The sequence below is a fragment of the Marinimicrobium agarilyticum DSM 16975 genome, from assembly GCF_000423345.1.
In the GTDB taxonomy this organism is placed as follows: domain Bacteria; phylum Pseudomonadota; class Gammaproteobacteria; order Pseudomonadales; family Cellvibrionaceae; genus Marinimicrobium; species Marinimicrobium agarilyticum.
The window spans coordinates 1-57,671 of record NZ_AUHU01000015.1 but is presented as its reverse complement, the minus strand read 5'-3'; the positions used below and the strand labels follow the sequence as shown (position 1 = coordinate 57,671).

General features: G+C 59.7%; 52 protein-coding genes (1 of these 52 running past the window's edge). 34 read left to right on the top strand and 18 right to left on the bottom strand.

Annotated features, from left to right (window positions below; genetic code table 11):
• The 5 genes from metX to G547_RS0114420 all read right to left on the bottom strand — a co-directional run.
• Nucleotides 1-761, bottom strand: the 5' portion of a protein-coding gene (metX, locus tag G547_RS0114440) for a homoserine O-succinyltransferase MetX (RefSeq protein ID WP_027330466.1). The gene continues 409 nt to the left of window position 1, outside the view; 761 of the gene's 1,170 nt are visible here — the first part of the coding sequence; the start codon lies at nt 759-761; the stop codon falls past the left edge of the window.
• A gap of 88 nt (nt 762-849) precedes the next feature.
• Nucleotides 850-2,844 carry a dynamin family protein gene (locus tag G547_RS21635; RefSeq protein WP_051235518.1) on the bottom strand — a complete coding sequence of 665 codons (1,995 nt, stop codon included), beginning with the start codon at nt 2,842-2,844 and terminating at the stop codon, nt 850-852.
• 149 nt (nt 2,845-2,993) lie between these two features.
• Complete coding sequence (locus G547_RS0114430; RefSeq protein WP_027330465.1) at nt 2,994-3,587, bottom strand: YggT family protein; 594 nt, start codon at nt 3,585-3,587, stop codon at nt 2,994-2,996.
• Between the two features lie 27 nt (nt 3,588-3,614).
• Nucleotides 3,615-4,442, bottom strand: coding sequence for a pyrroline-5-carboxylate reductase (proC, locus tag G547_RS0114425; protein WP_027330464.1), 828 nt, complete (start codon nt 4,440-4,442; stop codon nt 3,615-3,617).
• Between the two features lie 49 nt (nt 4,443-4,491).
• The gene (locus G547_RS0114420) at nt 4,492-5,190 is read right to left on the bottom strand and encodes a YggS family pyridoxal phosphate-dependent enzyme (RefSeq protein WP_027330463.1); all 699 of its coding nucleotides are present in this window, start codon (nt 5,188-5,190) and stop codon (nt 4,492-4,494) included.
• Nucleotides 5,191-5,302: 112 nt separating this feature from the next.
• Here G547_RS0114420 and G547_RS0114415 point away from each other — a divergent pair, with 112 nt between their 5' ends.
• Together G547_RS0114415 and G547_RS0114410 are read left to right on the top strand one after the other, a co-directional pair.
• Nucleotides 5,303-6,337 (top strand): type IV pilus twitching motility protein PilT, encoded by a 1,035-nt coding sequence (locus tag G547_RS0114415; protein WP_027330462.1) that lies wholly within the window; start codon nt 5,303-5,305, stop codon nt 6,335-6,337.
• Nucleotides 6,338-6,367: 30 nt separating this feature from the next.
• Entirely contained in the window at nt 6,368-7,513 is a 1,146-nt protein-coding gene (locus tag G547_RS0114410) for a PilT/PilU family type 4a pilus ATPase (RefSeq protein WP_027330461.1), read from the top strand.
• 82 nt (nt 7,514-7,595) lie between these two features.
• On the opposite strand, the gene ruvX is transcribed toward G547_RS0114410, so the two are convergent.
• The 4 genes from ruvX to gshB all read right to left on the bottom strand — a co-directional run bounded on the left by ruvX (nt 7,596) and on the right by gshB (nt 10,595).
• Nucleotides 7,596-8,003, bottom strand: coding sequence for a Holliday junction resolvase RuvX (gene ruvX / locus G547_RS0114405; RefSeq protein WP_211224571.1), 408 nt, complete (start codon nt 8,001-8,003; stop codon nt 7,596-7,598).
• A gap of 9 nt (nt 8,004-8,012) precedes the next feature.
• On the bottom strand, nt 8,013-8,594 hold the full coding sequence (locus tag G547_RS0114400) for a YqgE/AlgH family protein (RefSeq protein WP_036188852.1): 582 nt from the start codon (nt 8,592-8,594) through the stop codon (nt 8,013-8,015).
• Nucleotides 8,595-8,695: 101 nt separating this feature from the next.
• On the bottom strand, nt 8,696-9,631 hold the full coding sequence (locus tag G547_RS0114395; protein WP_084646049.1) for an energy transducer TonB: 936 nt from the start codon (nt 9,629-9,631) through the stop codon (nt 8,696-8,698).
• A gap of 16 nt (nt 9,632-9,647) precedes the next feature.
• On the bottom strand, nt 9,648-10,595 hold the full coding sequence (gene gshB / locus G547_RS0114390) for a glutathione synthase (RefSeq protein WP_027330457.1): 948 nt from the start codon (nt 10,593-10,595) through the stop codon (nt 9,648-9,650).
• A 409-nt stretch (nt 10,596-11,004) separates the two neighbouring features.
• On the opposite strand from gshB, the gene pilG reads away from it, so the two are divergent.
• The 10 genes from pilG to G547_RS0114340 all read left to right on the top strand — a co-directional run bounded on the left by pilG (nt 11,005) and on the right by G547_RS0114340 (nt 24,789).
• Nucleotides 11,005-11,400, top strand: coding sequence for a twitching motility response regulator PilG (pilG, locus tag G547_RS0114385; protein WP_027330456.1), 396 nt, complete (start codon nt 11,005-11,007; stop codon nt 11,398-11,400).
• A gap of 124 nt (nt 11,401-11,524) precedes the next feature.
• A complete protein-coding gene (gene pilH, locus G547_RS0114380) occupies nt 11,525-11,887 on the top strand; it encodes a twitching motility response regulator PilH (RefSeq protein WP_027330455.1) in 363 nt (120 codons plus the stop codon).
• Nucleotides 11,888-11,925: 38 nt separating this feature from the next.
• Nucleotides 11,926-12,468 (top strand): chemotaxis protein CheW, encoded by a 543-nt coding sequence (locus G547_RS0114375; protein WP_027330454.1) that lies wholly within the window; start codon nt 11,926-11,928, stop codon nt 12,466-12,468.
• A gap of 90 nt (nt 12,469-12,558) precedes the next feature.
• Nucleotides 12,559-14,811, top strand: coding sequence for a methyl-accepting chemotaxis protein (locus G547_RS21630; protein ID WP_051235516.1), 2,253 nt, complete (start codon nt 12,559-12,561; stop codon nt 14,809-14,811).
• Nucleotides 14,812-14,867: 56 nt separating this feature from the next.
• The gene (locus G547_RS0114365) at nt 14,868-15,731 is read left to right on the top strand and encodes a CheR family methyltransferase (RefSeq protein ID WP_027330453.1); all 864 of its coding nucleotides are present in this window, start codon (nt 14,868-14,870) and stop codon (nt 15,729-15,731) included.
• Nucleotides 15,732-15,743: 12 nt separating this feature from the next.
• Nucleotides 15,744-21,983, top strand: a complete 6,240-nt coding sequence (locus tag G547_RS0114360) for an Hpt domain-containing protein (RefSeq protein WP_027330452.1) — start codon at nt 15,744-15,746, stop codon at nt 21,981-21,983.
• 2 nt (nt 21,984-21,985) lie between these two features.
• Nucleotides 21,986-22,951, top strand: a complete 966-nt coding sequence (locus G547_RS21625) for a chemotaxis protein CheB (RefSeq protein WP_245573490.1) — start codon at nt 21,986-21,988, stop codon at nt 22,949-22,951.
• The gene (locus tag G547_RS0114350) at nt 22,929-23,417 is read left to right on the top strand and encodes a chemotaxis protein CheW (RefSeq protein WP_051235515.1); all 489 of its coding nucleotides are present in this window, start codon (nt 22,929-22,931) and stop codon (nt 23,415-23,417) included. The genes G547_RS21625 and G547_RS0114350 overlap by 23 nt, the downstream gene beginning before the upstream one ends.
• Before the next feature lie 37 nt (nt 23,418-23,454).
• On the top strand, nt 23,455-24,069 hold the full coding sequence (locus G547_RS0114345) for a hypothetical protein (protein WP_027330450.1): 615 nt from the start codon (nt 23,455-23,457) through the stop codon (nt 24,067-24,069).
• 72 nt (nt 24,070-24,141) lie between these two features.
• Entirely contained in the window at nt 24,142-24,789 is a 648-nt protein-coding gene (locus G547_RS0114340; RefSeq protein ID WP_211224570.1) for a hypothetical protein, read from the top strand.
• On the opposite strand, the gene G547_RS0114335 is transcribed toward G547_RS0114340, so the two are convergent.
• The gene (locus G547_RS0114335) at nt 24,786-25,514 is read right to left on the bottom strand and encodes a 16S rRNA (uracil(1498)-N(3))-methyltransferase (RefSeq protein WP_027330448.1); all 729 of its coding nucleotides are present in this window, start codon (nt 25,512-25,514) and stop codon (nt 24,786-24,788) included. The two genes, G547_RS0114340 and G547_RS0114335, sit on opposite strands and share 4 nt — an antisense overlap.
• Nucleotides 25,515-25,641: 127 nt before the next feature.
• Between G547_RS0114335 and hisB the strand changes: the two genes are divergently transcribed.
• The 4 genes from hisB to hisF all read left to right on the top strand — a co-directional run bounded on the left by hisB (nt 25,642) and on the right by hisF (nt 28,892).
• Nucleotides 25,642-26,235, top strand: a complete 594-nt coding sequence (gene hisB, locus G547_RS0114330; RefSeq protein ID WP_027330447.1) for an imidazoleglycerol-phosphate dehydratase HisB — start codon at nt 25,642-25,644, stop codon at nt 26,233-26,235.
• Between the two features lie 4 nt (nt 26,236-26,239).
• A complete protein-coding gene (gene hisH, locus G547_RS0114325) occupies nt 26,240-26,890 on the top strand; it encodes an imidazole glycerol phosphate synthase subunit HisH (protein ID WP_027330446.1) in 651 nt (216 codons plus the stop codon).
• 128 nt (nt 26,891-27,018) lie between these two features.
• A complete protein-coding gene (gene hisA, locus G547_RS0114320) occupies nt 27,019-27,753 on the top strand; it encodes a 1-(5-phosphoribosyl)-5-[(5-phosphoribosylamino)methylideneamino]imidazole-4-carboxamide isomerase (RefSeq protein ID WP_027330445.1) in 735 nt (244 codons plus the stop codon).
• A gap of 368 nt (nt 27,754-28,121) precedes the next feature.
• Nucleotides 28,122-28,892 carry an imidazole glycerol phosphate synthase subunit HisF gene (gene hisF, locus G547_RS0114315; RefSeq protein WP_027330444.1) on the top strand — a complete coding sequence of 257 codons (771 nt, stop codon included), beginning with the start codon at nt 28,122-28,124 and terminating at the stop codon, nt 28,890-28,892.
• Nucleotides 28,893-28,962: 70 nt separating this feature from the next.
• On the opposite strand, the gene G547_RS0114310 is transcribed toward hisF, so the two are convergent.
• The 5 genes from G547_RS0114310 to gpmI all read right to left on the bottom strand — a co-directional run bounded on the left by G547_RS0114310 (nt 28,963) and on the right by gpmI (nt 34,559).
• On the bottom strand, nt 28,963-29,184 hold the full coding sequence (locus G547_RS0114310; RefSeq protein WP_027330443.1) for a DUF6316 family protein: 222 nt from the start codon (nt 29,182-29,184) through the stop codon (nt 28,963-28,965).
• A 166-nt stretch (nt 29,185-29,350) separates the two neighbouring features.
• Nucleotides 29,351-30,250, bottom strand: coding sequence for a divergent polysaccharide deacetylase family protein (locus tag G547_RS21620; protein WP_051235514.1), 900 nt, complete (start codon nt 30,248-30,250; stop codon nt 29,351-29,353).
• 4 nt (nt 30,251-30,254) lie between these two features.
• Nucleotides 30,255-31,679 carry a S41 family peptidase gene (locus G547_RS21615; RefSeq protein WP_084646047.1) on the bottom strand — a complete coding sequence of 475 codons (1,425 nt, stop codon included), beginning with the start codon at nt 31,677-31,679 and terminating at the stop codon, nt 30,255-30,257.
• 104 nt (nt 31,680-31,783) lie between these two features.
• A complete protein-coding gene (locus tag G547_RS0114295) occupies nt 31,784-32,944 on the bottom strand; it encodes a murein hydrolase activator EnvC family protein (protein WP_027330442.1) in 1,161 nt (386 codons plus the stop codon).
• 64 nt (nt 32,945-33,008) lie between these two features.
• On the bottom strand, nt 33,009-34,559 hold the full coding sequence (gene gpmI / locus G547_RS0114290) for a 2,3-bisphosphoglycerate-independent phosphoglycerate mutase (RefSeq protein ID WP_027330441.1): 1,551 nt from the start codon (nt 34,557-34,559) through the stop codon (nt 33,009-33,011).
• Nucleotides 34,560-34,828: 269 nt separating this feature from the next.
• Between gpmI and G547_RS0114285 the strand changes: the two genes are divergently transcribed.
• The 3 genes from G547_RS0114285 (at nt 34,829) to secB (ending at nt 36,087) form a co-directional block, all read left to right on the top strand.
• The gene (locus G547_RS0114285) at nt 34,829-35,242 is read left to right on the top strand and encodes a rhodanese-like domain-containing protein (RefSeq protein ID WP_027330440.1); all 414 of its coding nucleotides are present in this window, start codon (nt 34,829-34,831) and stop codon (nt 35,240-35,242) included.
• 17 nt (nt 35,243-35,259) lie between these two features.
• A complete protein-coding gene (grxC, locus tag G547_RS0114280) occupies nt 35,260-35,511 on the top strand; it encodes a glutaredoxin 3 (RefSeq protein WP_027330439.1) in 252 nt (83 codons plus the stop codon).
• Between the two features lie 66 nt (nt 35,512-35,577).
• A complete protein-coding gene (gene secB, locus G547_RS0114275) occupies nt 35,578-36,087 on the top strand; it encodes a protein-export chaperone SecB (RefSeq protein WP_027330438.1) in 510 nt (169 codons plus the stop codon).
• Here the strand turns inward: secB and G547_RS0114270 are convergent.
• Complete coding sequence (locus G547_RS0114270; protein ID WP_027330437.1) at nt 36,084-37,244, bottom strand: flagella assembly protein FlgT middle domain-containing protein; 1,161 nt, start codon at nt 37,242-37,244, stop codon at nt 36,084-36,086. The two genes, secB and G547_RS0114270, sit on opposite strands and share 4 nt — an antisense overlap.
• Nucleotides 37,245-37,392: 148 nt before the next feature.
• Between G547_RS0114270 and G547_RS21610 the strand changes: the two genes are divergently transcribed.
• The 5 genes from G547_RS21610 (at nt 37,393) to G547_RS0114245 (ending at nt 41,357) form a co-directional block, all read left to right on the top strand.
• A complete protein-coding gene (locus G547_RS21610) occupies nt 37,393-37,809 on the top strand; it encodes a hypothetical protein (protein WP_157209893.1) in 417 nt (138 codons plus the stop codon).
• A 76-nt stretch (nt 37,810-37,885) separates the two neighbouring features.
• A complete protein-coding gene (locus tag G547_RS0114260; RefSeq protein ID WP_036188849.1) occupies nt 37,886-39,085 on the top strand; it encodes a class I SAM-dependent rRNA methyltransferase in 1,200 nt (399 codons plus the stop codon).
• A 257-nt stretch (nt 39,086-39,342) separates the two neighbouring features.
• A complete protein-coding gene (locus tag G547_RS0114255) occupies nt 39,343-39,663 on the top strand; it encodes an HvfA family oxazolone/thioamide-modified RiPP metallophore (RefSeq protein ID WP_027330435.1) in 321 nt (106 codons plus the stop codon).
• A gap of 76 nt (nt 39,664-39,739) precedes the next feature.
• Nucleotides 39,740-40,600, top strand: a complete 861-nt coding sequence (locus tag G547_RS0114250; protein WP_027330434.1) for an HvfB family MNIO-type RiPP peptide maturase — start codon at nt 39,740-39,742, stop codon at nt 40,598-40,600.
• Entirely contained in the window at nt 40,584-41,357 is a 774-nt protein-coding gene (locus G547_RS0114245; RefSeq protein ID WP_027330433.1) for an HvfC family RiPP maturation protein, read from the top strand. Before G547_RS0114250 ends, G547_RS0114245 begins: the two co-directional genes overlap by 17 nt.
• A 40-nt stretch (nt 41,358-41,397) precedes the next feature.
• Here the strand turns inward: G547_RS0114245 and G547_RS21605 are convergent, their stop codons facing one another.
• Entirely contained in the window at nt 41,398-43,944 is a 2,547-nt protein-coding gene (locus tag G547_RS21605) for an ExeM/NucH family extracellular endonuclease (protein ID WP_084646045.1), read from the bottom strand.
• 309 nt (nt 43,945-44,253) lie between these two features.
• On the opposite strand from G547_RS21605, the gene G547_RS0114235 reads away from it, so the two are divergent.
• The 10 genes from G547_RS0114235 (at nt 44,254) to G547_RS0114190 (ending at nt 57,355) form a co-directional block, all read left to right on the top strand.
• Nucleotides 44,254-45,954 carry an acetolactate synthase large subunit gene (locus tag G547_RS0114235; protein WP_027330432.1) on the top strand — a complete coding sequence of 567 codons (1,701 nt, stop codon included), beginning with the start codon at nt 44,254-44,256 and terminating at the stop codon, nt 45,952-45,954.
• Between the two features lie 37 nt (nt 45,955-45,991).
• The gene (locus G547_RS0114230; protein ID WP_027330431.1) at nt 45,992-48,151 is read left to right on the top strand and encodes an FAD-dependent oxidoreductase; all 2,160 of its coding nucleotides are present in this window, start codon (nt 45,992-45,994) and stop codon (nt 48,149-48,151) included.
• A 284-nt stretch (nt 48,152-48,435) separates the two neighbouring features.
• Nucleotides 48,436-49,140 carry a DUF547 domain-containing protein gene (locus G547_RS21600; RefSeq protein ID WP_211224568.1) on the top strand — a complete coding sequence of 235 codons (705 nt, stop codon included), beginning with the start codon at nt 48,436-48,438 and terminating at the stop codon, nt 49,138-49,140.
• On the top strand, nt 49,140-51,494 hold the full coding sequence (locus tag G547_RS0114220; RefSeq protein ID WP_051235509.1) for a TonB-dependent receptor: 2,355 nt from the start codon (nt 49,140-49,142) through the stop codon (nt 51,492-51,494). Before G547_RS21600 ends, G547_RS0114220 begins: the two co-directional genes overlap by 1 nt.
• On the top strand, nt 51,463-52,611 hold the full coding sequence (locus tag G547_RS0114215) for an ABC transporter substrate-binding protein (RefSeq protein WP_084646043.1): 1,149 nt from the start codon (nt 51,463-51,465) through the stop codon (nt 52,609-52,611). Before G547_RS0114220 ends, G547_RS0114215 begins: the two co-directional genes overlap by 32 nt.
• Nucleotides 52,590-54,245 carry an ABC transporter permease gene (locus G547_RS21595; protein ID WP_051235507.1) on the top strand — a complete coding sequence of 552 codons (1,656 nt, stop codon included), beginning with the start codon at nt 52,590-52,592 and terminating at the stop codon, nt 54,243-54,245. Before G547_RS0114215 ends, G547_RS21595 begins: the two co-directional genes overlap by 22 nt.
• Nucleotides 54,246-54,259: 14 nt before the next feature.
• Complete coding sequence (locus G547_RS0114205) at nt 54,260-54,871, top strand: CDP-alcohol phosphatidyltransferase family protein (protein WP_027330428.1); 612 nt, start codon at nt 54,260-54,262, stop codon at nt 54,869-54,871.
• Between the two features lie 382 nt (nt 54,872-55,253).
• Nucleotides 55,254-55,589, top strand: coding sequence for a hypothetical protein (locus G547_RS0114200; protein ID WP_157209892.1), 336 nt, complete (start codon nt 55,254-55,256; stop codon nt 55,587-55,589).
• Between the two features lie 267 nt (nt 55,590-55,856).
• Complete coding sequence (locus G547_RS23470; protein WP_157209891.1) at nt 55,857-56,465, top strand: hypothetical protein; 609 nt, start codon at nt 55,857-55,859, stop codon at nt 56,463-56,465.
• A gap of 125 nt (nt 56,466-56,590) precedes the next feature.
• The gene (locus G547_RS0114190) at nt 56,591-57,355 is read left to right on the top strand and encodes a hypothetical protein (RefSeq protein WP_027330425.1); all 765 of its coding nucleotides are present in this window, start codon (nt 56,591-56,593) and stop codon (nt 57,353-57,355) included.
• 108 nt (nt 57,356-57,463) lie between these two features.
• On the opposite strand, the gene G547_RS0114185 is transcribed toward G547_RS0114190, so the two are convergent.
• Nucleotides 57,464-57,671: transposase (locus G547_RS0114185; RefSeq protein ID WP_027328932.1), on the bottom strand; the 208-nt coding region annotated here is incomplete at its 5' end.

Genomic DNA, 57,671 nt, shown 5'->3' with positions numbered 1-57,671 from the left:
AGAAAGCTGCCGCTGCGCAGTTCCCGGCCGAATTTCTTGCCCATGGCGTAATCCGACAGATAGGTGATGTGGCCGATCATACGGGCCACGGCCAGGCCGCTTTTGGGGACTGTATCCAGCTCCAGGTAGCGGCCGTCGTGGAAGTTCGGATCGGACATGATGGCCTGGCGGGCGGTTTCGTTAAAGGCAATGTTCTGCGCGCTCAGTTTCATGGCGGAGGCGATGACCACCGCGTGGCGCAACCGGTCCGGATACTCCAGAGCCCAACGCATCACCTGCATGCCGCCCAGGCTGCCCCCGACCACGGCGGCCCAGCACCGGATGCCGAGTGCATCCGCCAGTAGGGCCTGGCTTTCCACCCAGTCGCGTACCCGCAACATGGGAAAGTCCGGGCCCCAGGGCTTGCCGGTGGCCGGGTTGGTGCTGCCCGGGCCGGTAGAGCCGCTGCAGCCACCGAGGTTGTTGGGGCATACCACGAAGAACTGGTTGGTATCGATGGCCTTTCCCGGTCCGATGTAGTTGTCCCACCAGCCCGGTTTTCGGTCCTCCATGCTGTGGTAGCCCGCCGCGTGGTGATTGCCGGACAGCGCGTGGCAGATCAGAACGGCGTTGGACCCGTCGGCATTGAGCGTGCCGTAGGTTTCGTACACCAGCTCGTGGCGATCGAGCGTGGTGCCGCAGGCCAGGGGGAGCGGCTCAGTGAATTCCTGTGTCTGGGGGGTCACCAGACCCACTGAGTCGTCGGGCAGGGTCTCGGGCATTGGCAATCTCAGTCTCGGGCTCTTTATCAAACCCGCAAGTCTAAGGTCGCGCCCCGGTGGCTGCAAGTTTCTTGCCGCGGTCTTACGTTTATATTGTCTGCGTCGCCCGCTGAGCCTGCCGAGCGCGCTCCAGGTAGACCACGGACCCGTCCTCCTCGGAAGAGGGCGTGGGGCGGTGAAGCTCCTTACACAATGGGTCCAGCGCATTGAGGGCGGCGGTCATCTGGTCGATGTTGTCTTTCAGAGTCTGGACCTGCTCGGTTTGGCCGCGCTGTTCCTGGCGCAAGCGGCTCAGGCGCAGCATGTGGTGTTCGAGCAGTTGGCGTTGATACTGGTTGTGTTGAAACAGAGGGACCAGCGCCTGCTTGAGCCAGTGATCAATGGTCTGGTACAGGCCTTGCCACAGGTCTCGAGCTTCCTGAACCAGGGTCCCGATAAAGCGTTGAATGAGGGGGCCTTTCAGGCTCAGCACGCTGTCCAGCGCGGCGCGGAACTGATCGGCCCGCTGGTTGAGCTGGCGCAGCTTACGCCGCTCCTCCGCCAGGCTGAGACGGTAGCTGCTTTGCCGTTGGGCCTGGTCTTCGGTGTTTTCCGGCCGTTGATAAATTGAATCCAGCACGCGGTTGGTACGATCCACTTCCTGCTCAAGGTGGCCCATCTGGTGATCCAGCCACTCAAACAGGGAGGCCATCCCCCGGGACAGGCCCACCGTGGTCCAGCTCTGGTCCAGGCGCTGGCGGGTCTGATCAATCTCCTGTGAGAGCCTTTGCGGGCTGATGATTTCCATCAGGGTGGGCCGTTGTTTGTCGATCATCATCTGGCTGGTGCGCAGCGACAGCGCCTGTTTGTGAAACTGGCGGTGCTTCTGTCGGATGATATCCCGGCGCCGGGTGAGCAGTTCGTCGTTGTCCTCGGTGCGGCTGCCCCGTATCAGTAGCAGTTCCTGTTCGGCATCGGCGAGACGTCCCTTCAGGCTGTTATAGACGTTCTCGATCATGGACTGACTGTCGGTTACCAGCCGCTGGCCCGCGAGCTGTTGCCGGCTGCGCTCTACGGTTTCCGCGAGGGCGCGCTCCAGCCGCTCAAAGCCACTCTGGGCGATGCGCGCCGGATCCCTTTTGGCACGCCCGATCAGCGCCTGCTTGGCCGAAAGAGGCAGGACCTGCTCCGGGCTCAGTTCGAGTTGACGTGCGGTCAACAAGCGCAAAGATTCAATGTTGGCGGTCACTTGCTCGGGCGACTGCAGGTCATCCCAGAGGCTGTCTACCTTGTTGAGCAGGGTAAGTACGGCACTGCCTCTTTCCCGGCTGAGGTTCTGTATGTGTTCGCGCCAGAGCGCCATATCGCTCGCGGTGACACCGGCGTCGGCGGAGAGCAGGAAAACGATGGCCTGGGCGCGGGGCAGTACCCTCAAGGTCAGCTCCGGCTCGTTACCCAATGCATTCAGCCCCGGGGTATCGACAATTCTCAGTCCGCGGCGCAACAGCGGGTGGTCCAGGCTGATCATGGCGTGACGCCATCGGGGGATGGCGATCTCCCCGCGTTCGTTGCGCTCGGAGTTTTCGGTAATCTCAAAACCCAGGTGGCGGGCCTCATCCACCGAGACCCAGCGGCTCGCCGACACCTCGTTCAGGGTATTTCTCATCGCCTCCGGGTCGTCCGGGTCGAGCGGCAGTTTCACCCAGTTCTGGGGAATGCGTTTGAAACGTTCCAGGCCGGCTTTGCTGCGGCGGGTTTCAATGGGCAGGAGCTGCAGGCAGTTGGGGCGTTCGGTGTCGCAGTAGATTTCCGTCGGGCACATGGTGGTGCGCCCGGGGTTGGAGGGCAGCGTGCGCTGGCCTCGTTCGTCCATCAGCAGGGCGTTGATCAGCTCGGTTTTACCGCGGGAAAACTCTCCCACACAGACCAGCGTAAAGCTGTTGTCTCCCAGCAGTTGGCGGGCCTGAGTCAGGCATTGGCGGACCTCGTCGCTGACCAGGCCGTGGTTTTTGATCCAGTGTTCAAATCGACGCAACCGCTGGCCCAGGTCCTGCCGCCAGAGGTGGTAGTGGCTCATATGCCGATACAGTGCTCGGGTGTCCATAAAGTAGCTCTGTGTCCTGACGCGTTGAGAAATTGTTATATATTTAGTGGCAGGCTATTTGACACTGGTTCTTTCGTTATTGCCAGCCCCGGACAGCGCCAGCGGGCGCTGGCGCGGATAAGCGGTTGCTGGAAACCTTAAAAAATGAATTACATGACAAACAGGTTGGGAGAAATGATCATTCCAACCGAACGGGCCAAAGCGGGTACCAAGTAGCCATTCAGAATGTGAAGCACCATGAAAGCGAAGATTGGTGTGATGTCAATGCCGCCCAGGGGAGGTATGAGCTTCTGGAAAGGCGCCATGACCGGCGCCACCAATTGCCGCACCAGAATCAGGGCCGGATTCTGGCTGAACGGGGCTACCCAACTGGCAATGATGGAGATGATCAGGCACCAGAAATAGATGGAAAGCACCATTGATAGCAACCCGATGGCGGACCAGGTGATAGTGGCCAAGGGGTTGAGAAAGCCCTGTCCGATAATCACCAGTACCAGTTGGAGCAATAGCCACTGAACCGCCAGCGCCAACACCAGCGCCGCCAGGTCGACCCCGAAGACGCCGGGGATCACTTTGCGTAAGGGCAACAGCAGCGGGTTGGTGGCTTTGGCCACAAACTGTGAAATGGGGTTGTAGAAGTCCGCTCTGACCAGCTGGAACAAAAAGCGCAGTAGGATCATAAGCAGGTACAGCGAACCCAGGGTCCGGATGACGTAAATGGCAATTTCAGCCGAGGTGGACATGGCGTTTCCTCTCGCAGGTCAAATCGTTTACTGGCCCAGTTCGCGGGCCAGCTCGGCGGAGCGCTCGGCGCAGGCGGTCATGGCGCTTTGAAAAATCTCGCGCAGTTTATCCTGTTCGAACGAGGCAATCGCGGCTTCGGTGGTGCCCCCTGGTGACATTACCCGGCGGCGCAGTTCATCCACGCCGACATCGCTGCTCTGCGCCAGGGTCGCGGCCCCCAGGGCCGTCTGCAGGGTCAGCTCGGTCGCTGCCTGACGCTCGAGCCCAAGCTTTACGCCCGCGTCGATCATGGATTCCATCACCAAGAAGAAATAGGCCGGCCCGGAACCCGAGACCGCCGTGACGGCGTCCATCAGCGCTTCGTCGTCGAGCCATTGTACTCGGCTGACCGCCGCCATGATGCTTTCGGCCTGTTGGCGCTGCGTCTCGGTCGTGTGGCGGTTGGCATAGAGTCCGCTGGCGCCCGCTTTTACCAAGGAGGGCGTGTTGGGCATGCAGCGGACGATGGCTTGATCCTCCCCCAGCCACCGGCCGAGGCTATGGCCGTCGACTCCGGCGGCGATGGAGATCAGCAGCGGGCGGTGCTTCAGGTTGGGCTGCAGGTCTTCTGCGACGGTTTTCATCACTTGTGGCTTCACCGCCAACACAATGACCTCCGCCCATTGTGAAACATCGTGGTTGTCTCCCGCGCCAGTGCCGAAATCGTCGCTCAGGCGGGCGAGGGTTTCTTCGTTGCGGTCGCTGGCGCGAATCCGATCGGCCGGATAGCCCTCCTGAACCAGACCACCGATGATGCTGCGGGCCATGTTGCCGGCGCCGATAAAAGCGAGTTTGGGGTAATGCGGTTCGGTCATACCTGTTCCTGTGTTGGGTCTTGCGTAAGTGCCTGTTCCGGCGTTGTCGTCAGCCTGATGGCGTCTGGCGGGGCCCGAAAATGTCGGTACCCACTCTCACCAGCGTGGCCCCCTCGGCGACGGCGGCTTCCAGGTCGGCGGACATACCCATGGACAGCGTATCCACCACCATATCGTCTGCGCGCAGCGCCTCCAGCGCCGTGCGCAGGCGGGCAAAGCTCGCCCGCTGTTCGACCCGTGTCTCCCGTGGGGCGGGTATCGCCATCAGCCCTCGCAACTGCAGGCGTGGCAAAGCATACACGGCCCGTGCGAGTTCGGGCAGTGCCGCGAGGGTCACACCGGATTTGCTCTGCTCATCGTCCAGGTTCACCTGCAGACACACTTGCAAAGGAGGCAGTGATTCCGGGCGCTGTTCGCTCAGTCGACGGGCGATTTTTTCCCGGTCCACGCTGTGAACCCACTGGAAATGCTCGGCAATCGCCCGGGTCTTGTTCGATTGTATCGGGCCGATAAAGTGCCATTCCAGCTCGGTGAGTTCCGCCAGGGCGGCCTGTTTGTCCAGCGCCTCCTGCAGGTAGTTCTCACCGAATCGCCGTTGGCCTGCGCGGTAGGCGGCCTCGACCGCGTCGGCGGGCTGGGTTTTGCTGACCGCTACCAGACCGACGTGGGCGGGATCGCGCCCGGCCATTTCGGCGGCCGCGATCAGCCGGGCGGTGACATTGTGAAGCTTCTCGTCTATCTTTGGCATATCTGTCCCGGTTGGGGCATGCTGTCGGTGGCCAGCGAGAGCGCGGAGGAGCGCCCGATTAGGACGCTCGGCGGCCACTGGAACCACACAGAAACACAATCAAGGTAGCAGTATGGATATTACGGAACTTCTTGCCTTCAGCGCTAAACAGGGCGCTTCAGACTTGCACCTTTCCGCGGGCTTGCCTCCCATGATCCGCGTGGATGGCGATGTGCGGCGCATCAATCTGCCGCCCATGGAGCACAAGCAGGTGCATAGTTTGATCTACGAAATAATGAATGACAAGCAGCGCAAGGACTTTGAAGAGTTCCTGGAAACCGACTTCTCGTTCGAGGTTCCCGGTGTCGCCCGTTTCCGTGTGAACGCCTTTAACCAGAACCGTGGTGCCGGCGCCGTCTTCCGGACCATTCCCTCAAAAGTGCTGACCATGGAAGAGTTGGGGATGGGCAATGTCTTTCGCGACATCTGCGCGGTTCCCCGCGGCCTGGTCCTGGTTACCGGCCCGACCGGTTCGGGTAAGTCCACCACGTTGGCCGCGATGATGGACTACATCAACGATAACAAATACGAGCACATCCTCACCATTGAGGACCCGATCGAATTTGTGCACGAGAGCAAAAAGTGCCTGGTCAACCAGCGGGAAGTCCACCGCGATACCCACGGCTTCTCCGAAGCCCTGCGCTCTGCCTTGCGGGAAGACCCGGACATCATTCTGGTGGGCGAATTGCGTGACCTGGAGACCATCCGGCTGGCGCTGACGGCGGCCGAAACAGGCCACTTGGTGTTTGGCACGCTGCACACCACCTCGGCGGCGAAAACCATCGACCGGGTGGTAGACGTATTCCCGGCCAACGAAAAATCCATGGTGCGCTCAATGCTGTCCGAGTCGCTGCAGGCGGTGGTCTCCCAGACCCTGCTGAAGAAAAACGGTGGCGGTCGGGTAGCGGCGCACGAGATCATGCGCGGCACCTCCGCCATTCGCAACCTGATTCGCGAAGACAAGGTGGCCCAGATGTACTCGGCCATCCAGACCGGGGCCTCGCTCGGCATGCAGACCATGGACCAGTGCCTGGCGGACATGGTGGCGCGCCGTCTGGTCTCCCGCGAGATCGCCCGCGAAAAAGCCAAAATGCCGGAAAACTTTTAAGCATTCACCGACCTGAGACCGGATACCACTATGGATTTTGATCGATTGTTATCGCTGATGGTTGAGAAGGGCGCCTCGGATCTGTTTGTGACAGCCGGGGTCCCCCCCTCGATCAAAGTCAATGGCAAAATTGTGCCGGCGACCGCCTCGCCTCTGCCGCCGGAAAAGGCCCGGGAGATTGTGCTGGGGGTGATGAATGAAAAGCAGCGCAAGGAATTTCTCGAAGAGAAGGAACTGAACTTCGCCATCAGTGCGCGGGGCATCGGCCGCTTCCGGGCCAGTGCCTTTTACCAGCGCAACCTGGCGGGAATGGTGCTGCGCCGTATTGAGACCACCATCCCGGAAATTGATGACCTGGGGCTGCCGGATATCATCAAGGACCTGGCCATGACCAAGCGTGGCCTGATTCTGTTCGTGGGGGCCACCGGTACCGGTAAGTCCACCTCACTGGCTTCCATGATCGGTCACCGCAACCACAACAGCAAAGGCCACATCATTTCCATCGAAGACCCGATCGAATTCATTCACCAGCATCAGGGTTGCATCATCACCCAGCGCGAGGTGGGGATCGATACCGAGTCCTTCGAAACCGCCCTGAAAAACACGCTGCGTCAGGCGCCGGATGTCATCCTGATCGGTGAGGTGCGCACCCGGGAAACCATGGAGCACGCCATTGCCTTTGCCGAGACCGGTCACCTGTGCCTGGCCACGCTCCACGCCAACAATGCCAACCAGGCGCTGGACCGGATCATTCACTTTTTCCCGGCCGATCGTCATCGGCAATTGTGGATGGACCTCTCTCTCAACCTGCGCGGAATTGTGGCCCAGCAACTGATTCCCACCCCGGACGGTCAAGGTCGCCGGGCCTGCCTGGAGGTATTGTTGAATACCCCGTTGGCCTCGGATCTGATCCGTAAGGGGCAAGTCAGTGAGCTCAAAGAGTTGATGAAAAAATCCACCGAGCTGGGGATGCAGACCTTCGATCAGGCCTTGTACGAACTCTACGATGCGGGGGAGATTACCTATGAGGATGCCCTCGCGCACGCCGACTCGCCCAACGACCTGCGGCTGCTGATCAAGCTGGGCTCGGAGACTGACGCCGCCTATCTGTCCAATGCGGCAGACGAACTGTCCATCGAGAACGATGGCTCTGATGACCGTGGGCGGATTTTTTAATCGGTAAGGGTTTTGCTTCGTTATCGCTTTTCGAGTTTTTCCACAGTGCTGACGGGCCGGTGAGTCGCTGTTAGCGGGCGACTCACCGGCCCGTCAGATAGGTTTCCAGAATGATCCGCGCGGCGATCGAGTCCACCGGGTTTTTGCCATAATCCCGTGAGCCGCCGCGCGCCATCACCTCACCTTTCGCTTCGAAGCTGGACAGACGCTCGTCCACCATTTCCACCGCTACGCCGAAGCGACCGTGGAGGCGGTTGGCAAACTTTCTCGCCCGGGCGGAGAGTTCGCTCTCGCTATCATCCATGTTCAGTGGCAGGCCCACCAGTACCAGCTCCGGACGCCACTCTCCCAGCAACGCCTCGACCGCGGCCCAGTCCGGGATGCCGTCGCGGGCTTTCAGGGGAGCTTGAGCGGTGCCTGTACCGGTCAGGGTCTGTCCGGTGGCAACGCCAATGTTCTTGAGCCCGTAATCAAAAGCGATTATCTGCACGGCAGGGGCTCAGGCGTGGCCGGCGGTAGCGGAAATCAGATTCAGGTCGAATCCCAACTGGTTGGCGGCCGCCGCCCAGCGTTGTTCGGTGGGGGTGTCAAACAGCACGTGGCGGTCGGCGGGCATGGTCAGCCAGGCGTTGGAGGCGATTTCTTCCTCCAACTGGCCTGCGTCCCAGCCGGCGTACCCCAGGGCAATGACAAAATGCTCTGGCCCCTTGCCTGCGGCCAGGGCTTCGAGAATATCGCGGGATGCGGTCATGCTGACGTCTTCAGCGATTTCCAGGGTCGACTGCCAGCGGCTGGCATCGCGGTGAACCACAAAGCCGCGCTCCACTTGCACCGGTCCCCCGGCCAGAACGGTGTGATCCCCCAAGTTGGCCTGATCGTCCAGCTCCAGTTGGGTGAAAATGTCGCCCAATGTCAGGGGCATGGTGTTGTTCAGCACCAGCCCCATGGCGCCCGAATCACTGTGGTCACAAATGTAAGTGATGCTGTGGGCGAAGTTGCTGTCGCGCATGTTTGGCATGGCGATCAGAAAATGATCGCGCAAGCTGCCGCTGGTCAGGGTTTTGTCGGTGTCTGCAGGCATTGATCGGTTCATACTCGAAGTATTGGGGGGAAAGCTCGGGAAAACAAGCGATTCGGCCAAAAAAGCGCGAAACAATCCGGGCTCAACGGGGCCTGGCTGGCTCACTTGGCACTGGTGGAAAGCCCCGCAATTTCGAAGTTCCAGGTGCGAATAATCTCCAGCCGATCGTAGCTTTTACGGATCTCCGGGGGAAAGCTGTCAAAAGGGGCAGCCAGGTGCACGATCTGCACGGCGGCCTGATCCAACAATGACTGACCGGAGGACTGGAGGATTTCCACCTTATGAATGGTGCCGTCCGGATTGATGGCCACGGACAGGCGCAGGCTGCCGGTAATGCCGCGCTTCAGAGCTTCGGGTGGATAGTGCCGGTTGCCGGTCCGCTCGATTTTCTGGCCCCACTCGTGAAGGTACTGGGCATCGTGTGAAGCCTGGGTGGCGACGGAGGTGAGGCGGCGAATACGCGGACGTTTGGCGTATTCCTGGCGCTGACGATCAAGCTTGGCCTGGAGGCTGGCGATTTCCTGGCTCAGCACCGGTTGCTCGTTGATCTGGCCCTCCCGCTCGTCGCGGTGCTCTTGAGGGTCTGTTTCCTCGGGGTTCGGTTGACGGCGGTCGCTCTCGCCGGTGGTCGTCACCACCGTTTTGTCCCGGCGCTCCCGGGCAGTGGTGGCCTGGGTCTGGGGCGTGGGGTTGACCTCCCGGACCCGGGTGTCGGCGAACTCGGCTTCCCGCTCGGTCGTTAGCTGGCGTGCCTCCTCCTGGGTGCCGCTCGCCTGCTGGTTGTGCTGGGCCAGGTAGTCGGCCTGCTCCGGTGCCTTGGCATCCCGGTGGGTGGCCAGGGTCACGTCGAGGGTGGGGGCAGCGCGGCCGGGCTCCGGGAGGGTAAAGGACACCCCGAAAATCAGCAGAGCGTGTACGGCCATGGCCAGAAACAGGGTGAAGCTGAGCCGGTCGCCGGTATCGACCGACGAGCTGGGCAGGGCACTCTGCGGCTCAGGGCTCTGAGGAGGAGTCGCTTGGGAGGAATCTTGGCTCATATCCGGCGTCGGGGTGTCAGGTTAAACGACGCTCGATCGCATCCATCAGAAGGGCGCCGATGCGAGTGTCGTGGGCTTTGTCGATTTCGCGCACGCAGGTGGGACTGGTCACGTTGATTTCGGTCAGGTAATCACCAATCACATCCAGCCCGACAAAGAGTAACCCTTTTTTCTTCAGAGTGGGTGCGACCTGCTCGACAATCCAGCGATCCCGGTCCGTCAGGGGCTGGGCCACGCCGCGTCCCCCGGCCGCCAGGTTGCCCCGGGTTTCCCCGCTCGCCGGAATCCGGGCGAGGCTGTAAGGCACCGCCTCGCCGTCCACCACCAGAATTCGCTTGTCGCCCTGGGCAATGGCGGGCAGGTAGCGTTGAGCCATGACCATGTCGGTGCCGAAGTCGGTCAGAGTCTCCAGGATCACACTGATATTGGGGTCGTCCTCGCGGCAGTGGTAAATACGGCTGCCACCCATCCCGTCCAGGGGCTTGAATATGACGTCTTTGTGCTCCTTGTGGAACTGGCGCAGTCGCGCCGGCTCGCGGCTCACCAACAGCGGGGGGCAGCACTGCGGGAACTGGGTGGCAAATATTTTTTCGTTGCAGTCCCGCAGGCTCTGGGGGTCGTTGACCACCAGGCTGCCTTCGCGCTGGGCAGCCTCGAGGATGTAGGTGCTGTAGGTGTATTCGTTGTCAAACGGTGGGTCCTTGCGCATCAGCAGCACATTCAGCTCCGACAGCCGGCGCTCCTGGCGCGGCCCAAGCTCGAACCAATGGTTCTGGTCGTCCATTACCAGCAGCGAACGGGTGCTGGCCCACGCTTGCCCCCGATCCAGGTAAAGGTCCGACTGCTCCATATAGAAGAGGTCCCAGCCGCGCTCTTGGGCGGCCAGCAGCAGAGCCAGGCTGGTGTCTTTGTAAAAGGTGATGCTGGCTATGGGGTCCATGATCACGCCGAGGGAAATGCTCATACTGTCGTTTTCCGGGCTGAAATAGAGGGGGTGGGCAAGTTGCCGCCTGGAGCTATGCGCGCTAAAGTTAAGCTCTGGGACGAAATAACGCAAGTCGCACCGGTCTCCCGAGCGCGATCCCCATGGGTGTGGGGCTGTCGTCAAAATAAGAATGGGGCATAATAAACGCCAGTCACTAACGAAATTCTTATATATTCAATTGCTTATAGATATGCCTTAAAAACTGTGTTAAAAGTTGAGATAACTGTGCCGCGGGTCTTTTTGACGGTGTAAGCTGGGTTTTTGAACCCTGAAATGTGATTTCCGTCACAAAAAGACGGTAAAGATAACAATGACTGCAGCGCCAAACGGTCCCAGCGATCAAACTTGAGTCTGGGCGATGCAGCATAAAGGCGAAGGTCAGAAAGTTATGGACGTTAGTATGGAAAGTCTGAAGGTCATGGTGATCGACGATAGTAAAACCATCCGTCGAACCGCCGAGACCCTGTTGAAAAAAGCCGGGTGCACCGTCGTGACGGCGACCGATGGGTTTGATGCCCTGGCCAAGATCGCCGACACCCGCCCGGACATTATTTTCGTCGATATCATGATGCCTCGCCTCGACGGGTACCAGACCTGCGCTCTGATCAAAAACAACAGTGATTTCAAACGCACGCCGGTCATTATGCTCTCCAGTAAAGACGGTTTGTTTGATAAGGCCAAAGGCCGGATTGTCGGGTCGGATCAGTATCTGACCAAGCCGTTCAGCAAGAGTGAGCTGTTGGGGGCGATTGAGGCTCACGTCAAGCAGGCGGAAGCATCCTGAGGGTTTGGTTTGCCCCGGTGCCTTTCGTGCCGGCCCGCGGTTTGTTGCAACCGACGTTTACCCGGACAGTCCGTCCGGGACAATAAATTTTTTTACTATCTGACTGATTGATCTTGGGGACATTATGGCCAGAGTATTGATTATTGACGATTCTCCCACCGAAATTTACAAGCTCAGCTCCATGCTGGAAAAGCAGGGGCACGAAGCGCTGACCGCCGAAACCGGCGAGGAAGGCATTGCTCTGGCCAAGAAAGAGCTGCCCGATGTGGTGTTGATGGATATCGTCATGCCCGGCCTGAACGGCTTCCAGGCGACCCGTCAGTTGACCAAAACGCCCGAGACGGCGCTCATCCCCGTCATTATTGTGACGACCAAAGACCAGCAGACCGACCGCGTCTGGGGTATGCGGCAAGGTGCCAAAGACTTTCTGGTTAAGCCGGTGACGGCTGAAACCCTGAACGCCGCCATCGCCAAAGTAACCCAGTAATTGAAGGATGACCGACAACCAGTTTACAGGCGGTAGCTATGTCTGATTCCGAGGCAGCCTTTGCATCATTGGTAGACTTGGCCCAGCGCAGTCGCAGCGCGGCGCGGGGGCTGCCCGCTCAGGTGGACATTCGCCCGCACTGGAGCGGTATTGGTTTCATGCTGATGGGGCAGCGGTTCGCGGTGCCCCTGGGCGAAGTCTCGGAAATGCTTGAAATCCCCCCCTTTACCCACCTTCCCGGCGTGCAGCCATGGGTGCGCGGCGTCGCCAATGTGCGGGGTCGGCTCTTGCCACTGTTTGATATGGCGGCGTTTTTCGGCGCTCAATTGACCGGGGGGCGCAAGCAGCGCCGGGTATTGGTGTTGGAAACCGAAACGCTCTACAGCGGTTTGATGGTAGACCAGGTGTTCGGCATGCAGCACTTCCCCACCGATCAGTTCCAGGAAGAGGCCGGCCCGGTAGATGCGGTTATCCAACCGTATACCGAGGGAAGTTACGAGCACGACGGGCAGCGCTGGACGGTCTTCCGTCCGGCGTTCCTTGCACAGGATCCGCGTTTTATCAACGCCGCGCGCAGCTAGCACGGCCAGGACGGTTTGCCAGTTGGTAAGCCAAGTATTTTATTGATCAGGAACAACAATAAGGCGTCACGTCACCTTAGGAGTGCTTACATGAAAACCGAATCCAGAAACCTGTTTACCAACGTCCGGGCCAACCCGGCGATGGTTGTACTGGTGGTCTTGCTGATCGGCTTTCTGGTATTGATCCCTGTCACCTACGTCATGGTGCAGCAGGGGTTGGAACGAGACCAGGAATACCTTCAGCAGGCCGCCGAACTGCGCGCCCAGGCTTACCGGTTGACGGCCCTGTCAAGGGACGCCATTGAGGGTGACGAAGAAGCCTTCACCGAACTGGCGCAAGTGGTGGAAACCATGGGTAATACCTGGGAGTCCTTGCGCAGCAGTGACCTCAGAACGCGCCAGCAACTGAACAGTGAGTTCAGTGCTTACGCTCAGGTCTGGAACGACGTGCGGGAAAACGCCAATACGATTCTGACCAACCGCGACACCATTGTCTTCCTGAACGAAGTGGGGCAGACGTTGAACGAAACCCTGCCGGAGCTGCAGGCGGAGCACAACAACATCGTTGAGATCCTGATCGAGAACGATGCCCCCGCGGAGCAGGTCTCTCAGGCGCAGATGCAGAGCTGGCGGGCCGAGCGTATCGGTCGAAACGTGGACAAGATGCTTCGGGGTGACGCCGATGCCTCGCGCGCCGCTGACCAGTTCAACCTGGATGCCAATATCTACGGCCGGGTACTGACTGCCATGCAGGAAGGCAGCGAGGCGATGCGGATCACGCAGATTACGGATGAAGAGGCGCAAGAATCTCTGGCTGAAATTGCCGAATTGTTTGACTTCGTAAACAGCTCCATTCAGGAAATTTTTGAAGGATCTCCCGCCCTGCTGGCCGCCCTTCAGGCCAACGAAGCGCTGATCGATGACGCGCCGATTCTGTTGGAAGCGGTGGCGGATATCTCTGACAAGATCGCTGAACAGGCTCCTCTGCGTCAGCCCAACAACATGACCATTCTGGCGCTGGCGGTTGCTGCCGCCTTGTGCTTGGCTGCCATCGGTATTCTGTTGTACCGCGGTACGCGTCGCCGCCTGCTTGAAACCGCCGAGACCAACGAGCGGAACCAGAACGCCATTTTGCGTCTGCTGGACGAACTGGCCGACCTGGCCGACGGTGACCTGACTACTACGGCAACGGTGACCGAAGACTTTACGGGCGCGATTGCCGACTCCATCAACTTCACGATTGACCAACTGCGGATTCTGGTGGCTCGGATCAACGAAACGGCGGTCAACGTATCCGCCGCCGCCCAGGAAACCCAGCAGACCGCCTTGCATCTGGCGGAAGCGTCAGAGCACCAGGCCCAGGAAATCGCCGGGGCTTCGGCCGCAGTAAACGAAATGGCCGTCACTATTGACCAGGTATCCGCCAACGCCGCCGAATCGGCCGCGGTAGCGGAGCGAGCGGTATCCATTGCGACCAACGGTGCCAAAGTGGTTCAGAACACCATTAACGGCATGGATACCATTCGCGAGCAGATCCAGGACACCTCGAAGCGGATTAAGCGCCTCGGTGAATCCTCTCAGGAAATTGGTGACATCGTAAGTCTGATTAACGACATTGCCGACCAGACCAACATTCTGGCCTTGAACGCCGCTATTCAGGCCTCTATGGCCGGTGACGCGGGCCGCGGTTTCGCGGTGGTTGCGGACGAAGTGCAGCGACTGGCCGAACGTTCAGCCGCTGCGACCAAGCAGATTGAAGCCCTGGTAAAAACGATTCAGAACGATACCAACGAAGCGGTTATCTCGATGGAGCAAACCACCTCTGAAGTGGTGCGCGGTGCCCGTCTGGCTCAGGACGCCGGTGTGGCGCTGGAAGAAATTGAAACGGTATCGAACAACCTGGCGGAATTGATCCAGAACATTTCGAACGCCGCCCGTCAGCAGGCCTCTTCTGCCGGCCATATTTCCAACACGATGAACGTGATTCAGGAAATTACCACCCAGACATCCGCCGGTACCGGTGCCACGGCCCAGTCCATTGGTAACCTGGCCGAAATGGCGATGGATCTGCGCGAGTCGGTTGCGGGCTTCAAACTGCCTGAGGAAGAAACCGAAGAAACACCCGCGTCCTTCCCGCGGGCCCCGGCCGGTTCAGACCGCGATGAGGATGTGTTTGCCGACCTGCACGACGAGGGCGATGAGGACGATACTGATACGCTGTCCGACGTCGATGACTATGACGAGTCCGATGTGATCGACCTGGACGATGAGGTCTTGCCGGAGGATGAAAGCGACGAGGACCGGGGCCGCGACAAGCAGCGTTCGGATCGCGAACTGGTCTAATGGAGTGCCCGGCTGAATATCATTCGGTTCCGGGCCTGACGGGGTAGAGAAACTCTATGGTGTGGTCTCTGCAGGCGCCAACGGATTTTTCCGAAAGCCAGTTTGCTCAGTGGAGCAAACTGCTGGAGGAGCGCACGGGTATCCAGTTGTCGACACAACAGAAAACGCTGTTGCAGTCGCAGGTGGCGATCCGTATGCGTGAGCTTGGCTACCGGGACACCAACCAGTATTTCGATGAAGTGACCAATGGCCTGTCCGGCCTGATGGAGTGGTCGGTCCTGGTGGATCGGTTGACGGTGAAGGAAACCAGTTTCTTTCGTCACCGCCCGTCTCTGGAGTATGTGCGCCGGTTTTTGCAGAACCGGATCAACAACCGGCAGTTGCACAACAGTTTTGATATGTGGAGCGTGGGCTGCGCCAGCGGCGAGGAGCCATACTCCCTCGCCATGGTGGCGAATGACTGCTTCGAGCTGGCCCGACTGGATCCGTACTATGGCATCACCGCCACTGATATCAGTCACTCCGCACTGACTCAGGCGCGGCGGGCGCGCTACCCGCAGCGCAAACTTGAGCCGCTCTATCCGGATGAAGTTCAGCGCTACCTCACCCGTACTGACGATGGCCAGTACGAAGTGATTGAAAAATTACGCGATCGGGTCTGTTTCAGTCAGGGCAATATTACACGGATTGGACACATGCCCGTGATCAAGATGGACGTTATCTTTTGTCAGAACCTTCTGGTTTACTTTCGCCGCTGGCTGCGGCGGGACATACTCAACGCCTTTGCGGATCGCCTGAAACCGGGCGGCGTGTTGATTATCGGACTGGGAGAAGCCGTGGACTGGGAGCACCCGAGTCTGCGCCGCGTTGTGGGTGATGAGGTTCAGGCCTACATTCGCGACGAGCGACAAAAACAATGAGGAATGCTCCGCATGACAGACAGCCGTAACTTTGCTGCCTTGGACTGGGTGATTCACGAAATCATCGACACTCTGAAAGAGGCGCGCGACGCACTGGAATCCTATGTGGAGAACCCCAGGGATGAGGCGCGTCTGCGTTTTTGCCTGACCCATATCCATCAGGTGCGCGGCAGCTTACAGATGGTGGAGTTCTACGGCGCCGCCATGATGGCCGAGGAGATGGAAAATCTCGCCCAGGCCATGATCAACGACAGCGTCGCCAATACCGCTGAGGCCCAGGAAGTGCTGATGCGGGCGATCCTGCAATTCCCGGTCTATCTGGAAAAAGTCAAAACCTCCCGGCGCGATAACCCCATTATTGTGTTACCGCTGCTCAACGACCTGCGCGCCGTGCGCGGTGAAAGTCTGCTCACTGAGACTAAACTGTTCAGCCCCTATCTGGCGCCTGCCCGGCAGGTCAGCGGTGAGCGACTGCCGTTGTTAAACAACAGTGACCAGTTCAAAGACACCGTGCGCAAGTTGCGGCAAATGTACCAGTACGCCGCGGCCGCCTTTATTCGTGGGGTCAATCCCGACGAGAACCTGGCCTATCTGAAAAAAGCCTTTGAGCGGCTGCACAAACTGACTCGTGGTACGGCACGGCAGTCCCTGTGGCACATCTGTCTGGCATTGGCGGAAGCGCTGGAAATGGACGCTATCGAGTCCAGTGTTTCCATCAAGAACCTGTTGCGCCAGCTCGACCGCGAACTCAAAGATATGGTCGTCCACGGCGTCAAATCTCTGGATGTTCCCGCGGACGATCAACTGCTGAAAAACCTGCTCTACTACGTCGCGCGCTCTGGCAAACACTCCCCCGGTTTCGCAGGCGACTCCCATCTGCAGGCGGTGTACGACCGTTACGAGCTCGAGCGCGCGCTCCCGGAGGGGCGCGAGAGTGGGGAAGATGGCGACGATGCCCAGAACCTGCTGTCGGCGCCGGATGCCGAGGCAATGAACTCGGTGGTTACCGCGCTCAAGGGCGAATTGGACGTGGTCAAGGAGGCGCTCGACCTCTCCCTCTCCGGCACCGACCGTAAACAGGTTCTGGAAGAGGCGCTGCCTGTGATCAAGCGGGTGGCGGATACCATGGCGGTACTCGGCATCGGTGACTTGCGCAAGCAGGTGCTGGAGCAGGGCGCCGCAATTGAATTGATGGTCAGCTCCGACAGTGAAATGAGTGACGATGAACTCATGTCACTCGCCGGTCGAGTACTCGATATTGAAAACGGGCTGGACACGCTGGTCGCCACGGCCGGTCGCAGCGCCGACGGCACTCAGGCGCCGGCTGACCTTAACCTGACCCGGGCGCAAGAGTCGGTGTTGCGCGAGTCGCGCAGCGGGCTGGAGCAGGCCAAAGACGCCATTGTGGAATATATTGCCTCCCAGTGGGATCGCAGCCATCTGCAGCCCGTCCCAGGCACCCTGCGGGAAATTCGCGGCGGCCTGGAAATGATCCCGCTCAGCCGACCGGCTCGAATTATCGGCGCCTGCGCGCGCTACGTGGAAGAGCAGTTGCTGGAAGGAGAAGTAACCCCCGAATGGTCCCGTCTGGATACGCTTGCGGACGCGATCACCAGCGTTGAGTATTATCTGGAGCGGTTCAACAGCGAACACGCGGAAGAGAACGAACTGTTGCTGGGCGTGGCCGAAGAGAGCGTTTCGCAGCTTGGCTATGCGGTGGCGCCCTCCCAGGTGCTCCGAAAAAGCGCTGAAGCAGCGGCCCAAGAGAATTTGGAAAGCCAAACGGAAGACCCGACCGAAAGTGACCTGGTGGCTGACCTGCAGGCCGGTGACGATGCCGAACTGAGCGCTGCCTATGAGTCGGCATTGAGTGGCTCGGAAGAAAGCGCTGAGGAACTGTTTGAAACCGCGGAGTCGGAGACCCCTGCGGAAGAATCAGAACCGTTTGAGGCAGACTCCGTCGAGGCAGAAGCGCCCGAGACAGACGCCCGCGAAAACGATTATTCGGTTGATGCGCTGGCCGCCGAAGTGGCAGCGGCTGATGCCGAAGATCAGAATCAACCCACCCCTGCGCCGGTGTCCGAGCCTGAACAACCTGAGGCGAGCGCCGAAGAGGATGAAGACGAAATCGATGAGGAGATTCTGGAAATCTTCATCGAGGAGGCCGGCGAAGTCACCGAGGCCATCAACGAATACTTCCCGCGTTGGGCTCAGGATTTTGCCGATCAGGAGTCTCTGACCGAGTTCCGTCGCGCCTTCCACACCCTGAAGGGTAGTGGCCGCATGGTTGGTGCCTCTGACATTGGTGAACTGGCCTGGTCCATCGAAAACATGCTCAACCGGGTCCTCGACGGCACGGTAACCCCCAGCGAACGCCATGTCGCGGTGATCGAAAAAGTTCGCGGCCTATTGCCCGATATGATCGAGGCGTTCCGCACTCAGTCATCCAACCCCCACCCCGATGTCACGGCGCGCTGCGAGTCTTACGCCAACGCCCTTTCCAAGGGGCAGGAACCGGGACTCTCGCTCGATCAGGCTGAGGCGTCGGAGTCCGCCCCCGCTTTGGATGAGGGGGCCGAGTCTCAGCCCGAACGCCCGCCGGTGGCAGAGGTAGAAGAAGGCTATGACGGCGAAGAGGATGACCGCGATACCCAATTGTGGGAAATCTTCGGTGTCGAGGCGCTGACGCACCTGCAGGTGGTCGACCACTATATCCGGGAAATGGAAGAGGCAGCACCGCTTTACACGCCGCCGAGCGACGCCACCCAACGAGCGTTGCACACGCTCAAGGGCAGTGCGCACATGGCCAGCATCACGCCCATCGCCGAGCTGGCCACGCCGCTTGAGCGGTTTGTCAAAGAGCTGCGTACCTATCAGGTCGATATCAACGACGATATTCTGCAGCTGCTTCGCGATGCCGTTGACTACACCACCCATGCCCTGGCGGATATCGAGCAGGGACACTCGGTGGAAATTCCCAAGCTGGGACAGTTCCAGGCGCGCGTTGCCGAATTGCGGGAAATTTTCGTGGCTCCCCTGGCGCGTCAACAGGAAGCCGAATCCAAAGGTCAAAAGGCCATCGACCCAGAGCTTCTCGCCATCTTCATGGCTGAGGAAATGAATCTGCTGCTGGATGCCGATGACATTCTCAGGCAGTGGCGTCAGGAGCCGGAAAACCTCGATCCGCTCAAGCCCCTGCGGGAAGAGCTGGCAACGCTGACCAACGGCGCCCGGCACGCCAATTTGCCGCCGATGGCGGAACTGGGCGACAAACTCTATCGCGTCTACGGCGGCGTCATGAGCGGCCAACTGGTTTGTGATGACAGCTTATGCCAGCATCTGGAAGACGCCCACATGGCGCTGCTCGATTTGGTGGACGCCGTTGCCGTGGGGCAAAACCTGGAGCCCGCTCCCGAGGCCGTTCAGGCCCCGCTCGATCGTATGCTGAGAGAGCTGGAAGACGCCTCATCGGCTGAAGGCGACCGCGAACAGTCCGACCTTGCCACGGCATCAAACGAATCCGAATCCTACGCCAACTGGCCTTCTTCCGACGCTTCGGACAGCGCCGACGCTGAAAACGACGACGGCTCGGAGCCGAACAACGAACACTCGGCACTTTTGACCGAGTCAGAGCCTTCAGCGGAATCAGAGCCCTCAGCGGAGTTTGAAAAAAAGCCCTCAGCGGAGTTTGACGAAGAGTCCTCAGCGGAGTTTGAAGAAGAGCCTACAGCGGAATTTGAGCACGAGCCCTCAGCGGAGCCCGAACAAGCACCTTCGGAGGCTCATGAAGACGCTTCCGTCGAGCAACAGAGTGAGCCCGCACCGCCCGCGCCCTCGGCCAGCGATGAAGATGACGAAATCGATGAAGAGATCGTCGAAATCTTCCTAGAAGAAGCCGACGACCTGATGGAAGACATCGATCGGGCGCTGACCGAATGGCAGGAAGACTGGAGCAACCCGGAGCTGCCCGAAGACCTGAAGCGGACCCTTCACACCCTCAAAGGTGGGGCCCGCCTGGCAGGCATTACGGACGTCGGCGATCTGGCGCACGATTTCGAAACGCTGTTGATCGGCATGCGCGAGCGCGACACCATTGACCGGGCCTTCTTCCAGCGCCTGACGGATTTCCAGGACAAAATCCACGCGGGCATAGCGCGTGTCCAGGCCCGGGAGCTGGGTGAAGCCCCGAGTTCTGAACCTGAGAGCCCCGCCTCGCGCCCGAGCGAAGTGGCACCGGCACCGGTGGCGCGCGACCCGGAAACCGGCAATGTCGTCCCCTTTACACCGAAGCCCAAGCCGGGTTCTACCGCCACCACCGCGCCAGCCCCCCATACCGGTGGAGCCGTCAGCGCGACGGGCGGTGGTGGTGGCAAAGGCGCCCAGGTGCAACACTTGGCGGCGCGTCGAAGCGGCCCACAGGAGGTGGTGCGAGTTTCGGCCGAACTTCTGGAAGAGCTGGTCAACCTCGCCGGGGAAACCTCCATTACTCGTGGGCGAATCGAAGAACAGGTCGGCGACCTGGGTATGGCCATCGACGAAATGGATTCCACGATTGTCCGCTTGCAGGAGCAGCTGCGCCGACTGGATATCGAAACGGAAGCCCAGGTCATTTTCCGCCAGGAGCAGATGGAAGCGCACGAGGAATTCGACCCGCTGGAAATGGACCGTTACTCCCAGTTGCAGCAGCTCTCCCGCTCCCTGATGGAGTCTGCTTCGGACCTCCTGGACCTGAAAAACACGCTGTCGGATAAAAACCGCGACACCGAAACCCTGTTGCTTCAACAGTCCCGTATCAACACCGACCTACAGGAAGGCCTGATGCGCTCGCGCATGGTGCCCTTTTCACGGTTGGTGCCGCGTCTGCGCCGCATTGTGCGCCAAGCGGCCACTGAGCTGGGCAAAGAGGTTGACTTCGAGCTGGACAACGTCGAGGGCGAACTGGACCGTTCGGTTCTGGAGCGCATGGTAGCGCCGCTGGAGCACATGCTGCGCAACGCTGTCGACCACGGCATTGAAGCGCCAGACGAGCGCGAGGCCGCCGGCAAAGCGCGGACCGGCCGGGTGATGCTGAGCCTGGCCCGCGAGGGTGGCGAAGTCATGTTGCGCCTGGCCGATGACGGTCGGGGGATCAACCTGGACCGGGTACGCGCCAAGGCTATCGAACGTGGCCTGATGAAAGACGATGCCCAATTGAGTGACCGGGACATCATGCAGTTCATCCTTCACGCGGGCTTCAGCACCGCCGACAAGGTGACTCAGATTTCCGGCCGTGGTGTCGGGATGGACGTGGTCCACTCCGAAATCAAACAGCTCGGCGGCTCCATGTTCATCAACTCCGAAAGCGGAAGCGGCTCGGAGTTTATTGTCCGCCTGCCGTTTACGGTGTCGGTCAACCGCGCTCTGATGATCCAGATCGGTGATGACTACTATGCGGTGCCGTTGAACACCATTGAGGGTATTGTGCGGGTCAGCCCCTTTGAGCTGGAGCACTATTACTCCGATGAACAGGCGCGCTTCGAATACGCCGGTGAGCAGTATCAGGTGCGCTATCTCGGGGCCATGCTCGACAGCGATGCCCGCCCGAAACTGGATGGTCAGACGTTGCCACTGCCGGTCGTACTGGTACGTAGCGCCGAGCACACCGTGGCCCTGCAGGTGGACCGGTTGCTGGGCAGTAGTGAAATTGTGGTGAAAACCCTTGGGGTCCAATTCAGCACCGTCTCCGGCGTCTCCGGCGCCACCGTCATGGGTGACGGTAGCGTCGTGGTGATTCTGGACCCACACGCCCTCATGCGGGAGAAACTCGCACTCGGTATGCCCAACGCGACGTTGCTCGAGCCGACAGAGCCGACCCAAAGCCGCGAGGACGATGCCGAGAAAGTCGTGATGGTAGTGGATGACTCGGTCACGGTACGCAAGGTGACCGGTCGCTTCCTGGAGCGCGAAGGTTTCCGGGTGATTACCGCCAAAGACGGCGCCGAGGCACTGTTGACGCTTCAGGATCACATTCCGGATGTCATGCTTCTGGATATTGAGATGCCCCGCATGGATGGCTTCGAGGTGGCGAGCAACATGCGTAGCAGTTCGCGCCTGAAAGATATCCCGATCATCATGATTACCTCCCGCACCGGGGAAAAACACCGGGAGCGAGCGTTCAATATCGGTGTGGACAAATATATGGGCAAACCCTATCAGGAAGAGTTGTTGCTCAATAATATTCACGAGCTGCTGGAAAAAGCGCGGGCCAATTGACCGTGGCTACCGTGCGGATTGGCCTGTTGGTGGACAGCCCGCTCAAATGCCAATACCTGGCGATGAGCGCACGGGAAGCCGGACATGAATTGGCGGCCGCCCTGTTGTTGAGTGAGTGCACCGCAGAAGATCTGGCGCCGGAACGGGCAGATGCCTGGGTGGTTGATGTGGCGCTCGATCCGGACGCTGAACCCCCGGGGCCGGTGCAGGCCCTGCTGGAGCAGAGCGAAGCGCCGCTGATTGTCAGCGACAGCAGTGAATACCACCCCGGCAGCGAAGCTCATACTGCCTGGCTGAAGCGGACGCTGGCCAAATTGCGCCAGCTGGTCGGAGACATTAACCTGCAGAGCGTCCCACGAGCCAATCAGCTTTGGGTATTGGCCGCCTCCACCGGTGGGCCCTCGGCAGTGAAAGCGTTCGTGGAGGCGTTACCCCCCGGGCTGGGCATAGCGTTCATTTACGCTCAGCACATTGATACCGGCTACACCGGTACACTGGTCAAGATGTTGGGTCAGAGCCATTATCCGGCGGCCCTGGCCAGTGACGGCGCCGTCATCCAGGCGAACCGGGTCCTGATCGTGACCGCCTGCCACCGGGTGGACTTACTGGAAAACGGCACCCTGGCCATGCCCGGCGGTGCCTGGAACGGACCCTACGCCCCCTCCGTGGATCAGTTGGTGGCCAACGCCGCCCGGGTCTACGGGGCGCGGCTGGGGCTGATTGTATTTACCGGGATGGGCGATGATGGTGCCGCCGCCAGCCGCATGGTGCGCCAGCGCGGCGGTCGGGTCTGGGCCCAAAGGCCCGATGACTGCACCAGCTCGTCCATGCCCGAGGCGGCCCTGGCGACCGGGGCTGTCACCGAAACCGGAACGCCCGTCGAACTGGCGGAGCGGCTGAGCGCGTTGTATCGCGCCTCGACGTCGATTGAGGAAACTGGAACCTATGAAAGCCCCGCAGCTCACTGACACTTCCGAAATCCGCGAAGTCGCCAGCCTGTTGATCCCCATGGAGCAGCAGCTGCTGCTGGTGCCCAACGTATCGGTGGCCGAAATCGTCCCGATGGGGCAGGTCGATAATGTCAGCGGCGCTCCCGACTGGTATTTGGGGGATTATCACTGGCGCGATTTGACCATTCCTCTGGCCTCATTCGAGTGCCTCAACGGCGGCCCCCGCCCGACGCCGGGGAACTTTGCGCGGGTGGCAGTGTTCAATACCACCGGTGTGAGCGAGCATATCCACTTTGTCGCGCTGCTCGCTCAAGGCCTGCCTCGCCTGGCCCGCGTCACGCCCGAGGAGCTGCGTGTGCGCGAGGCCGAGCCGGAGAACCCGTTCGAGTTGATGCGGGTCAGTTGGGCCGGGGAGGAGGCTGTGATTCCGGATGTGCCGGGTATCGAGCAGCGCGTGCTGGATTATCTGAAAACCCGGGTCTGACATCGATCGTCGGGCCCCGACAACAATGAGTAGGACTATGAAAACTTTCACTGTCTCGGCGGTTGCCTTGGCCCTCAGTGCCCTATTGTTGACCGCCTGCGGAGCGGAGCGTGAAGAGCCGTTCAACCCGCCGGAGGAAGATGACGAAGTTCGAGAGGCGGTAGCTGCCCCTTTTTTCGACGGCTGGAATTATGACCTCAGAGGTGGTGCCTGGCCTAGCACTGACACGGCTACCGGGAAAAGACTTGAAGTGATCACCAATGTCTATGACTTTGATCTTCTGGTCAGTTTTTACGGAGACCCTATTGAGGCTCCTAACTTCGAGGAGCGCACACTTTTGTTGTACGACAGTGGCTGGACCGATAACGGAAGCTGTAAGCAACAAATATTGCTGGATCGTGTCGAGGCGTTCCAAATCACTGAAGACGATGATGAAACCGTCGTAGAAGTCGTCCTGACCTACGACCGCGAAGTGCCCGATGACAGCGCCGTCTGTGAAGAGGACCAGGAGTATCGGCTGGTGGAGCTTTACTCGATCAACACCACTGGCGAAATCATCATTACCGAACAGATTCAGGGGCTCAATGACGACAACGCAAGCTCCAGCTCCCGTCGTTCCTCTTCAAGTAGCAGCAATAGCAGTAGTCTGTAGGTACGGCCGGTTGTGAGGGCTTTAGGTAGCCCTTAGTCAACATGGCGCGCTGAATCTCAAAAGGAGGTGGCTTTGCTAGAAGCGATATCGGCCATCAGCAGCATGGTGATGGCCGCCGTCTGGGTAATCTACTTTCAATTCTTCTACTTCCAGTACCGCCGGGGCAATCGCCCGTATCTGGTGGTGCACCACGCTCAGAATGAAAGTCCGGAATCGCTCTGTATGCTGGTCAATATGAGCGCGGAGCCGGTGCATATTCAGGTGGTACAGGTGGTGGTGAAGGACCGTTCCGGCGGCGAAAGAGTACTGACGGTCACCGATTATGAGCGGGTGTTGGAAAGCCGACAGCCTCTCCAGCACTCTCTGCGTCAGGGTCCGCTGTGTCCGGGCGAATACCTGATGCTGGGTTCCTTTCGCAGCATTATCCTCGGCCAAAAGAGTGAGGATGAAGAGTCGGTAAACCGATTGCGCGAAGTGGAAAGCCTGGAAATACGGGTAGCGGTTATTCACGGCCCCAGTCCCTTTCCCGTGGGGGCCAGACGCGTTTTTGCCGTACACCAGAATGAAGGCACCCGCATCGTCCCCTACAATGTGTTCACCGAGCAGTTGACCCGCCGGCGTAATCTTTCCACCGTGCGAAAGTGGCTGGAGCAGGAGTTGCACCCCGAAAATCCAGGCGGCACCGAGTCGGATACGTCCGAGCAGAGTGCTGACCGCTAACGCCAGTCCCCCCAAAGGTATTGCGCGAGACTGATGGCGGCCACCGGTGCGGTTTCGGTGCGCATGACTCGCGGCCCGAGGGTCAAGGGTTCACAGCCCCCCTCGCGGGCGCGCTCGATTTCCGGTTCCGAGAGCCCGCCTTCGGGCCCCACCAGCAACGACACCTGCATCAGAGGTTCGGATTCGGGCAGACCACGGCTGTCACGGTGGTGCAGCACAAACCGCCGCTGGCCTTTGCTGTGCTCGAGCCATTCGTCCAGACTCATGGGTGAGGCCAGGTTGGGCAGTCGGTTGCGCTGACACTGCTCGCAGGCGCTGATGATCACCTGGCGCCAGTGCCCCATTTTCTTCTCCAGTCGCTCCCCTTTGAGCTTGACCTCCGTGCGCTCGGTAAACAGCGGGGTAATTCGGTGCACCCCGAGTTCGGTGGCCTTCTGCATCACCCAATCCATGCGCTCGCCCCGGGACAGGCCAATGGCCAGCTCCAGGTCCAGCGGCGATTCCCGGTCGGCGTCGTCAAATTGCTCAAGTGTGACGGTAACCGCCTTTTTGCCCACTTCAGTAATGGTGGCCTGATATTCGCCGCCTTCGCCGTTAAACAGGAGGAGCTCGCGCCCTGGATTCATCCGCAGTACCTTGGCCAGATGGCGCGAGGGCGCCTCCTCAAGCGTCACGGTGTCTCCTGAACCCAATGGCTGGTCGGTAAAAACGCGGGGAACGCGCATGAGTGGGACTCCTCGGGCAAAAGGTGTCAGTTTAGCAAAGTTGATCGGCGTCATAGCCATGACATGGGGAGGGCTCTGGCGGTATAATCGCGCCTTTGCTCTTCGCCTCGGCTCCTGGAGACCCTTCATGGCCAACCGCCGCGCTCAAGTCAACCGCGACACCCTGGAAACCAAGATCAGCGTCAGCCTCGACCTCGATGGTGAGGGAAAAGGGGTTTTCGACACTGGGGTGCCGTTTCTGGAACACATGATGGACCAGATCGCCCGCCACGGCATGATCGACCTGGATGTGACCTGCGATGGGGACACCCATATCGATGATCACCACACCGTGGAAGACATCGGCATCACCATCGGCCAGGCCATTGCCAAAGCTGTCGGTGATAAAAAGGGTATTCGCCGCTATGGCCACGCTTACGTGCCGCTCGATGAAGCGCTCTCCCGGGTGGTGATCGACTTTTCCGGCCGCCCGGGGCTGATGATGGACATTCCCTTTACCCAGAAACGCATTGGCAAGTTCGACACCGAGTTGTTCTCGGAGTTTTTCCACGGGTTCGTGAACCACGCCCAGGTGACCCTGCACATCGACAACCTGCGCGGCCACAACGCTCATCACCAGATCGAGACGGTGTTCAAAGCGTTCGGTCGTGCCCTGCGTATGGCCCTGGAAGAGGACCCGCGTATGGCGGGTGTCATGCCCTCCACCAAAGGCAGTCTGTAGCGTTATGAGTAGTCAGCAAATTGCCGTGATCGACTACGGCATGGGCAACCTGCACTCGGTGGCCAGTGCGCTCGAACATGTGGCGCCGCAAGCCCAGGTTCTGGTGACCAGCGACCCGGCCCAGGTCAGTGCCGCCGACCGGGTGCTATTCCCGGGAGTGGGCGCCATCCGCGACTGCATGGCGGAAATCAAACGGCTGAAGTTCGATACTCTGCTGCGCGAACAGGTGGCTTCGGGCAAACCGGTGCTGGGCGTCTGTGTCGGCATGCAGGCACTGATGGAAAGCAGTGAGGAGAATGACGGTGTCGACTGCATTGGTCTCTTGCCGGGCACCGTGCGGTTTTTCGGCAAGGACCTGCGCGACGAAGCGGGTCAGAAGCTCAAAGTACCCCACATGGGCTGGAACCAGGTGCACCACACCCATCACCCGCTCTGGGCCGATATCGAACAGGACGCGCGCTTTTATTTTGTGCACAGCTTCTACGTGGAAGCTGGCAACCCCGAACAGGTGGCCGGCACCTGTGAATACGGCAAAACCTTTTCCGCGGCGCTGACGCAGGACAATCTGTTCGCTGTGCAGTTCCACCCGGAAAAAAGTCATACGGCCGGGCTGCAGTTATTGCGCAATTTTGTGGGTTGGAGCGGTAAGCCGTAAAGCGTGGCTACGGCGGATGCGCCGTGAAGCCGCTGCGCTCGGCCCCTACATAACGCTCCGTAGGGCGGATAAGCGAAGCGCATCCGCCACCCAAACTCGACTTCTTTAAAGACTGGACTGACAACCGAATGCTGATTATCCCCGCCATTGATTTAAAAGACGGCCAATGCGTGCGTTTGCGCCAGGGCCTGATGGATGACTCCACGGTATTTTCCGACGACCCTGTCGCCATGGCCAAACGCTGGGTAGACGCCGGCTGCCGTCGCCTGCACCTGGTGGATCTGAACGGCGCCTTTGAGGGCAAACCGGTTAACGGCGAAGTCGTGACCGCGATCGCCAAAGCCTATCCAAACCTGCCGATTCAGATCGGCGGTGGTATCCGCAGCGCGGAAACCATTGAGCATTACCTCGAGGCCGGTGTGCAGTATGTGATCATCGGTACCAAGGCGGTGAAGCAGCCTGAGTTTGTCACGCAGATGTGTCAGCGCTTTCCGGGCCACATTATTGTGGGGCTGGACGCAAAGGACGGCCTGGTGGCGACGGACGGCTGGGCTGAAGTGTCCGAGGTGAAGGCGACGGATCTGGCGAAGCGTTTTGAGAAGGATGGCGTGAGCGCGATTGTGTACACGGACATTGCCCGCGACGGTATGATGCAGGGGGTGAATGTGGAGCAGACGCTGACGATGGCGCGCGCCTCGAGCATTCCGGTGATTGCGTCGGGCGGCATCACCAATATGGACGACATCAAGGCGCTTCGAAAGGTGTCTGATCAGGGCATTATCGGGGCAATTACCGGGCGGGCCATTTACGAAGGCTCTTTGGATGTAAAAGAAGCCCAAGATTTTTGCGACTCGTTTGCCTAGGTGGGTGCTTCGTAAGGTAGTCCGGGCGGAGGCGGGGTAGACCATTCGGAGACCCGCCGTGAACCCATCCATGGGGGCTTCTCATCGGCATCCATGCCTCAGAGAGTCTCCGAATGGTCTACCCCGCCTCCACCCTCACTGCCATCGTTAAATTTTGTGTATCTGGTCAATTTTCTAAAGACGCTTTGAGTTTCTACAGAGTGCTTAGGGGCGGTTCGGGGCACACCTCTCCAAGACCGTGAGCCGAGGGACTCGCGCTCTCGAGCGTACAGGGATGTATTCACCGCGTGTCTTGGAGAGGTGTGCCCCGAAGCGGCCCGGACTCTACGCCACGATTAGCGATCTAAAAATCTCATCGAAGGTCCGATATGGCTCTAGCAAAACGTATTATTCCCTGTCTCGACGTCGACAACGGCCGTGTGGTCAAAGGCGTACAGTTTGTCGATATTCGCGATGCCGGAGACCCGGTGGAAGTTGCCAAGCGCTACAACGAACAGGGGGCCGATGAAGTCACCTTCCTGGACATCACGGCCAGCCACGAAGGCCGGGACACTACCGTACACACTGTCGAGCGCATGGCCTCGGAAGTGTTCATTCCCCTGACCGTGGGCGGCGGTATTCGCAAGATTGAAGACATCCGCCGAATGCTGAATGCCGGAGCGGACAAGGTGGGTATCAACTCCGCCGCCGTGGCCAACCCCGACTTTGTCAAAGCCGCCGCCGATCGCTTCGGGGCTCAGTGCATTGTGGTCGCCATCGACGCCAAGCAGGTGAACCTTGAGGGCGAGGCGCCGCGGTGGGAGATTTTTACTCATGGCGGGCGCAAGCCCACCGGGATTGATGCCATTGAGTGGGCCGAACGGATGACCGCCAACGGTGCTGGCGAGATTTTGTTGACCAGTATGGATCGCGACGGCACCAGAAACGGGTTTGATCTGAAGCTGACCCGCGCCATCAGTGATGCCGTGTCCGTGCCGGTGATCGCCTCAGGTGGCGTCGGCAATCTTCAGCATCTTGCGGATGGTGTCTTGGAGGGCGGCGCCGATGCGGTGCTGGCGGCCAGTATCTTTCACTTCGGCGAGTACAGCATTCCCGAGGCCAAAGCGTATATGCGAGAACGCGGCATCGAAATGCGCTGACGGGTAACCATCAGGCCTTTCGATGCCGGCGCGGGGAGATGCGTTTCGAGGGTATGGGAGCCGCCCTGATTCAGGCGGCGCGGTAGCTCTCGAGAGCTTCCCGGATCCGGGGTTCAGCGGCACAGATGAAGTCGATAAACTCGCCTACACCGATTTCCGCGTCTTCACGAGAATCAAAAGGACCGATATCGACCCCTTCGCGGGTGCTGTAGTACCAATAGCCGTCTTTTTCCATGAAGCGTCCGCTACGGTTGGGGACGGCACCTTGCTCACCCGATCTGTTTGTGCTCATAGTCGTAAACCTGCTGCATAATGATCGATAGTCCCCGGTCTTACCGTTCGGGGCCGAATTCCCTGATCGTCACGTGGAGGCGGCCGTTACTACTTCCCTGGATGGCGCTGTCTCCACACTATCCTGTCTTTATAGAGCAATCTCCCATTAATAGCAAATGTTGATTTTAGCGAAAGCCCTGGTTGGCCAGAGGCAGGGGGTTGAGCGCTCTGTGAAGCCAGGGTGACTCCGGTGTCGTTTTTTTGGAGTTGGCGGCGGGTTGGCGCCAGAGGCTCATCGGGGGTGCCAGGCAGCTTTGGTATTGGCTCCGGGGCTGGATTTCCGGGCGTTCGAGCAGGGCTGAGACCGGTACCAGGGAAACATTGGCGGCCTCCAGAGCCGGTTGGATCTGCTCCAGCACCGTCAGTGTTTCCGGGTAGGGGTGGCCGATGGCCAGGGCATAGCCCCGATCTCGGGCCAGCTCGATGGCTTTGGCCACTTGCCGGGCGATTTTCTCAATGTCCCGCTCGTTGTCCAGAAACACATCCCGCTTGAGGCTGGGCACTCCATAGTGTCGGGCGGTTTCCCAGGCCTGGCTGTTGGCGGAGGTGCGGCTGTCGATAAAGTACAGGCCCTGGTCCCCCAGACGCTGCATGATCCAGCCCATGGCTCGTGGGCTTTGGGTAAGCAGGCTGCCCATGTGGTTGTTCAGGCCCCGGGCTTCGGGAATGGCCGCCAGGTTGGCATTCAGGGTGGTCATGAAGTCACTGTGGGGCATGGTCCCGCTCAGTGCTCCGGCGTCCAGCGGCAGGCCCCGGATATTACTCATGGGGTTGTGGACGATGATTTCCTTGCCGGCTTGGGCGCCGAGACGCGCCAGGCGGGGGCCGTGGGGCGCGCGGGGAAGAACCGCAAAAGTGAAAGCACCTTCCAGTTGGAGACTGCGCTCGCCCAGAGCGGCATTGTAGCCGATATCGTCAATCACGATGGCCAGTTGGCCCTCGGCGCGGACTCCGGCGCTCAATACCAGAGCGAGAAAAAACAGCCATCGGGCCGGACCCAGACCGACTGTCAGGGTGGCACGCACCGGCTTACTCCGCCGGCGCGGAGCTGCTTTCCGCCGTGCCGCTCTCCGCCGCGTTCTCGGGCATTTGCGGCAGAGGTGCTCTCGCCGCTTGCTGAAGCTGGAAGATGTGCAGCCCTTTGAGCAGGTTCAGGGCTTCGTGTAGCTGGTTGTCCTCGACTGAGCCCTCGTCTTTATCGCGCTCCGCGCGGCTCTGGCTGGTGCTTTCCTCACCGCCGTTGACGTTGCCCAGATGGCCCGACAAGTCCGCTTCGGTGGAGCGCTTGGGCCCGCGAATTGCCGTGACCCGGGCGCGTTCAACTTCGACATCGGGCTCGATGCCCTGGGCCTGGATCGAACGGCCGTTGGGCGTGTAGTACAGCGCCGTGGTCAGCTTTACCGCCCGGGCGTCGCTGATGGGTACGATGGTCTGAACGGAGCCCTTGCCGAAGCTGCGAGTCCCCAGGATCACCGCCCGGCCGTGGTCCTGAAGGGCGCCGGCGACAATTTCCGAGGCGGAGGCGGAACCGTCATTGATCAGTGCCACAATAGGCAGGTCTTCGGCGACTTGGCCGGCATTGGCGTGGTAGCGCATGTCGCTGTTCTCCATGCGCCCTTCGGTGTAGACCACCAGGCCGTCGTTGATAAAGGCATCTGCCACTTCCACTGAGGCCTGAAGAACACCGCCGGGGTTATTGCGCAGATCGAGCACGATGCCGCGAATGTCTTCGTTCTCTTCGCGCAGTTTGTTGAGCGCGTCGACCATTTCCTTGCCGGTATTGACCTGGAACTGGGCGATGCGGATGTAGGCGTAGTGGTCCTCCATCAGGCGCACACGGACACTCTTGACACGCACAATGTCGCGCTTGAGGGTGACTTCAAATGGCTTTTCCATGCCTTCGCGCATGACGGTCAGGGTCAGCTCGCTGCCTTTCGGGCCGCGCATTTTTTCCACCGCTTCGGTCAGCGTCATGCCTTTGACCGGCTGTCCGTCCAGCCGGGTAATCAGGTCCCCGGCCTCGATACCCGCGCGCTTGGCTGGGGTGTCGTCAATCGGGGCAATGACTTTCACAAAGCCGTCTTCCATCCCCACTTCGATACCGATGCCTCCGAACTCACCGGAGGTGTTCTCCTGCAGGTCCTCAAACGATTCTTCGTCCAGATAGGCGGAGTGGGGGTCCAGCTCAGCAATCATGCCCTTGATGGCGTATTCCAACAGTTGGGCATCGGTCAGTTCTTCGACGTAGCTGTTGCGGATGTGGTCGTACACGCGGGTAAAGGTGCGCAGCTCTTCGAGCGGCAGAAGACCCTTTTCGGAATCGGTGGTGGCGGTCGATTGATCGGCCTGGATGTTGGGGCTCTCACTGGAGCCCGCTCCCTGAGCCGTCACCACGGTTGGCAGGGCGGCGAACAGCGCCAATAGTGTGGCACGTTTTAAATCAGCGTACGGCATCCGGTTCTCCTGAAAGCTCACTGAGGGGCCGGTTTGGAACAGTCCCCGGCACCGCCGGGGCGATGATTGTCTGACATTGAGTTTGGCACATAATTCAGCTGAAATCAGGCTTGCGCCAGCCAGGGGGCCGGGTTGGTCGGCTTGCCCCGATGTCGAATTTCGAAATACAGTCCGGCCTGAGTCTGTCCGCCGGTGCTGCCCACTCGGGCAATGGTCTCGCCGGCGCTCACCCACTCGCCGGTTTCCTTGTACAGCGTCTGATTGTGGGCGTAAAGGCTCATGTAGCCCTCGCCGTGATCCACAATCAACAGGAGCCCATGCCCCCGGAAATAGTCGGAAAATACCACGCGGCCATGGTGTACCGCCAGCACCGGGTCACCGGCTGACGCTCCAATCACCATTCCGTTGCGCTTAACCTGTCCGTCGAGCAGTGGGCTGCCAAAGCGATGACGAACCTGTCCCTGGGCTGGCCAGGGGAGTTGGCCCTTGCTTTCGCTGAACGGCACGTCGCTGCCGGGGATCTCCATATCGGCCACCGCGGCGACCATTTCATCCAGCAGTGTCTGCAGGCGTTGGCGGTCCTGCTGGAGGTCGGCCAGTTCCTGGTCGGTGGAGCGGATGCGCTGGTTCAAGGCGACGAGTGTTTCGCGTCGTTCTTCCTGGCGGGCTTTCAAGCGCTCGCGCTGGGCTTCCAGCACCTCCCGGTTACGCTCGAGCTCGGCGGTGGTACGCAGGATTTTCGGCTCAATCCTGTCCAGCTCCGCGAGTGTGGCCAGGTAGCGTTCGATTTTCTCCGTGCGGGCTTCCAGCCAATAGTCGTAGTAACGAAGCAGTCGGGAAACGCGTTGGGGCTCTTCCTGGTTCAGCAGCAGCTTGATCTGACTCTGGCGGCCCAGTTGGTAGGCGGCGCGCACCTGTTCGGCCACGGCGGTCTGCTGTTGCTGGCGGGATTGGTTCAGCTCCCGACGTTCCTGCTTGAGGCTCTGAAGGTCCTGGTTCTGTTCCTTGAGGTCGGATTCAATATTCTGGATTTTATCGAGCAGCTCACCGATGTCGGATTCGGACTCTTCCAGTTTTTCCTTCAGCTCGTCACGGGAGCCCTGAGTTTTCTTCAGTTCCTTTTGAAGTTGTTCAATGGTGCGCTGCAGTTCCTGCATGCGGGCTTCGTAGTCCGCTTGCTGGTCGGCTTGCGCAAACACGGTGCCGGTCAGTGACAGGCCCAGGCACAGCGGGAGCAGCTTTTTATAAAAGTGTCGGGCTCGCACAGTGTCGGTATCCAGTGGCGGGAGAGGGAGCGGTGACGGCCCGCAGGCCGTCACCCGCGATTCTTTACTCGCTGGTCTCGACCAGGTTGCGTCCGGTCATTTCCTTGGGCTGCTCCAGTCCCATCAGGTGGAGCATGGTGGGCGCCAGGTCGGCCAGGGAACCGCCGTCGGCCACTTTAGCTTTGCGGTCGCTCACATAGACCAACGGCACCGGTAGCGTGGAGTGCTGGGTACTGACCTGTCCGGTGTCGGCGTCGTACATCTCTTCGCAGTTCCCGTGGTCGGCCGTCACCAGCGCTTCACCGCCGGCTTTGAGCGTGGCGTCGAGCACACGACCCAGGCACTGGTCCACAGCTTCAACGGCCTTGACCGCCGCCTCGAAAATACCCGAGTGGCCCACCATGTCGCCGTTGGCGTAATTGCAGATGATGGCGTCGTACTTGCCGGACTCGATGGCTTCCACCAACTTGTCGGTCACTTCCGGGGCGCTCATTTCCGGCTGCAGGTCATAGGTCGCCACGTTGGGGGAGGGCACCAGAATGCGGTCTTCGCCTTCGAATTCGGCCTCGGTGCCGCCGTTGAAGAAGAAGGTTACGTGGGCGTATTTCTCGGTCTCCGCAATACGAAGCTGGGTCTTGCCCTGCTTGGCGATGTAGTCACCGAAGGAGTTCACCAGCTCCTGGGGCGGGAAGGCGCAGTTGGCCTTGATGTCGGCCGCGTATTCGGTGGTCATGACAAAATCGGCCAGCTTGGGTTCGCACTGGCGTTTGAAACTGTCAAAGTCCGGTTCGATCATGGCGCGGGTGATCTGGCGCGCCCGGTCGGGGCGGAAGTTCATGAAGATCGCCACGTCGCCATCTTCCATCTTCACCGGGCTCTCGCCCTCGCCGGCAATCACGGTGGCTTTTACGAATTCATCATTCTCGTCGCGCTCGTAGGCCGCAGCCAGCCCCTCGACCGCGGTGGGGGCGGTTTTCTCCGCCGTCCCGCACACCATGGCGTTGTAGGACTGCTCCACCCGGTCCCAGCGGTTGTCGCGGTCCATGGCGAAGTAGCGGCCACAGATGCTCGCCACCCGGCCCACGCCCAGCTCGGCGAACTGCTTTTCGGCTTTCTCCAGGGAGGGCTTGGCGCTGCGCGGCGCAGTGTCGCGGCCGTCCAGGAACGCGTGCAGATAAACTTTCTTGGCGCCGCGCTTGGCGGCGGCATCGATCATGGCGTAAATATGGTTCTGGTGGCTGTGGACGCCGCCTTCGGAGAGCAGGCCCAGAATGTGGACCGCTTTGTCCGCTTCGATGGCCTTGTCGATGGCCGCCGTGTACGCCGGGTTGGTGGCGAACTCGCCGTCTTCAATGGCCTTGTTGATGCGGGTGAAATTCTGGTAGACCACTCGACCGGCGCCGATGGTGGTGTGACCGACCTCGCTGTTCCCCATTTGCCCTTCGGGCAGGCCTACGGCCATGCCGGAGGTGGCGATCAAGTTCTTCGGGCGCTCGCCCCAGAGGCGGTCCCATACGGGGGTGTTGGCGCTGTATACGGCATTGTGCTCGGTGTTGTCCGAGTGTCCAAAGCCGTCCAGGATGATCAGAACGAGGGGTTTCTTGCTGGCGGTCATAGATGCTGTCACTTCTTTGAATCGCTGAATGAAAAAACGAGAGAGTGGGGTTTGTCCGCCCCTGAGGGCGCAAAGGCCCTATTCTAACGCGTTACCGGAGGTAACTCTATGCCTGCGAGGTGCCCACCACGCCTACGGGGCGCCCAACACACCTATGCTCTACGCCAGGCGCTGAGAAATAGACGCCCGATGGTGTATACTGCGGCGCGCTCCGCCCCGGTACTGCGGGGGCGGATGATTCCCTTTCCCAGGTTGAGGACGGCGAACACGTGGAATTTTTTGTATTTCTCAGTCAGCAGTGGCTGCTGGTTGCCACTTTGGCAGCATTGATGCTGGTATACGCTTGGCGCGAACGGATCAAAAACGGTCCTCCGATCCCGGCTCATGAAGTCACGCGCCTGCTGAACAGCGAAGCAGCGGTGCTGCTGGATGTGCGCGAGGCGGCGGACTACAAAGCCGGTCACATTTCCGGTGCCATCAGTCTTCCCCACACCAAGGTGGCGGCGGAAGGTGAGCAGGTGCTTCAACCATACCGCGATAAAATCGTGGTCGTGGCCGACAAGTTCGGTCAGCATGCCGGGGCGGCGGGCCGCACGCTCGGCCAGAAAGGTTTCGACGTCCGCCGCCTGGCCGGTGGCGTGACCGAATGGCAGAACCAGGGCCTGCCCCTGGTGAAATCCTGAGACGCGGGAGCGGTTTCATGGCCAAGGTAGTGATGTACACCACGGCGGTCTGTCCTTTCTGTATCAACGCCAAGCAGTTGCTGCAGAGTAAGGGCGTGACCTATGAGGAGGTCCGGGTTGACCGGAACCCTCAATTGCGGGAAAAGATGATGGCTGACAGCGGCCAGCGGACTGTGCCCCAGATCTGGATCGGCGACACCCACGTGGGTGGCTTCACCGACCTCTGGGCACTGGATAAAAAGGGCAAGCTGGATGAACTGCTGGGCTGAAGCCCTGAGGCAGATCGGCTCCCGATATCGGACTTTAGCGACTCATAAAATACGGTACTTTGACTTATGGCAGACGACAATAATCCCCAAATGAACGGTGCGGACACCACACAGGAGGCCCCCCGTGGCCTTCAGATCAAGCGCATCTACCTGAAGGACCTGTCTTTCGAAACCCCCATGGGCGTGGAAGCGTTCAACCGGGCGTGGAAGCCGAAAATTGACCAGGAGCTGAACGTACAGGTGAACAACCTGGACGAGAGCCACTACGAGGTGGTGCTGCTGATGACCATCACTGCAACCATGGAAGACAAAGTGGTCTTCCTGGTGGAGGTCAAGCAAGCCGGCCTGTTCAATATTCAGGGGCTGGACAAGGCGCAGCTGAGCCAGGTGATCAACACCACCTGCCCGCAGATCCTGTTCCCCTACACCCGTGAAGTGATTGACTCGACCCTGTCGCGCGGGGCCTTCCCGCCCCTGATGCTGCCACCGATCAACTTTGATGCGGTCTTCGCTCAGGCGGTCCAGCAGGTGAAGAAAAAAGGCGAGTCTACCGACGCTCCCGCGACCGACGCCTAATCAGCGTCCGGTGCTTCGCCGGCCTCGCCTGACGCCTCATCAGTCTGGGGGTCGGGCGGGGGCGACGCCTGATGGCTGGCGGTCTCTGAGCCCGGCCCGGGGGTCACCGCCAGGTGCTCCCCATACAGTGCCCAGTCCCCTTCCAGCCTGACTTCACTGGAATGCGCGTAGGCGCGAACCACCGTCAGGGTGGCGCCGCTGGCAAGCCGATGAGCGGTGTACTGCCGGTATTCCCCGGGGACCTGGCGCAGGCTGACCCGATACAGGGGCAGGCGGTCGCCAGCCTCCAGGCCCTGCACTCGTCCGGCCTCCAGCAGCGGAGCCGAGCCCGGTGTGCGGCGGTTCAGTCTCGCCACCAGCGGTTGGCAGCGAATGGCTTCTTCCAGGTGGCTGCTCGCCTCGGTCAGCAATTGCTCGACCTTCTGCCCATAGTCGGTTTCCCAAAAGGCCGGTGTGCCGAACCTCGCCCGCCCCGGATGGTCCGGGTTCCACACGCCCCTCAGGCGGTACTCGTGCCGAAACACCGCATTGCCGGTCACACCGTCCAACAGCTCAAGATGCAGAACAAAATGCCGTTGGCGAGTGTCCCACTCTTCGTTCAAACCGAAGGTGCTGACGGCGGCATTGCGCCCGCGGGTGATCAGGTCCGGGTTCAGCAGGTCTTTGGGGCGGGCCATACCCAGATCCAGCACCGCACCGGCCAGGATCAGCTGCGCCTGGCGCTCCCGCGCCAGTTGCCTGGCCTGTTGAGCGGTCTCCGCCGGGCTTCCCAGGGGCAGGTTGGCGTTGATTGCTTGATGATGGAACAGGGCGCCGCTGTTGGCCAATCGGCCCGCCAGCCATTGCGGAAGCGCCAGCTCCGCACCCTGAAGGCCACCGCCGTTGGCACTGGCGTCCCCCCGGCGGGGAAACGCCATCACCAGCAGGGATTTGCGATACGCGCGGGTATCGACCGGGCATAAGCCCAGTGCTTCAGGGGCAATTTCCGCGCTGGTGGGCTCTGCATCGGGCGCGGTGCTGCTCTGGCGAAAATCCCCTTGGGGGTACTCGCCCAGATGAGGCAGGCTGGGCCCCGCCTGAGCGCTGAACGTCAGCGTCACGGCGGCCAACCAGGCGGCCAGGCGAAACCGGGAGTGTAGGGGCGTGTGTCGATCCACGTTGGAGCTCCGCCAGTGGTCAAGTCAGGGGAAATGTTTTAGGGTTCCGGTAAAGGGTATCGGCGTCGATCATAAAATCTTGAGATACGGGAATAGCATGGAAACTCGCCTCACAAAGAAACGATTCGGACCCGCAAAAGGGCTGATCTTGTTGATCCCTTTACTACTGCTGGCGGCCTGCAGCTCCGGGGGACGGCATTACCACGGCTTTCAGGAGACCCTGTCCATAGAGGTGCTGCCGAACACCAGCAAGTTGTTTACCTACCGCCTGAGTATGCCCGAGTCGATGCGTCGCCCCCTGGTGCAGGTTTATGAATCGCCCAAGGAGGCCGCCCAGCACCGCAGGCGCGAGCCTTTGGGCGAGTCCGCCTATCGGCAACTGAGGGCGGATACCGAACGAGCGGTCCGGGTGACCGGTTATTGCCGTGAGGGCATTCTCGAGCTTGATTATCGCCTGTCCTACGAAGAAATGTGGATGCGCGGTGAGTGCAAAGAGGGCGCTACCGAGAAAGACCGGGAACGCTTTGCCGAGCGCGCTCGCTTGCCCGTTCCCGAGGAAGAATAGCGCTCTGCCGAGCCGCTGACTCGCGTACAATGCCCGACGACCGGCCCGCTAGGGGCCGGCCCGTCAGAATTGGAGAATGTTTGTGTCCTTGCCTCGCCTCGTCCTGAAAAAAAACGCCGACCGTCGCCTCAAACGCGGCCACTTGTGGGTCTACAGCAACGAAGTGGACGTCGCCCAGACGCCGCTGAAAAGCTTTGAAGCGGGGGATCAGGCCCTGATCTGCGCCGACAACGGCAAGAGCCTGGGGGTGGCATTGATCAACCCCAACGGCTTGATCTGCGGGCGCATGATTGGCCGGGACCCGGCTCAGGGGCTGGATCGGTCGTTATTGGTACACCGTATCAATCAGGCGCTTGCCCTGCGCCAACTCTGTTATGAAGAGCCGTTTTATCGATTGATATACGGGGACTCCGATCTGCTGCCGGGGTTGGTTGTCGACCGTTTCGGCGACGATCTGGTCGTGCAGATCGCCAGCGCCGGCATGGAGCGGCAGAAAGAGGCGGTTATCGAAGCGTTGATCCAGTGCCTCAAGCCCAACAGCATCTGGTTGGACAACGATCACGGCGCCCGTGAGCTGGAAGGGCTGCCGAGGTATCGTGAGGCGGCCTTCGGCGAGCCGCCAGCCGCTGTGAGCCTGGTGGAGAACGGCGCGCACTTTGACGTGCCCCTCGGGGCCGGACAGAAAACCGGCTGGTTCTACGACCACCGGGAGAACCGGGCGCACCTGCAGAAACTCTGCCGCGGCAAGCGGGTGCTGGATGTCTTTTCCTACATGGGCGGCTGGGGCGTCGAAGCGGCCTGCGCCGGCGCCGAGTCCGTGGTCTGTGTCGACTCCTCGGAATCCGCGCTCAAGGGCGTGACCGCCAATGCCGAACGCAACTGGGTGAGCGAGAAAGTCAGTACCATTCAGGGCAAAGCCATTGATGTGCTGAAGGCCCTGATTCTGGACGGCGAGACCTTCGACGTTGTGGTACTGGACCCGCCCGCTTTCATCAAACGTCGCAAAGACCAGAAAGCCGGGGAAGCCGCCTACCGACACATCAATGAACTGGCCATTCGCCTGCTGGGCAAGGACGGGCTGTTGGTCTCCGCTTCCTGTTCCATGCATTTGCCGAGAGAGACGCTGGTGGATATCGTCCGCGGCGCCGGCCGACATCTGGACCGCCACGTGCAGATCATCGCCCAGGGCGGGCAGAGTGCCGACCATCCGGTGCACCCGGCCATTCCCGAAACCGACTACCTCAAGGCCGTTTTCGCCCGCGTTTATTTGCCTTGAGTGGGTTGACCGGGACATGATTCTCGAACAACCGTTGTAAGAAAACTCGGGTCACCCCGACTCAGGTACAGTCAACACACCCCCGGCAAAATTCATTTTGTGACGGGCGTCGCAATCCGTGAATTCGGCGCCTGATTTGTCGGGACTGTTGTTGTCTGAGTTTTGCGTTATGATCCAGGAAGGGCCCGCGGTAGTAACAGCCCTTGAGTGACGCATTCATTCCATAATTATTTTGCAAACGTTGAAGGAGTAAGACCATGAAATCCATGAAGAAACCCTTGATTGCTTCCGCCAGTGCCGCTTTCCTGATGGGCCTGGGCAGCCAGGCCGCTGTCGCTGAAAACCCCTTTGTGGCTGAGCCCATGAGCAGTGGTTACACCCAAGTGGCCGATAACCATGCTGGCGGGGAAGGCAAATGCGGTGAAGCCAAGTGTGGTGAGAAGAAGGAAAAGGACGCTGAAGGTAAGTGTGGCGAAGGCAAATGCGGTGAGAAAAAAGGCGAGAAGAAAGAGCGCCACAAAGACGGTGAAGGCAAGTGTGGTGAAGGTAAGTGCGGCGAAGGCAAAAGCGAGTCCTGAGCCTGGCGAAACGGGAGCTTCGGGCTCCCGTTTTTGCAAGCCACTCATGCCGGTTATCGCGATAGAGTGATTGTCTATGAAAACCACCTTTCCCTCCCCCGCCAGCGTCGGGCTCGGGCTGCGGCGAGAAATGCTCAACCAGTTGCCACCCGCGCCTGATGGCCGCATCGACTTTCTGGAAGTGGCGCCGGAAAACTGGATGGCCATGGGCGGCTCCCTGGGGGAGCAGTTTAAAGCATTGACCGAACGTTACACCTTTACTACCCACGGTTTATCTTTATCCATCGGCAGCCCGGCTCCGTTGGATACTGACTTCGTAAAACGCATCAAACACTTTCTGGATGAGCACGGCATTGCACTTTATTCAGAACACCTCAGCGCCTGCAGCGACGACGGCCACCTCTATGACCTGATGCCCGTTCCCTTTACCGAAAGCGGCGTGCACTGGATCGCCGGACGGATACGCCAGGTTCAGGATATTCTTGAGCGACGCATCGCGCTGGAAAACGTCTCCTACTACGCGCCAGTCACCACCGACAGTATGCCGGTGCCGGAACTGGATGAAGCGACCTTTATTCGGGCGGTTCTGGAAGAGGCGGATTGCGACTTGTTGCTCGACGTGAACAACGCCTACGTCAACAGTATCAACCACCGCTACGACCCGGAAACGTTCATTCGCTCCATGCCCGCCGAGCGCATTCACTATATGCACATCGCCGGGCACTATCAGGAAGCGGAAGACCTGCTGGTGGATACCCACGGCGCCGATGTTATCGATCCGGTCTGGCGGCTGCTGGATGTGGCCTACGATCATGCCGGCGTGTGTCCGACCCTGTTGGAGCGGGACTTCAATTTACCGCCGCTGAACGAATTGTTGAAAGAAGTGGAACAGGTGCGCTCGCACCAGGGCGAGGTGGCTCATGTCAGCGCCGGATGATTATCGCGAGGCCCTGAAGCGGTTTGCCGGAGCGATTCGGGACCCACAGGGGCAGCCCCACTCAGTGGTCGAACCGCGCCGGATGAAAATTTACCAGGACCTGTTCTTCAACAACCTGAACAACTTCCTGAGCACTAACTTTCCCGTATTCAAATCCCTGATGCCGGAAGACTGGTGGCAGCGGGAGGTGCGAGGGTTTATGCAGCACCATCGGTGTGGGAGCCCCCTGTTTTCCGAAATTGGTCGAGAGTACATCGACTACGTCAACTCCGACAAACGGCCGGTGACACCGGAGGACCCGCCTTTTATGGCGGAGCTGCTGCACTACGAATGGGTGGAGCTGGCCTTGCAGATTGCACCGGCGCCCCAGATACCGGCCGGTTTGAGCAAAGACCTGTTGAACCATCGCCCGGTGCTGTCACCGCTGGCCTGGATGCTGGAGTACGACTACCCGGTGAACCGGATCGCACCGGATTTTCAGCCCAGCGAGCCGCCCGAGCAACCCACGTGGGTGCTGGTCTATCGCAGCCGGGACCGGCGGGTGTCCTTTATGGCCTTGAACGCGTTCAGCGCGCGGTTGCTCACGTTGCTGGAGCAGGCACAGAGTAAGAGTGGCCGGATGCTGCTGGAACAGCTGCTGGAAGAATCCCCCGGTGTGGATCCGGAAGCGTTGATGACCGGTGGTGAAATGCTGCTGCAACAGCTTCACGACCTGGGCGTCCTGTTGGGCGCCCAGCCGCTCGACGAAAAATCATAATCGACGAACAACCAAAGGCCGTCCCTGGCCCACATCGGCGTCAGTGCCTCCAGGCCCAGGTGGCCTTTCCGCGGCGATCGCGCCACTGCGCCAGCTTCTGTTCCCGCCACAGGTACTTCCACTGTTTCAGGTCCCGGGCATCGATGCGGCGATTGCCGTCCAGGTCATAGCCAGTGTTGTGGTCGGTGACCGGGCGGCGGAACTGATGAATCAGCGCCAGCATGTCCCACAGGTCCAGCCGGTCATTGCCAGTAAAATCGCCAGCGACCGGTGTATCCAGCTGCAACTCCACCAGCACCGGGTCGTGATCGGAGGAGCGCCAGAGTTCATCGCTGTAGTAGGTCACCACTTGCGAGGGTGTCTTGTACTCGGTGTTGTAGTCCAGAATGCGGGGCTCGTCCGCGTTGATCGCCCATTGGGTCGCGCCGGTGACCTGCTCCGCCAGGGACTCGCTCGCCAGGGCGTGATCCAGATGGCCCGCCTTGCCGTCAAACACATAGCTGTAAGTGGTGCCCTGCGAAAAGCTGGCGGGCAGATCGGTGTAGCCCGCGGCCTTAAGAGCGTCGATTGGGTCTTCCAGTGCGTAGGCATTCAGGTCGCCCAGAATCAGCGTGTCCGGATCCCCGCTGCCGGTGGGGTCGCTGGCAAGCCAGTCCGCCATCGCTTGCGCCGCAAGCGTTCGGGTCTGGTTGCAGTTTCCCTGGCCATCGTTCTGGTCCGGGTCGCCCAAGTCGTCGCAGTCCGAGCCCTTGGATTTGAGGTGCGCCACCGCCAAGGTCAACACCTCGCCTGAGGCGCTGTGCTCAAAACTCTGCGCCAGCACCGGCCGGTTCTTGGTATCGACAAAGCGGCTGTCCACACTGCCATCCAGAATCGCCGCGTCACCTTCCAGAGCCACCCGGTCCGGGCGATAGAGGAAGCCGACCGCAATCGCGTCGGTACCGATGGCATTCACGCCCGGGTCGACGTAGGTGTAATCCACACCGGCTTCCGACAGGCCTTCAACCAGGTCCGCGATGGCACTGTCCGCGCCGTAGCCATCGTTTTCAATTTCCACGAGCCCGACGATGTCGGCGTTCATGGTGGCCAGGGCCTGAATGATCTTCGCCCGCTGGCGCTCGAACTCCTCGGCAGAATCGGCACCACGGCTGGTGGGAAAGCCCCCGCCCTGGCCATCGCCGTTAAAGTAGTTCAACACATTGAAGGCGGCCACGGTCAGGTTGCCCTTCCCCGGCAGTGAGGGAGCACTCGGGCGAGGATTGGCGGCCATAAAGGTGGGCGCCTGAACCGGGTGTACACGGTATTCGCTGAAGCCGTAGGCCATCACCCCGGTCAGTGCCACCACCTGGTCGCCGGAGCGCACGGTGTTGTAGGCGCCCAGTTCGGGGGCCGGGTAGGGCACCACTGGAGGGTTCTGCACGGTACTGCCATCATCCAGAATTACGCGGTCCAGAGCCTGGGCGTCGGCCACGGCATTGGCGGCAGCGCCCGGCTCGGCCACTTGGGTCGGGGTGAAATGCCGTTCGGAGCTCAACAGCAGTTCGCCGTAGCGGCCCAGGTTGTAGTTCTCATTCACCGTCAGTGGCTGGGCGATGCTCACGCGCATGGATTCCAGCGCCTCCAGTTCGCTCCGGTCTGAAACCGGAAGGCTCAGCTCTGCCGAGCTCACAGACAGACCCTGAGCACAGACCTCCACAGAGGCCACATTATCCAACTGGGTCATCTCGTAGTATTCACTCACTGACCCGGACACCCGCACCAGGTCACCCATGGCAAGCTTGTGGGTGGTGTTGCCGGTGTATACGAACAGCCCTTCCGAGGTATTCGGGTCGTCGTCGATCAGAGTGTCGCGCTCCTGCAGGAAGAAACCGCCGAGAGCGTCACTGCCCTGGAACAGGCCCACCACAACCGCCTCGACCGAGACTGGGGTGTCCGCGAGCGGGCTGGCCTCGCCGTCGCCCTGGATGGCGTGCAGGCGCGTGGCCGGGTCGCCGCACTGGCCGGTCAGCGGCGGCTCCGGGTCGGTGCCGCCGTTGCCATCGAGCAGGCCGAGCCCGTCAAAGGTATCCTGGGCAAAGCCGTCCCATTCAGCCGCCGGATCAAAGGCGTCCGAGCCGTCGATATCGCCCTGGGTGATGTCCGTCTTGCGGCGCAGGGTATTGTTCTGGGTGCTGGTGTCGCCGCTGCCCCACTGGCTGCCGGGGTCGCCCCCGATCTGGCCGATCACATCCAGCACGTCGCCATCGCGCACCAGCGCAATGGCGTCATCGCCATTGAACCAACCCGAGCCGTTGGTCAGGTCCGCCTCGGCCAGAATCGCCGGGTCCGCGCTGCTTTGTGCGAGTACGTATACATCATCGGCCGCCAGGGTGCCGCTCAGCGACAGCGTGAGGCCGGCGCTTGCGTTGCCATTGTAGAAAAACTGTACCTGGTAGCCGTCCAGAGGCTGGGGGTCGCCACTCGTGTTGGCAATTTCCAGGGCTTTGTTGTTGCTGGCGCCTTCAATATATTCGGAGAAATATAAATCCGCGTTTGCGCCCGCGGGTAACAGCAGGCTGATGGAAAGAAGGGAGAGACATAGTCGCATAGGGAGCTCCTTGCTGATGGAAGGTCCCGTATTGTGAGACGTTGGCGTGACGGCGCTGTTTAATCTTGATGACAATGCTGTGGCAAGGTAGTGACGGTCTGGAAAGGTGATAGTGGCAGTTGTTTTTGAGTGTTTGTTCAGCTTGAATAGGGGCACCTCCTGCCGGGCTGACCAAGCGATTGCGCGAGAAGCTCCACCATGGCTGCTGGCTGATCTGAGGGAGCTTCTCGACGTACACTGATGTCTGGTCGGCGCCGAAGCGGCTTCGGCTGTTGACTGACGAGGGACATCCAACTGAAAGGGGTATTGATGAAAGCATCGGATCTGTTCGTCAAAGCGCTGGAAGCCGAGGGGGTTGAGCGCGTTTTTGGCGTACCCGGCGAAGAAAACCTGGACCTGCTGGACTCGCTCTCCCGGTCCTCCATCGAACTGGTGCTGACCCGCCACGAGCAGGCGGCGGGCTTTATGGCGGCCACCGAAGGGCGCCTCACGGGCCGGACGGGGGTATGCCTCGCGACCTTGGGGCCGGGGGCGACCAACCTGGTAACGGCGGCGGCCTACGCGCAGCTTGGCGCCATGCCAATGCTCATGGTCACGGGCCAGAAGCCGATCAGAACCAGTAAACAGGGCGAGTTTCAGATCATTGATGTGGTGGACATGATGACGCCACTGACCAAGTACACCCGCCAGATCGTGAGCGGCCAGGCCATACCGGCCCGGGTTCGCGAGGCGTTTCGCCGGGCGGAGCTGGAACGGCCCGGCGCCGTGCATCTGGAGCTGCCCGAAGATGTTGCCCAGGAATCCACCGAAGCGGCGGTAATCCCTTCCAGCCGAGCGGACTGCCCTCAGGCCTCCCGTCACTCATTGGACATGGCGACAGACATGATCCGAGAGGCGAAGCGCCCGCTGCTGCTGATCGGGGCCAGCGCCAGTCGCTACGATATTCGCCAGTCCCTCAAGCAACTGGTCGATAAAACCGGCATTCCCTGGGTTGCCACCCAGATGGGTAAGGGCGTGCTCGATGAAAGGCACCCTGGCTACCTGGGAACGGCGGCGCTCTCCAGTGATGATTTTGTCCACCGGGCCTTTGAAGTCGCTGATCTGATTGTGAACATCGGCCACGATGTGATCGAAAAGCCGCCGTTCGTGATGGGAGCCGACACGAAGGAGGGGGCCTGTACCCTGGGAACCGGGGAGCGCCTGGCCCCCTGCGGCGATGCCCGGGTCATCCACCTCAACTACGTGCCCGCCTCGGTCGACAGTGTGTATTACCCGCACCAGGGGGTGATTGGCGATATGGCCGAGAGCGTCGAGCAGCTGGCCGAGCGGCTGACTGCCCAGAGCCACTGGGACTTCGCCCCCTTCGAGCGGGTGCGTCAGGGGTTTGTCGATCAGCTTGCGGCCCACTCGCAGGACGAGCGGGTGCCGATGGACCCGCAACGGCTGGTGGCCGAAATGCGCGCGCTGATGCCGGATGACGGCATTCTGGCGTTGGACAACGGCATCTACAAACTCTGGTTTGCCCGCAACTACCTCGCCCATCGTCCCAACACGCTGCTGCTGGATAACGCCCTCGCCAGCATGGGGGCGGGACTTCCTTCCGCGATGGCCGCCAAGTTGGTGCACCCGGAGCGCCGGGTCGTCGCCGTGTGCGGCGATGGCGGTTTTATGATGAACTCACAGGAGATGGAAACGGCGGTGCGGTTGAAGCTGGACCTGGTGGTCTTGGTGCTGCGCGATGATGCCTACGGAATGATTCGTTGGAAGCAGCGACACATGGGCTTTTCGGACTACGGCTTACGCTATGGTAACCCGGACTTTGTCCGCTACGCGGAGAGTTATGGCGCCAAAGGCGTGGAAATTTCCTCGATCCCTCAACTGACCGACAGCATCAACAATGCCTGGCATGAAGGCGGCGTTCACCTGATCGTGGTGCCGGTCAATTACGAGGACAATGAACCGCTGTTGAACCACCGTATTCCCGCCCTGAGCGGGTCGCTCACACTCTAGCTGCTATCATGTTGCTCCTCGACCAGAAGGACTCAGAATGAAACGCTTGATCATTATTGCCGTTATCGCCGCCCTGGTGGCCGCGTTCTTCGGGTTTGGATGGAACGAATACTTGACGTTGGAGCAGCTCAAAAGCAGCCAATCGTGGTTCGAGCAGCGTCTCAGTGACTATCCGGTGCTGATTCCCGCTCTATACTTTGCGATCTATGTGGTGGTGACGGCGTTGTCACTGCCCGGCGCCGCTGTGATGACCATCGCCGGCGGCGCGCTATTCGGGCTTTGGCAGGGCTTGTTGTTGGTCTCCTTTGCCTCCAGCATTGGCGCGACGCTCGCGTTTCTGGTGGCCCGCTTTCTGTTGCGCGCCTCCGTGCAACAGCGCTTTGGTGAGCGGTTAAAAGCCATTAACCGCGGCATCGAGCGCGACGGCGCCTTCTATCTGTTCACCCTGCGGCTGGTACCGATCTTTCCCTTTTTTGTGATCAACCTGGTGATGGGGCTGACCGGCCTTAAAACCTGGACCTTCTACTGGATCAGCCAGGTCGGCATGCTGGCGGGCACCGCCGTTTACGTCAACGCCGGCACCCAACTGGCGGATATCGAAAGCGTTGGCGGTATTTTCTCCGCCGAGCTGATCCTGTCCTTCGCGCTGCTGGGAATCTTCCCCTGGATCGCCAAGGCCATTGTCCGCCTTGTGCAGCGCCGCCGTGTGTACAAGCAGTGGCAAAAGCCCAAGCACTTTGATCGCAACCTCGTCGTCATCGGCGCTGGCGCTGGCGGTCTCGTGTCCGCCTACATCGCCGCGACGGTCAAAGCCAAAGTCACCCTGGTGGAAACCCACAAAATGGGTGGCGACTGCCTCAATTACGGCTGCGTGCCCAGCAAAGCCCTGATCAAAAGCGCCAAAGTCGCCCACCAGATGCGCCATGCCGACCAATACGGCCTGACCGCCACCCAGCCCGAATTCAGCTTCCGCTCGGTGATGGAGCGCATCCACCGGATCATCAAAGACGTCGAGCCCCACGATAGCGTTGAGCGTTACACCGGCCTGGGGGTGGACGTGGTACAAGGCTACGCGACCCTGGTCGATCCCTGGACGGTAGATATCGCCCTGAACGACGGCGGCACCCAACGGCTGACCACCCGCAGCATCGTCATCGCCGCCGGTGCCGAGCCCCTGGTTCCCGACCTGCCCGGTCTGGAAGACAGCGACTACGTCACCAGCGACACCCTATGGGACCGTTTCTCCGAACTGGACACCCCCCCGAAACGCCTCATCGTCCTCGGCGGCGGCCCCATCGGCTCGGAACTCTCCCACGCCTTCGCTCGCTTGGGCTCCCAGGTGAGCCAGGTGGAACGCGGCCCGAGAATTCTCTCCAAAGAAGACGAAGAAGTCTCGGAGGTGGCGCGCCAGACCATGACCGCCGATGGCGTCGACGTGCTGACCGAACACGAGGCACTGCGCTGCGAACGCGACGGTGACGAGAAAATCCTCGTCGTGAAACACAAAGGCGAAGAAAAGCGCATCCCGTTTGACCAACTGCTGGTCGCCGTCGGCCGCAAAGCCCGCCTGAAAGGCTACGGCCTGGAAACCCTCGGCATCCGCACCGAACGCACCGTCATCACCAACGAATACCTGGAAACCCTCTACCCCAACATCTACGCCGCCGGCGATGTGGCGAGCCCCTACCAATTCACCCACACCGCCGCCCACATGGCCTGGTACGCCGCCGTCAACGCCCTGTTCGGCCAATTCAAACGCTTCAAAGTCGACTACTCCGTCATCCCCTGGACCACCTTCATCGACCCCGAAATCGCCCGCGTCGGCATCAGCGAAACCGACGCCATCGAACAAGGCATCGACTACGAAATCGCCCGCTTCGAACTGGACGACCTCGACCGCGCCATCGCCGACAGCGCCACCACCGGCTTCATCAAAGTCATAACCCCCAAAGGCAAAGACAAAATCCTAGGCGCCGTCATCGTCGGCACGGAGGCCAGCAACCTCATGGCCGAATTCATCCTCGCCATGCGCCACGGCCTCGGCCTCAACAAAATCCTGGGCACCATCCACACCTACCCGACGTTTTCCGAAGCCAACAAATACACCGCCGGCGAATGGAAAAAAGCTCACAAACCCGAAACGATTTTGAAATGGCTGGAGAAATACCACACATGGAGAAGAGGAGGGGAGGAGTAATGATGCCGCTAACTCACAGAATTATCTTACGTAGCTCTGAGGCACGATTTGAAGTGAACCCATCCAAGACCGTGAGCCGAGGGACTCGCGCTCTCGAGCGTACAGGGATGTATTCACCGCGTGTCTTGGATGGGTTCACTTCAAAGCGGGCCGGTCTCTCCGCTGCCTTTGAAGGAGTGTTGAAGCACCTGTTGTTTCTGGTGATGGTGTTAATAAGCAACGTTGCTTGGTCAGAAACTTTTGACCATAGCCACGCTACCTTCTCTATCGTCTTGGAGAACCACGTGACCTGGAACGACGCCGGCACCGCCACTACCGTGGACTACAAAACCCTAAAAGCCAACCCGGCCAACCTGACCCAATACCTCACCCAACTCTCCAGCGTCCAAAAAACCACCTTCGACGACTGGACCAAAAACCAACAACTCGCCTACCTCATCAACACCTACAACGCCTACACCCTAAAACTCATCATCGACCACTACCCGGAAGACAGCATCCGAGACATCGGCCCCTTCTGGAAAACCCCCTGGGAAATCAAATTCATCCCCCTGTTCAGTGAAAAGCGAAGCCTCGACTATGTTGAACACCAACGGATTCGCGAGCCCGGCGCCTACAATGAACCGCGCATCCACTTCGCCGTCAACTGCGCCTCCATCGGCTGCCCGGCCCTGCGCACCGAACCCTTCACTGCCGACAAGCTCGAACAACAACTCGAAGACAGCACCCAACGCTTTCTTCGCGACAACACCCGCAACCGCTATCGCGATGGCGAGCTGCAAGTCTCCCCCATCTTCAAATGGTACCGGGAAGATTTTCAGAAAGGCTGGAATGGTGTGAACAGTCTCAACGAGTTCTTTCTGCGCTACGCTGAGGCGCTCGAATTGAGCGATGCGCAACGTCAGGAACTGAAGAACGACAATATGACCTACAAGTTTCTCGACTACGATTGGTCATTGAATGACAACCTCAAAGGAGCCATGAATTAATGAAGCACCGTTTACCCGGCCGACCCACGCCCTTGACCGTCCTCCGCACCTTCGGCGCCAGCGCCGCCTTGACAGCCGGCCTGTCCGCCCAAGCCCAAACCAGCGACATCCAGGACGTCCTCGTGGTCGGCGAAGCCCTGAGCGGCATGGGCAATATCCGCAGTGAAGACGTCGAAGGCCCTTTCGGTCTCAATCAGAGCATCGCCGACATCGGCCGTTCCATCACCCCGGTGACCGAAGCCATGCTCAACGAAGTGGCCATCGACAACCTGCAGGAGCTCCAACGGGTCGCGCCCAATACCTTCCAGGCCAAAGGCTTTGGCGCTCCGAGCCTGCCCACACTGCGCGGGCAATTGGGTGAAGTGTTTTCCGCCGGCATGCGCCGGCAAGTGGGCAACAACGGCCTGGGCATTCCGTTATCCTTCAACTCCGTCGGGCAGATCGATATCGTACGCGGCACCCCGTCGGTCATTCTCGGGACCACGCAGCGCACCGGCGGCTTTGTGAACATCACACCCAAGCGGCCCGACCTCACCGAAAACAACGGTCGCCTCAGCCTGACCGGCGGCGAGTGGGACCAGTACGGCGCCCAGCTTGATTACTCCTGGGTGCTGGAGCCCGAACGCCAGGGCGCGCGCTTAAGCCTGGAACACAAAGACGAAGGCAGTTTTTATGACTACAGCGGATTGGAAAGCACCAACCTGTTCGCCGCCTATCGCCTGCTGCCCAGTGACAACACCGAGTGGAACCTCTCCCTCGAATACTACGACGTGGAGTGGACCGACAACGCCGGTATCAACCGCCCCACACAGGATCTGATTGATCACGGCTTGTATGTGCAAGGGCAGGGCGTTCAGCCCAACGGTTCCACCGTACCGGGCGCCTTTGCCGTGGTCAGCCCCACGGGCGAAGTCCAAATTCCAAGGAGCCGTACGCATACCCATCCGGACGATATCAACGGCGCTGAAACCCTGCTTTTGCACTCGGTGCTCAACACCGAGCTGAGCGATTCGGTCCGGTTGGTCAACCGCAGCTACTACGAACATCTGGAACGGGAAGAAATCGCCCAGAACAGCTTTGTCGAAATTGTCGACGGCGCCGACACCTTTGAAAACCGCCTGGAACTGCACATCGACAACACCATTGTCGGGGCCAACATCCGCTACAACGACGTGCTCGGTTACAGCCAGTTCACCACCGAAGCAGATCTGCCCACCGACCTGACCGGCCCGCTCAGCAACCGGGAAATTCCGCTCACCGATGCGCAGAAGTCGCGCTTGGTGGAATTGCGCCCGGGCGTGTTTGTTTCTCCGGGGGCGCAATATGATCTCGATAACGACGGCAGTGGTGACTTCAACCTTTCCGACACCACTGACTCCACCAGTTGGCAGACCGGCCTGTTCGCCCAGCACCGCCAGCCGCTCAACGAAAAGCTCCAACTCACCTTGGGCGTGCGCGGTGACTGGTACGACGTCACCGCCCGGGATGCCCTGCCGCCGGAAGGGGCTCAGGGCGCGAGCGACAGCCATCACGACTTTCTCAAAGCCGGCGAAGCCAGCCTGCACTATCAGGCCACCGACGCGGTGAACCTCTACGCCACCAGCAGCTACAGTGAGTCCACCTCCAACAGCATGGCCGGCGGCAATGTGCTGGGCGCGAACAACGAAATCGACCCGCTCAACTTCGCCACCGAAAACACCCTGTTCGAACTGGGCGCGAAATACGCCCCGGCCGGTTCGCCTTGGTACGCAGATATGGCGGTCTTTGATCAGACCCGCAGCCTGCGCAACCGCGATGGCAGCAACAGCGGTGTCGCCACTAAAGGCCTGGAAGCCCAATTGTTCTACCGGGGTGAGCAGGCCTGGGCCAGCGTCGGCTTTAACCTTCTCGATGCCGAGTTCGACAACTCCGCTGCCTTCCAGGCCGCCGAGCGGGTGACGGATGCGTTTGACAACTCCCGTCCTGATATCGTCGGAGGCACCGGCGTGGGTGCGCCCAACTTTGCGGCCTTCCCCGCCTCCAATCAGCGGCTTCACGGTCTGCCGGATTGGAGTATCTCAGCGGCGGGCGGGTACGAGCTGGACAATCATTGGTCGTTTGGCGGCTCGGCGGTCATCACCAGTGACTACCCCCTGGATTACTTGCAGACGGTCATCATCCCGGAGCAGTTCACCCTGAACGCGAACGTCACTTATGAGTTCAACCAGGGCGCCAGCCGCATCCGCCTGGACGTGTTCAACCTCACCGACGAAGAGAACTGGACACCGGTCTTTGAAGGCGGTTACTTTGGTTCCTCATTGGTCTTCCCGGAATTGCCACGGCATGTTCAGATTCAGTTTACGCAGACGTTTTAACGGCGCCGTGATCGCGCTGCTCGCTCTGGTGGCGGGCAGTGCTCAGGCTGAGGACGACTGGTCCCAAGTGCTCGAGCAGGCGCGGGGTGAGACCGTCTATTTTTACGCCTGGGGCGGCTCGGATTCGGTGAACCGCTATCTGCGCTGGGCGGATGGCGAGCTGCGCTCGCGCTACGGCGTCACACTGCAGCACGTGAAAGTCAGCGACATCGCCCAAGCCGTGCATCGCTTGCGTACCGATAAGGATGCTGGTCGAACGCAAGGCGGCGCGATTGACCTGTTGTGGATCAACGGCGAAAATTTCCACGCCCTGAAGCGCGACCAGCTGTTGGAACCGGAACTGTTATCCGCCGTCCCCAACCATACCCAACTGTTGACGGACAAGTTGCCATTGCAGAGCGACTTCGGCGTACCGGTGGACGGCCTGGAAGTGCCCTGGGGCATGGGCCAGTTCAACATGATCGCCCGGGAAAACACCTTCTCGAACGAGAAGGTCACACCACAGCAACTGCTGCAGTATGCCCGGGAGCACCCCGGCCGACTGAGCTACCCCAAGCCACCGGATTTTATCGGCACCACGTTTTTAAAATCCCTGCTGCAAGCGCTTGCCGGTAACGACGAGCGTCTGTACCAGCCCGCGACCGATAAAGCCGCCGCCGAACTCTTGCCCGAGCTGTGGGCTTATCTGGACAAACTCCACCCGTTGTTGTGGGAAAAGGGCGAAACCTTTCCCCAGTCTTCCGCGCAACAGTTGCAGTGGCTGGCCGATGGGCAACTGCACGTGGCATTCAGTTTTAACCCGCAGGAAATGGCGGCCAAGGTTAAAGCGGGGCGTTTGCCCGCCTCGGTGAGTCAGCATTATTTTTCTCAGGGCGCGATCACCAACAGTCACTACCTGGCCGTGCCCCGCAATGCCTCCCATAAAGCCGCCGCCAAAGTCGCCATCAACTTTCTGATTTCCGAGCCGGCGCAACAGCGCAAGGCGGACACTGAGCATTGGGGTGACCCGGCAGTCATTGAGCTGCCCGATGCCCCGGCGCTACTACCCACCGCGCCGGAACTGCACGCCAGTTGGCAAAGCCTGCTGGAGGACGAGTGGCTCGCGCGTTACCAGTAAACCGCTGGCTGACGGCGGGGGCAGGCCTGTGCATCGGCTTGCTGGTGGCGGTACCGGTGCTGATATCGGCAGCGCTCTATGGGGCCGACCTTTCCGCCTTCAGCGCCTCGGCCCTGCAACGGTTTGTTGCGACGCCCGGCCTATTGCAGTCGCTTAGCTATTCGTTGGTGCTCGCCGTCGTCGCGCCCTTGCTTGCCTGCTACGTGGCCCTGGCGTTCAGCCTCTATCGCCCGAACCGATTGTTGGGCTGGCTCTCTCCCTTTCTCTCCATTCCGCACCTCGCGTTCGCCGTGGGTGTGGTGTTTTTGTTCAGCCCTACCGGCTGGTGGGTGCGCGCTTTATATGGCCTCTTCGGCGTATTCGAATCACCGCCCAGCTCCGCCCTGTTGGCCGATCGGTCCTTATGGACGCTCCTGTGGGTGCTGGTACTGAAAGAAATTCCGTTTCTGTTGCTGATGACCCAAAGCGCGCTCACCCAGATTCCCGCCCAGCGCTACCTGCAAGTGGGGCAAACCCTCGGGCACTCCCGCATTGCCAGTTGGTGGCAACTGGTCGTGCCCGAACTGCTCATCCGCCTGCGCCTGCCCATGGCGGCGGTCATTGTGTATACCCTCTCGGTGGTGGATGTTCCCCTCTTGATCGGCCCTAACCTGCCGGGGGTATGGGCGCAGCAGGTGTTTCAGTGGCAACAGGACTTTCAGCCCGGCGCCCAGCAGTCGGCCGTATTGGGCGGCCTGGTGTTACTGCTGTTGGCCGCGCTTTTGTTGTGGCTCAACCGGCAGCACGAACGGGCCTACAGCGCCCTGCTTCGCTGGCGCCGCCAGAGTGACAGACCGCTTACCCGATGGATGGCCCGCATCGGCGCCGCTCTGCAAACGGCGACCCGCCTGTGGCTACCGCTGATGATACTTGTCTCCGCCGGCGTGATCGCGGCGTTGCTGGTCTGGTCCTTCGCCTCCGGCTGGTTTTACCCGGCACTGCTGCCCGAGGCGTTCAACCTGTCCACCTGGCGCAGTGAATGGGAGTTCCTGGCGCCGTTGCTCTGGCAGACCCTGTCCCTGGCGTTGGTCAGTGCCACTCTGGGCCTGGCCGCCGCGCTGCTCTGCCTGGAATGGCAGGCCCGCCGGGAGCATTATTGGCCCCAATGGTGGTTATTGCTCGGCCTGCTCCTGCCGCAGCTGCCGCTGGTCATGGGCTGGCAATTCGGCCTCAGCCTGTTTCACCGCGACCCGCACTGGGGCTGGGTACTCTGGTCCCACAGCGTGTTCACCTTTCCGTATGCCTACCTGGTGCTGAATGGCGACTACCGACGCTTCAACCGCCGCTGGCTGCTGGTCAGCCAGAGCCTGGGCCACTCGGCCCTCAAAAGCTGGTGCAGAGTGCTGGTCCCGATACTCAGGCAACCCATGATGTACGCCTGGGTTATCGCCTTTTCCGTCAGCGTCGCCCTCTACCTGCCCACCCAACTGTTGGGGGCAGGGCGCGTTGTCACGATTACCACCGAAGCGGTGAACATCGGCAGCGGTGGCGATCGCCGCCTGCTCGGCCTCTACGCCCTCTGGCAAATGCTACTGCCGCTCACCGCCCTGATCATCGCCGCCCTCGCGTCCGGCCGCCGACGCGCGAACCTTTAAACACGGAGACCGTAATGCTCGACACCCGACTCATTCCACTGATCCGCCCGCCGCTCAACAGGCTCGCCCAGACACTGAACCGCCGGGGTATTCGAGCGGACCAGGTGACCGTCGTGGGCTTTATCATCGGTATGCTCGCCGTGCCGCTGCTGTGGATGGAGTGGTACACCGCCGCGCTGATCGCCATCGCCCTCAACCGCCTGGGCGACGGCCTGGACGGCGCCGTGGCCAGAATCCAGGGGCTGAGCGATGCCGGCGGCTTTCTGGACATCGTGCTGGACTTTATTTTCTACAACGCCATCGCCTTCGGCTTCCTGCTCGCCAACCCCGAGCAAAACGCCCTCTGGGCCGGCCTGCTCATGTTCTCCTTCGCCGGCACCGGCACTACCTTCCTGGCCTTCGCCATCATGGCCAACAAACACCAGCTGGACAGCCCCAACTACCCGCAGAAATCCCTCTACTACATGGGCGGCCTGACCGAAGGCACCGAGACCATTATTGCGTTCGTCCTGTTCTGCCTCTTCCCGCAGCACTTCCCCTGGCTGGCCGGAATATTTGCCCTGATGTGCTGGATAACCACCTCGGCGAGAATACGGGCGGGGTACACCACTTTGAGGGGGCTGTGACCGCGAGGACAGACTCAGGCCGTGGCTCCTTAAGAGCCGAGTTTTTTTGGGGGCGTGGTATGGGTTACCGATGTATTTCCGTATAAGATCCTACACAGGGAAAGTTTCCGTATTTTGTGCTACGGTTTTTATAGCTATGCATTCTAAGCCTTGAGTGACGCGGCCTCTGAGGCATGGTATAACGGCAGTCAAATGTGAAAGACGGAAAGTTTCCGGGTTTAAATACGGAAACTTTCCGTCTAATAATATTGTTAAGGTACCCATGAGATTCATCGTATCGTCCATAATTCTGATCGTCTCCGTTAGTTCACATGCTTGGGAGTGTGGGGAATACGATAGATATACTCAGCCTATAGAAAAGCACCTTGAGTTGGCGTCGGATGTGATTATTGGTGACGTAATGCGTGGTGAGGTTGGGCAAGGTAAAAAATACGGCTACGATGTGCAGCTTACATTCCGTCCGACTTTAATAATTAAGGGAAGTATGAAGCGTGATGTAACTTTATATACCAGCTCTCAACCACCTTTTGATCGTTTTGAATTGGGTGGGACTTATGCAATATTTTTGTATGGTTCTAATGAAGTGAGTTTTTGCAGTATGGTCTTGCCATTTTGGGTTTCTATTTCCTCAAGGGAAGAGCTTGAAGAGTATATTAATCGCAAGGATATTGAAGGGGTTGTTAATTATAAGCCCCTTTTAGATTACGTAAAACCTTAACAAGTTGCTGCACGCTGACACCTGCTACTACGTTCGTTTTTGTGTCTTTCGCTGCGCTCCATTTTTACACAAAAACACTCTCCGCAGCAGGTGCAGGTGAGCAAAGCGTTAGCAAGAGGAGGGAATGTGCGATTAATGCCTGTTGAAAGGGAACAGTGGTTTTTAGTTCTGGAGCAGAATGTCTCTGAGCTGTGCTATTCGTGCGCGCCGTTGGTTGAGTCACCTGTCCACAGGCATCTTGAGCATGGTTTCGCGAGAAGGCTTTACATGTTGCAAGCATCTCGTATGCATTTTGAGAATTTATTCTCGGAAAATCGAAGCAAGCCTCTTGAACCACATGAGTCTACTTTAGCTGCTCTACATGCAAATGCATTCTATGTAGGTATCCGCGGAGCACTTGACAATCTCGCCTGGGCAGCTCAGTTTCAGTTCTCTCTATTCAGTGGAGTTACTGAAGGAGGGAAAGGTCGAGGAAAAATTGATCTTTTTAAAGACTGCTTTGTTGAAGCAGTCGAGGAGCGATTTCGCGTTTTGGGAGAAAAGTTGCGTGCAAAACAAGAATGGTCACAAGATTTCAAGAAATTTCGTGATCCAGCTGCGCACCGAATCCCAATATATGTACCTCCCGGTGTGGTTAGGAAGCAGGAACTTGAAGAGTATATGGACGAGCTGTCCCGTGAGAGCATGAGCGCCTTAGGAACTTCGCCTCAGGTAAATTGCGATGGGGTAGAAACTTTGGCCCATCCAGTACCGGTAATGATACTCGGAGGGGATTCACTTTCTGCATATCCTCTTTTTTATCAGATTAAAAAAGATTACCGTCGTTTTCTGTCCATTTCCAGATCTGTAATTTGTGAAATTAAGAGCAATTGCTAACAATGCCATTAAATACGCTCCCTGCGGTCGCCGGACCTCGTTTCACTAGGCCGTTTATGGCGGGCGTTAATGAGTGGGGTGGCATTGAGCCCATACCCAGAGGAAGCTAGAAATGGAGATAGTTAGTGTTTGAGGGCATTGATAAGCTGCTTGAGTCTGTTGGCTCTGGGAACATAGTCAATAGCCTAATTTTTTTGGCTTTAGATCTTTTCATTGTGTTTGTTTTGATCAATGGAATATTAACGTGGCGCGATAACAAGCGATGGGCTCCACTAAGGCGAGATGTTTACAGCCAAGCACATCTTTTGGTTTTTTTGATTTTTCACGCCGCTCGAAGCGCTTTGCGAAAGGACAAGGAAAGCGAGCTCAACAACGAGTCGATTCACACAATGCTTCATTTTATTCAAGAAGCGAAGCAAACAAATTCCAAGTTGTCGAAAAGATTAGCGCTCTATGGTTCAGGTCTTGGTGAGAAAATGCTGCCTCAGATGGCAGTCATTAACGAAGAGTGTGAAGATTTTATTAAATACTTAGAGTTCTCGATCCTTTCTTTTTCTCCTGAGTATGCGAAAAAGAACTGCTACTTCTACAATTCTTTCAAAATGAAATCCCTTGAGGAAGCGGTAGGCGCCCTAAAACAGATGAAAAGCAATCACTCAAAGAACGTTGCAAACCAAAGAATCACAAAAGATAAAGGTTTTGATTTTGAGTGGGTGTCTTCTTACTTTTCTGCATTGGCAAAACTAGATCCTCGAGTGGTTCTGAGCAAGGATGATATTAACTCTGAGTTTGCTCAAGAGGTGGTAGTTTTAGGGACCAGCGAGCTATCTGAGATAGCAAGCAGTCCTGAAGTACAAAAAATGACGATCAGAACACTTAGATCTTTTTGAAATGAGGTCACAGCGTGGGGCGTGGCCAGACGGCAACTGTGCCTATGGTCCAGGTGTAACCATTAACAAGCGACTGTGATCCCCGGTCAACACCTACAGGCTAAAAATTTAAGCTTCTTGCCATAGGCAGTCATCCCGAACCATGGCATTAAGAATCGTCACCATCTTGCGCATGCAAGCCGTCAGCGCCACCTTTTTGTGTTTGCCAGCGTTGACCAAAGAGTGGTAGAACCGCTTCATCACCGGGTTGTGTTGAATGGCTGACATCATTGCCATGTAGAGCACGGTCCTGATTGGAGCTCGGCCGCCACGGATG

Coding starts and splice junctions, on each gene's coding strand:
- G547_RS21635 (WP_051235518.1), bottom strand. CDS start 2,844: ATGGACACCCGAGCACTGTATCGGCATATGAGCCACTACCACCTCTGG.
- G547_RS0114430 (WP_027330465.1), bottom strand. CDS start 3,587: ATGTCCACCTCGGCTGAAATTGCCATTTACGTCATCCGGACCCTGGGT.
- proC (WP_027330464.1), bottom strand. CDS start 4,442: ATGACCGAACCGCATTACCCCAAACTCGCTTTTATCGGCGCCGGCAAC.
- G547_RS0114420 (WP_027330463.1), bottom strand. CDS start 5,190: ATGCCAAAGATAGACGAGAAGCTTCACAATGTCACCGCCCGGCTGATC.
- G547_RS0114415 (WP_027330462.1), top strand. CDS start 5,303: ATGGATATTACGGAACTTCTTGCCTTCAGCGCTAAACAGGGCGCTTCA.
- G547_RS0114410 (WP_027330461.1), top strand. CDS start 6,368: ATGGATTTTGATCGATTGTTATCGCTGATGGTTGAGAAGGGCGCCTCG.
- G547_RS0114400 (WP_036188852.1), bottom strand. CDS start 8,594: ATGCCTGCAGACACCGACAAAACCCTGACCAGCGGCAGCTTGCGCGAT.
- G547_RS0114395 (WP_084646049.1), bottom strand. CDS start 9,631: ATGAGCCAAGATTCCTCCCAAGCGACTCCTCCTCAGAGCCCTGAGCCG.
- gshB (WP_027330457.1), bottom strand. CDS start 10,595: ATGAGCATTTCCCTCGGCGTGATCATGGACCCCATAGCCAGCATCACC.
- pilG (WP_027330456.1), top strand. CDS start 11,005: ATGGACGTTAGTATGGAAAGTCTGAAGGTCATGGTGATCGACGATAGT.
- pilH (WP_027330455.1), top strand. CDS start 11,525: ATGGCCAGAGTATTGATTATTGACGATTCTCCCACCGAAATTTACAAG.
- G547_RS0114375 (WP_027330454.1), top strand. CDS start 11,926: ATGTCTGATTCCGAGGCAGCCTTTGCATCATTGGTAGACTTGGCCCAG.
- G547_RS21630 (WP_051235516.1), top strand. CDS start 12,559: ATGAAAACCGAATCCAGAAACCTGTTTACCAACGTCCGGGCCAACCCG.
- G547_RS0114365 (WP_027330453.1), top strand. CDS start 14,868: ATGGTGTGGTCTCTGCAGGCGCCAACGGATTTTTCCGAAAGCCAGTTT.
- G547_RS0114360 (WP_027330452.1), top strand. CDS start 15,744: ATGACAGACAGCCGTAACTTTGCTGCCTTGGACTGGGTGATTCACGAA.
- G547_RS0114350 (WP_051235515.1), top strand. CDS start 22,929: ATGAAAGCCCCGCAGCTCACTGACACTTCCGAAATCCGCGAAGTCGCC.
- G547_RS0114345 (WP_027330450.1), top strand. CDS start 23,455: ATGAAAACTTTCACTGTCTCGGCGGTTGCCTTGGCCCTCAGTGCCCTA.
- G547_RS0114335 (WP_027330448.1), bottom strand. CDS start 25,514: ATGCGCGTTCCCCGCGTTTTTACCGACCAGCCATTGGGTTCAGGAGAC.
- hisB (WP_027330447.1), top strand. CDS start 25,642: ATGGCCAACCGCCGCGCTCAAGTCAACCGCGACACCCTGGAAACCAAG.
- hisH (WP_027330446.1), top strand. CDS start 26,240: ATGAGTAGTCAGCAAATTGCCGTGATCGACTACGGCATGGGCAACCTG.
- hisA (WP_027330445.1), top strand. CDS start 27,019: ATGCTGATTATCCCCGCCATTGATTTAAAAGACGGCCAATGCGTGCGT.
- hisF (WP_027330444.1), top strand. CDS start 28,122: ATGGCTCTAGCAAAACGTATTATTCCCTGTCTCGACGTCGACAACGGC.
- G547_RS0114310 (WP_027330443.1), bottom strand. CDS start 29,184: ATGAGCACAAACAGATCGGGTGAGCAAGGTGCCGTCCCCAACCGTAGC.
- G547_RS21615 (WP_084646047.1), bottom strand. CDS start 31,679: ATGCCGTACGCTGATTTAAAACGTGCCACACTATTGGCGCTGTTCGCC.
- gpmI (WP_027330441.1), bottom strand. CDS start 34,559: ATGACCGCCAGCAAGAAACCCCTCGTTCTGATCATCCTGGACGGCTTT.
- grxC (WP_027330439.1), top strand. CDS start 35,260: ATGGCCAAGGTAGTGATGTACACCACGGCGGTCTGTCCTTTCTGTATC.
- secB (WP_027330438.1), top strand. CDS start 35,578: ATGGCAGACGACAATAATCCCCAAATGAACGGTGCGGACACCACACAG.
- G547_RS0114260 (WP_036188849.1), top strand. CDS start 37,886: ATGTTTGTGTCCTTGCCTCGCCTCGTCCTGAAAAAAAACGCCGACCGT.
- G547_RS0114255 (WP_027330435.1), top strand. CDS start 39,343: ATGAAATCCATGAAGAAACCCTTGATTGCTTCCGCCAGTGCCGCTTTC.
- G547_RS0114250 (WP_027330434.1), top strand. CDS start 39,740: ATGAAAACCACCTTTCCCTCCCCCGCCAGCGTCGGGCTCGGGCTGCGG.
- G547_RS0114245 (WP_027330433.1), top strand. CDS start 40,584: ATGTCAGCGCCGGATGATTATCGCGAGGCCCTGAAGCGGTTTGCCGGA.
- G547_RS21605 (WP_084646045.1), bottom strand. CDS start 43,944: ATGCGACTATGTCTCTCCCTTCTTTCCATCAGCCTGCTGTTACCCGCG.
- G547_RS0114235 (WP_027330432.1), top strand. CDS start 44,254: ATGAAAGCATCGGATCTGTTCGTCAAAGCGCTGGAAGCCGAGGGGGTT.
- G547_RS0114230 (WP_027330431.1), top strand. CDS start 45,992: ATGAAACGCTTGATCATTATTGCCGTTATCGCCGCCCTGGTGGCCGCG.
- G547_RS0114220 (WP_051235509.1), top strand. CDS start 49,140: ATGAAGCACCGTTTACCCGGCCGACCCACGCCCTTGACCGTCCTCCGC.
- G547_RS0114215 (WP_084646043.1), top strand. CDS start 51,463: ATGTTCAGATTCAGTTTACGCAGACGTTTTAACGGCGCCGTGATCGCG.
- G547_RS0114205 (WP_027330428.1), top strand. CDS start 54,260: ATGCTCGACACCCGACTCATTCCACTGATCCGCCCGCCGCTCAACAGG.
- G547_RS23470 (WP_157209891.1), top strand. CDS start 55,857: ATGTTGCAAGCATCTCGTATGCATTTTGAGAATTTATTCTCGGAAAAT.